44 protein-coding genes and 1 pseudogene are annotated in these 57,671 nt (G+C 62.3%); 26 read left to right on the forward strand and 19 right to left on the reverse strand.

Features of this window, described 5'->3' with window-relative positions; translation table 11 throughout:
* The first annotated feature begins 25 nt into the window (after positions 1 to 25).
* Entirely contained in the window at positions 26 to 229 is a 204-nt protein-coding gene (locus BLV67_RS14270) for a cold-shock protein (protein WP_065929741.1), read from the forward strand.
* Between the two features lie 126 nt (positions 230 to 355).
* On the opposite strand, the gene BLV67_RS14275 is transcribed toward BLV67_RS14270, so the two are convergent.
* Complete coding sequence (locus BLV67_RS14275; protein ID WP_069788089.1) at positions 356 to 613, reverse strand: DUF6124 family protein; 258 nt, start codon at positions 611 to 613, stop codon at positions 356 to 358.
* Between the two features lie 631 nt (positions 614 to 1,244).
* Here BLV67_RS14275 and flhA point away from each other — a divergent pair.
* The 14 genes from flhA (at position 1,245) to BLV67_RS14345 (ending at position 15,330) form a co-directional block, all read left to right on the forward strand.
* Positions 1,245 to 3,359, forward strand: a complete 2,115-nt coding sequence (gene flhA, locus BLV67_RS14280; RefSeq protein ID WP_069788090.1) for a flagellar biosynthesis protein FlhA — start codon at positions 1,245 to 1,247, stop codon at positions 3,357 to 3,359.
* Between the two features lie 11 nt (positions 3,360 to 3,370).
* Positions 3,371 to 4,687 carry a flagellar biosynthesis GTPase FlhF gene (flhF, locus tag BLV67_RS14285; protein ID WP_065929738.1) on the forward strand — a complete coding sequence of 439 codons (1,317 nt, stop codon included), beginning with the start codon at positions 3,371 to 3,373 and terminating at the stop codon, positions 4,685 to 4,687.
* 105 nt (positions 4,688 to 4,792) lie between these two features.
* Complete coding sequence (fleN, locus tag BLV67_RS14290) at positions 4,793 to 5,626, forward strand: flagellar synthesis regulator FleN (protein WP_003192912.1); 834 nt, start codon at positions 4,793 to 4,795, stop codon at positions 5,624 to 5,626.
* Complete coding sequence (gene fliA, locus BLV67_RS14295; RefSeq protein ID WP_016973417.1) at positions 5,623 to 6,363, forward strand: RNA polymerase sigma factor FliA; 741 nt, start codon at positions 5,623 to 5,625, stop codon at positions 6,361 to 6,363. The genes fleN and fliA overlap by 4 nt, the downstream gene beginning before the upstream one ends.
* Positions 6,364 to 6,531: 168 nt before the next feature.
* Positions 6,532 to 6,906 (forward strand): chemotaxis response regulator CheY, encoded by a 375-nt coding sequence (locus tag BLV67_RS14300; RefSeq protein WP_003192908.1) that lies wholly within the window; start codon positions 6,532 to 6,534, stop codon positions 6,904 to 6,906.
* A gap of 18 nt (positions 6,907 to 6,924) precedes the next feature.
* The gene (locus tag BLV67_RS14305) at positions 6,925 to 7,713 is read left to right on the forward strand and encodes a protein phosphatase CheZ (RefSeq protein ID WP_069788091.1); all 789 of its coding nucleotides are present in this window, start codon (positions 6,925 to 6,927) and stop codon (positions 7,711 to 7,713) included.
* A gap of 11 nt (positions 7,714 to 7,724) precedes the next feature.
* The gene (locus BLV67_RS14310; protein ID WP_069788092.1) at positions 7,725 to 9,953 is read left to right on the forward strand and encodes a chemotaxis protein CheA; all 2,229 of its coding nucleotides are present in this window, start codon (positions 7,725 to 7,727) and stop codon (positions 9,951 to 9,953) included.
* A gap of 48 nt (positions 9,954 to 10,001) precedes the next feature.
* Positions 10,002 to 11,123 (forward strand): protein-glutamate methylesterase/protein-glutamine glutaminase, encoded by a 1,122-nt coding sequence (locus BLV67_RS14315; RefSeq protein ID WP_069788093.1) that lies wholly within the window; start codon positions 10,002 to 10,004, stop codon positions 11,121 to 11,123.
* Positions 11,123 to 11,863 (forward strand): flagellar motor protein, encoded by a 741-nt coding sequence (locus tag BLV67_RS14320; protein WP_005790033.1) that lies wholly within the window; start codon positions 11,123 to 11,125, stop codon positions 11,861 to 11,863. The genes BLV67_RS14315 and BLV67_RS14320 overlap by 1 nt, the downstream gene beginning before the upstream one ends.
* 16 nt (positions 11,864 to 11,879) lie before the next feature.
* Positions 11,880 to 12,767 carry a flagellar motor protein MotD gene (motD, locus tag BLV67_RS14325; protein ID WP_065911552.1) on the forward strand — a complete coding sequence of 296 codons (888 nt, stop codon included), beginning with the start codon at positions 11,880 to 11,882 and terminating at the stop codon, positions 12,765 to 12,767.
* Positions 12,768 to 12,818: 51 nt separating this feature from the next.
* Positions 12,819 to 13,607, forward strand: a complete 789-nt coding sequence (locus BLV67_RS14330) for a ParA family protein (RefSeq protein ID WP_065911550.1) — start codon at positions 12,819 to 12,821, stop codon at positions 13,605 to 13,607.
* Positions 13,607 to 14,392, forward strand: coding sequence for a CheW domain-containing protein (locus tag BLV67_RS14335; protein WP_069788094.1), 786 nt, complete (start codon positions 13,607 to 13,609; stop codon positions 14,390 to 14,392). Before BLV67_RS14330 ends, BLV67_RS14335 begins: the two co-directional genes overlap by 1 nt.
* A gap of 62 nt (positions 14,393 to 14,454) precedes the next feature.
* On the forward strand, positions 14,455 to 14,937 hold the full coding sequence (locus BLV67_RS14340; protein ID WP_056861068.1) for a chemotaxis protein CheW: 483 nt from the start codon (positions 14,455 to 14,457) through the stop codon (positions 14,935 to 14,937).
* Positions 14,938 to 15,330 carry a DUF2802 domain-containing protein gene (locus BLV67_RS14345; protein ID WP_056861069.1) on the forward strand — a complete coding sequence of 131 codons (393 nt, stop codon included), beginning with the start codon at positions 14,938 to 14,940 and terminating at the stop codon, positions 15,328 to 15,330.
* A gap of 712 nt (positions 15,331 to 16,042) precedes the next feature.
* On the opposite strand, the gene BLV67_RS14355 is transcribed toward BLV67_RS14345, so the two are convergent.
* Together BLV67_RS14355 and soxC are read right to left on the reverse strand one after the other, a co-directional pair.
* Positions 16,043 to 16,627 carry a c-type cytochrome gene (locus tag BLV67_RS14355; protein ID WP_069788095.1) on the reverse strand — a complete coding sequence of 195 codons (585 nt, stop codon included), beginning with the start codon at positions 16,625 to 16,627 and terminating at the stop codon, positions 16,043 to 16,045.
* Positions 16,614 to 17,906, reverse strand: a complete 1,293-nt coding sequence (gene soxC / locus BLV67_RS14360) for a sulfite dehydrogenase (protein ID WP_069788096.1) — start codon at positions 17,904 to 17,906, stop codon at positions 16,614 to 16,616. Before soxC ends, BLV67_RS14355 begins: the two co-directional genes overlap by 14 nt.
* A gap of 199 nt (positions 17,907 to 18,105) precedes the next feature.
* On the opposite strand from soxC, the gene yegS reads away from it, so the two are divergent.
* Positions 18,106 to 19,026 carry a lipid kinase YegS gene (gene yegS / locus BLV67_RS14365; protein WP_069788097.1) on the forward strand — a complete coding sequence of 307 codons (921 nt, stop codon included), beginning with the start codon at positions 18,106 to 18,108 and terminating at the stop codon, positions 19,024 to 19,026.
* Here the strand turns inward: yegS and BLV67_RS14370 are convergent.
* The 3 genes from BLV67_RS14370 to BLV67_RS14380 form a co-directional block, all read right to left on the reverse strand.
* The gene (locus tag BLV67_RS14370) at positions 18,985 to 19,644 is read right to left on the reverse strand and encodes a response regulator transcription factor (RefSeq protein WP_069788098.1); all 660 of its coding nucleotides are present in this window, start codon (positions 19,642 to 19,644) and stop codon (positions 18,985 to 18,987) included. The genes yegS and BLV67_RS14370 overlap by 42 nt on opposite strands.
* On the reverse strand, positions 19,641 to 20,534 hold the full coding sequence (locus tag BLV67_RS14375) for a sensor histidine kinase (protein ID WP_069788099.1): 894 nt from the start codon (positions 20,532 to 20,534) through the stop codon (positions 19,641 to 19,643). The genes BLV67_RS14370 and BLV67_RS14375 overlap by 4 nt, the downstream gene beginning before the upstream one ends.
* A gap of 378 nt (positions 20,535 to 20,912) precedes the next feature.
* Positions 20,913 to 21,362 (reverse strand): hypothetical protein, encoded by a 450-nt coding sequence (locus BLV67_RS14380; protein WP_170875815.1) that lies wholly within the window; start codon positions 21,360 to 21,362, stop codon positions 20,913 to 20,915.
* 535 nt (positions 21,363 to 21,897) lie between these two features.
* On the opposite strand from BLV67_RS14380, the gene BLV67_RS14385 reads away from it, so the two are divergent.
* Together BLV67_RS14385 and BLV67_RS14390 are read left to right on the forward strand one after the other, a co-directional pair.
* Complete coding sequence (locus tag BLV67_RS14385) at positions 21,898 to 22,833, forward strand: chemotaxis protein CheV (RefSeq protein WP_017134971.1); 936 nt, start codon at positions 21,898 to 21,900, stop codon at positions 22,831 to 22,833.
* A 38-nt stretch (positions 22,834 to 22,871) separates the two neighbouring features.
* Positions 22,872 to 23,678 carry an MOSC domain-containing protein gene (locus BLV67_RS14390; protein ID WP_069788100.1) on the forward strand — a complete coding sequence of 269 codons (807 nt, stop codon included), beginning with the start codon at positions 22,872 to 22,874 and terminating at the stop codon, positions 23,676 to 23,678.
* 48 nt (positions 23,679 to 23,726) lie between these two features.
* Here BLV67_RS14390 and ppnP read toward each other — a convergent pair whose 3' ends face one another.
* The 8 genes from ppnP to BLV67_RS14430 all read right to left on the reverse strand — a co-directional run bounded on the left by ppnP (position 23,727) and on the right by BLV67_RS14430 (position 32,986).
* Positions 23,727 to 24,011, reverse strand: coding sequence for a pyrimidine/purine nucleoside phosphorylase (gene ppnP, locus BLV67_RS14395; RefSeq protein ID WP_027603886.1), 285 nt, complete (start codon positions 24,009 to 24,011; stop codon positions 23,727 to 23,729).
* A 63-nt stretch (positions 24,012 to 24,074) separates the two neighbouring features.
* Positions 24,075 to 24,617: a 3'-5' exonuclease gene (locus BLV67_RS14400; protein ID WP_017134973.1), complete on the reverse strand. Its 543-nt coding sequence runs from the start codon at positions 24,615 to 24,617 to the stop codon at positions 24,075 to 24,077.
* Between the two features lie 74 nt (positions 24,618 to 24,691).
* Positions 24,692 to 26,608 (reverse strand): acetyl/propionyl/methylcrotonyl-CoA carboxylase subunit alpha, encoded by a 1,917-nt coding sequence (locus tag BLV67_RS14405; protein WP_069788101.1) that lies wholly within the window; start codon positions 26,606 to 26,608, stop codon positions 24,692 to 24,694.
* A gap of 116 nt (positions 26,609 to 26,724) precedes the next feature.
* Positions 26,725 to 27,486, reverse strand: coding sequence for an enoyl-CoA hydratase/isomerase family protein (locus BLV67_RS14410; protein WP_065911527.1), 762 nt, complete (start codon positions 27,484 to 27,486; stop codon positions 26,725 to 26,727).
* Complete coding sequence (gene atuD / locus BLV67_RS14415; RefSeq protein WP_069788102.1) at positions 27,483 to 28,640, reverse strand: citronellyl-CoA dehydrogenase; 1,158 nt, start codon at positions 28,638 to 28,640, stop codon at positions 27,483 to 27,485. Before atuD ends, BLV67_RS14410 begins: the two co-directional genes overlap by 4 nt.
* Positions 28,641 to 28,705: 65 nt before the next feature.
* Complete coding sequence (gene atuC, locus BLV67_RS14420) at positions 28,706 to 30,319, reverse strand: geranyl-CoA carboxylase subunit beta (RefSeq protein WP_069788103.1); 1,614 nt, start codon at positions 30,317 to 30,319, stop codon at positions 28,706 to 28,708.
* A gap of 3 nt (positions 30,320 to 30,322) precedes the next feature.
* Positions 30,323 to 31,195 carry an SDR family oxidoreductase gene (locus BLV67_RS14425; protein ID WP_065911520.1) on the reverse strand — a complete coding sequence of 291 codons (873 nt, stop codon included), beginning with the start codon at positions 31,193 to 31,195 and terminating at the stop codon, positions 30,323 to 30,325.
* A 12-nt stretch (positions 31,196 to 31,207) separates the two neighbouring features.
* Positions 31,208 to 32,986: an acyclic terpene utilization AtuA family protein gene (locus BLV67_RS14430; protein WP_069788104.1), complete on the reverse strand. Its 1,779-nt coding sequence runs from the start codon at positions 32,984 to 32,986 to the stop codon at positions 31,208 to 31,210.
* 153 nt (positions 32,987 to 33,139) lie between these two features.
* Here BLV67_RS14430 and BLV67_RS14435 point away from each other — a divergent pair, with 153 nt between their 5' ends.
* Both BLV67_RS14435 and BLV67_RS14440 read left to right on the forward strand, forming a co-directional pair.
* Positions 33,140 to 33,763 (forward strand): TetR/AcrR family transcriptional regulator, encoded by a 624-nt coding sequence (locus tag BLV67_RS14435; protein WP_065911516.1) that lies wholly within the window; start codon positions 33,140 to 33,142, stop codon positions 33,761 to 33,763.
* A gap of 93 nt (positions 33,764 to 33,856) precedes the next feature.
* Positions 33,857 to 34,645: a substrate-binding periplasmic protein gene (locus BLV67_RS14440; RefSeq protein ID WP_065911514.1), complete on the forward strand. Its 789-nt coding sequence runs from the start codon at positions 33,857 to 33,859 to the stop codon at positions 34,643 to 34,645.
* A gap of 187 nt (positions 34,646 to 34,832) precedes the next feature.
* On the opposite strand, the gene BLV67_RS14445 is transcribed toward BLV67_RS14440, so the two are convergent.
* The gene (locus BLV67_RS14445) at positions 34,833 to 35,384 is read right to left on the reverse strand and encodes an RNA polymerase factor sigma-70 (protein WP_005789991.1); all 552 of its coding nucleotides are present in this window, start codon (positions 35,382 to 35,384) and stop codon (positions 34,833 to 34,835) included.
* 300 nt (positions 35,385 to 35,684) lie between these two features.
* Here BLV67_RS14445 and BLV67_RS14450 point away from each other — a divergent pair, with 300 nt between their 5' ends.
* Positions 35,685 to 36,437 (forward strand): thioesterase II family protein, encoded by a 753-nt coding sequence (locus BLV67_RS14450; RefSeq protein ID WP_065911512.1) that lies wholly within the window; start codon positions 35,685 to 35,687, stop codon positions 36,435 to 36,437.
* 51 nt (positions 36,438 to 36,488) lie between these two features.
* Entirely contained in the window at positions 36,489 to 49,379 is a 12,891-nt protein-coding gene (locus BLV67_RS14455) for a non-ribosomal peptide synthetase (RefSeq protein WP_069788105.1), read from the forward strand.
* Positions 49,380 to 49,420: 41 nt separating this feature from the next.
* Here BLV67_RS14455 and BLV67_RS32515 read toward each other — a convergent pair.
* The 4 genes and pseudogenes from BLV67_RS32515 to dsbD all read right to left on the reverse strand — a co-directional run.
* Positions 49,421 to 49,528: pseudogene (locus BLV67_RS32515) on the reverse strand (thiol:disulfide interchange protein DsbG); the annotation flags it as partial.
* 124 nt (positions 49,529 to 49,652) lie between these two features.
* Positions 49,653 to 50,414, reverse strand: coding sequence for a thiol:disulfide interchange protein DsbG (gene dsbG / locus BLV67_RS14460; RefSeq protein WP_065911508.1), 762 nt, complete (start codon positions 50,412 to 50,414; stop codon positions 49,653 to 49,655).
* A complete protein-coding gene (locus BLV67_RS14465) occupies positions 50,390 to 51,241 on the reverse strand; it encodes a TlpA disulfide reductase family protein (RefSeq protein ID WP_069788106.1) in 852 nt (283 codons plus the stop codon). The genes dsbG and BLV67_RS14465 overlap by 25 nt, the downstream gene beginning before the upstream one ends.
* Complete coding sequence (gene dsbD / locus BLV67_RS14470; protein WP_069788107.1) at positions 51,241 to 52,968, reverse strand: protein-disulfide reductase DsbD; 1,728 nt, start codon at positions 52,966 to 52,968, stop codon at positions 51,241 to 51,243. The genes BLV67_RS14465 and dsbD overlap by 1 nt, the downstream gene beginning before the upstream one ends.
* A gap of 163 nt (positions 52,969 to 53,131) precedes the next feature.
* Between dsbD and BLV67_RS14475 the strand changes: the two genes are divergently transcribed.
* The 4 genes from BLV67_RS14475 (at position 53,132) to BLV67_RS14490 (ending at position 57,613) form a co-directional block, all read left to right on the forward strand.
* Positions 53,132 to 53,812: a response regulator gene (locus BLV67_RS14475; protein WP_017134987.1), complete on the forward strand. Its 681-nt coding sequence runs from the start codon at positions 53,132 to 53,134 to the stop codon at positions 53,810 to 53,812.
* Positions 53,812 to 55,134 (forward strand): ATP-binding protein, encoded by a 1,323-nt coding sequence (locus tag BLV67_RS14480; RefSeq protein ID WP_069788108.1) that lies wholly within the window; start codon positions 53,812 to 53,814, stop codon positions 55,132 to 55,134. The genes BLV67_RS14475 and BLV67_RS14480 overlap by 1 nt, the downstream gene beginning before the upstream one ends.
* 123 nt (positions 55,135 to 55,257) lie before the next feature.
* On the forward strand, positions 55,258 to 56,025 hold the full coding sequence (locus tag BLV67_RS14485; RefSeq protein WP_065911557.1) for an N-acetylmuramoyl-L-alanine amidase: 768 nt from the start codon (positions 55,258 to 55,260) through the stop codon (positions 56,023 to 56,025).
* A gap of 175 nt (positions 56,026 to 56,200) precedes the next feature.
* Positions 56,201 to 57,613 carry an aspartate aminotransferase family protein gene (locus tag BLV67_RS14490; protein ID WP_065911498.1) on the forward strand — a complete coding sequence of 471 codons (1,413 nt, stop codon included), beginning with the start codon at positions 56,201 to 56,203 and terminating at the stop codon, positions 57,611 to 57,613.
* The last annotated feature ends 58 nt before the right edge of the window (positions 57,614 to 57,671 follow it).

Raw genomic sequence — 57,671 nt, forward strand, 5'->3', positions numbered from 1 at the left:
TGAGCGCAATGTCAGGAGAAGGGTTATGGCAACGGGTACTGTGAAGTGGTTTAACGACACAAAGGGGTTTGGTTTTATTACCCCGGATGATGGTAGCGAGGATCTTTTTGCGCATTTTTCAGCGATTCAGAGTGCTGGGTTCAAATCTCTGCAAGAGGGCCAAAAAGTCAGCTATGAAATAACGACAGGGCCCAAAGGCAAGCAAGCGTCCAACATCCAACCCGTATGAAGATCGTTCCCACGCTCCCGCGTGGGAATGCCTCCTGTGACGCTCTGCGTCACCGTTGCGCAAGGATCAAGTCGGGACGCGGAGCGTCCCAGGCTGCATTCCCACGCAGAGCGTGGGAACGATCATTCAAGCAGGTTTTGCCGCTGGTGACGGCGCTCTGTCATCCAGCAGGCGCTCAGCCAGCAATCGGCCGATCTCAATCAACTGCGCAATACCCAGCGCACCTTCTCGCTGTGTTCCCTCCAGGTCAAAGGCGAAGTCGCAGGTCAGGGCGTGGGCGGAGGCCAGGTTTTCGGTGAGGTTGACCAGCAGGTCTTCGGTGCTGATGCCGTCGATTAGGGTGAGGATTACGCTGGGTGGGGGATTTGGGGTGGGTTTGATCATTGTGAGGTTCCTCGGTAAAGGTGGAGCCGCCACTGATCGCCGCGACGCGATGGAGGGTGGCAGCTGTGCGCAGGTTCGCGGACCGGTTACCAAGGAACCCGGCATACCCGAAGGTATCCCGCGCACAGCCGCCATAGCGCCGCACAGTAGACGATAAAAAACCGCTCACTGAAAGGGATATGGTGCTTCTGTTCCGTAGTAAACCGGGCCGCGACGCCCGACCACTGCATTTGCAGCGGTGTACGCAGACTAGGGAGCCCGGTTCCTAGGGGCAACCCGAAAACCTTGTCGGAAATTTCCTCATTAACAACAGGTACACCCCCATCCAACTGTGAAGATGAAGATCGTTCCCACGCTCCCGCGTGGGAATGCCTCCCGTGACGCTCTGCGTCACCGTTGCGCAGGGCTCAAGTCGGGACGCGGAGCGTCCCTGGCTGCATTCCCACGCAGAGCGTGGGAACGATCATCACACCCCCATCCAGCTCCCACATTTGAACCGGTGACCGCTCGACGATCGTCGTCCTGAAACCAAAGTTGGAAGGCTTCTTGCAATACCGCCTCCAGGACGCCCTCCAGCGTCAAAACTTTGCTTCAAGGAACACGAGGAATACCGGTGGTAGATCGCTCTCAAATGCTCAACACGGCCCGTGGCACCCTGACTGATTTGTCGCGGGGCAACCTGGGTGTGCCGTTGTTGTTGCTGGTGATGCTGGCAATGATGATGTTGCCGATGCCGCCGTTCCTGCTCGACGTGTTTTTCACCTTCAACATTGCGCTGTCGGTGGTGGTGCTGCTGGTCTGCGTGTATGCCCTGCGGCCGCTGGACTTCGCCGTATTCCCGACCATTTTGCTGATCGCGACCCTGCTGCGCCTGGCGCTGAACGTGGCGTCTACGCGGGTGGTGATGCTCCACGGTCAGGACGGCCACGCCGCCGCCGGTAAGGTGATCCAGGCCTTCGGTGAGGTGGTGATCGGCGGTAACTACGTGGTTGGTATCGTGGTGTTCGCGATCCTGATGATCATCAACTTCGTGGTGGTCACCAAGGGCGCCGGGCGGATTTCCGAGGTGAGCGCGCGTTTTACCCTCGACGCCATGCCCGGCAAGCAAATGGCGATTGACGCCGACCTCAACGCCGGCCTGATCGACCAGAACCAAGCCAAATCCCGTCGTCTGGAAGTCGCCCAGGAAGCCGAATTTTATGGCTCCATGGACGGCGCGAGTAAATTCGTACGCGGTGACGCCATCGCCGGCCTGCTGATTCTGTTTATCAACCTGATCGGCGGCATGGCGGTCGGTATCTTCCAGCACGGCATGACCTTTGGCGATGCGGGTAAGGTGTACGCCTTGCTGACCATCGGTGACGGTTTAGTGGCGCAATTGCCATCACTGTTGTTATCCACAGCAGCAGCGATCATGGTCACCCGTGCTTCGGGCTCCGAAGACATGGGCAAGCAGATCAGCCGCCAGATGTTCGCCTCGCCCAAGGCGCTGGCCGTGGCCGCCGGCATCATGGCGATCATGGGCATCGTGCCGGGCATGCCCCACGTGTCGTTCCTGAGCATGGCGGCGATGGCCGGCGGTGGCGCCTACCTGTTCTGGCGCAAGCAAAATGCCGTCAAGGTCCAGGCCCAGCAGGAAATCGCCCGCCAGCAAGACTTGCTGCCATCGCCGGCCCGCGCCCAGGAAACCAAGGAGTTGGGCTGGGATGACGTGACCCCGATCGACATGATCGGCCTGGAAGTCGGCTACCGCCTGATTCCGCTGGTGGACCGCAACCAGGGCGGCCAATTGCTGGCGCGGATCAAGGGTGTGCGCAAGAAGCTGTCCCAGGACCTGGGCTTCTTGATGCCCACCGTACACATTCGCGACAACCTCGATTTGGCCCCCAGCGCCTACCGCCTGACCCTGATGGGCGTGATCCTGGCCGAAGCCGAGATCTACCCGGACCGCGAGTTGGCGATCAACCCCGGTCAGGTGTTCGGCACGCTCAACGGCATTACCGCCAAAGATCCGGCTTTTGGCCTGGAAGCGGTATGGATCGAAGTCAGCCAGCGCAGCCAGGCTCAATCGCTGGGTTACACCGTGGTGGACGCCAGCACCGTGGTCGCCACCCACCTCAACCAGATCCTGTACAAGCACTCCCACGAGCTGATCGGCCACGAGGAAGTCCAGCAATTGATGGGGTTGCTGGCCAAAGCCTCGCCAAAACTGGCAGAAGAACTGGTGCCTGGCGTGTTGTCGCTGTCGCAGTTGCTCAAGGTGCTGCAAGCCTTGCTCGCCGAACAGGTGCCGGTGCGCGACATTCGCAGCATTGCCGAGGCCATCGCCAACAATGCCGCCAAGAGTCAAGATACTGCCGCTTTGGTGGCTGCGGTGCGTGTCGGCTTGTCCCGCGCCATCGTGCAAAGCATTGTAGGCATTGAGTCTGAGCTGCCTGTGATCACCTTGGAACCAAGGTTGGAACAAATATTGCTCAATAGTATTCAGAAGGCCGGACTTGGCCAGGAAGAAGGCGTTCTGCTGGAGCCAAGCATGGCTGAGAAACTGCAGCGTTCGTTGATCGAAGCCGCACAGCGTCAGGAAATGGCGGGCCACCCGGTGATTCTGCTGGTGGCAGGCCCGGTTCGAGCGATGTTGTCGCGGTTTGGGCGCCTGGCAGTACCGAATTTGCACGTTTTGGCTTATCAGGAAATTCCTGACAATAAGCAAGTGACTATCGTCGCGACAGTAGGGCCCAACGGCTGAGGTAGTGGGTTATGCAAGTTAAGCGTTTTTTCGCCGCCGATATGCGTCAGGCCATGAAACTGGTACGTGATGAGCTGGGCGCCGATGCCGCGATTATTGGAAACCGTCGCATTGCCGGCGGTGTCGAGCTGACGGCTGCCCTGGATTACACCCCGTCGGCGCTGGCGCCGCGCGTGCCGAACATGGAACTCGAAGACGAGCTGCGCAAAACCGCTTCGCGCATTGTCTCGGCCCAGGCTGAATTGAGCATGCGTGGCGACAGCGATGCCAGCACCAATCGCCAATTGTTCGCCGGCCTGCCGCTGACCGCCGCCGAGCCGTTGGTAGAACCGACCTTCAAAGAACCGCCGCGCCCTGCAGCGCCAGCCCAGGCTCAAGCCGTCGACCAGCGCGCGCTCGACTCGATGCGTTTTGAACTCAATGGCCTGCGTGAGCTGCTCGAAGTGCAGTTGGGCTCGTTGGCGTGGACACAGCTGCAAGGCAGCAAACCGCAACAGGCCAACCTGTGGCGCCGCCTGCAACGCATCGGCTTGTCCGGCCCGTTGTCGCGCGATTTGCTCGCACTGACGGCTGAAGTCGAAGAACCACGCCAGGCCTGGCGCATGTTGCTGGCACACTTGGCGCGCATGATCGTCACCCCGGAAATCGAACCGCTGGAAGAGGGCGGTGTGATTGCCATGGTCGGCCCCGCCGGCATGGGCAAGACCACCACCCTGGCCAAGCTGGCCGCGCGTTATGTGCTCAAGTACGGCGCGCAGAACATCGCGCTGGTGAGCATGGACAGCTACCGCATCGGCGCCCAGGAGCAGCTCAAGACACTGGGCCGCATCCTCAATGTGACAGTGACCCACGTCGACCCGGGCCAGTCCCTGGCCAATGCGCTCGACCCGCTGCTGCGCAAGCGCGTGGTGTTGATCGACACGGCCGGCCTGCAAGCCAGCGACCCGGCACTGCGCATGCAGCTCGAAAGCCTGGCCGGGCGTGGCATCAAGTCGAAAAATTACCTGGTGCTTGCAACCACCAGCCAGAAACAGGTTCTTACCGCTGCGTACCACAGTTACAAACGCTGCGGCCTGGCCGGTTGCATCCTCACCAAGCTCGACGAAACGGCGAGCCTGGGCGAGGTGTTGAGCCTGGCGATCAGTCATGAGTTACCGGTTGCTTACCTGACCGACGGGCCGCGGATCCCGGATGATTTACATCTGCCGCGCCGTCATCAGTTGGTCAGCCGTGCTGTCAGCGTGCAAATGCAAGAAGAGCCTAGCGAGGAAGCGATGGCCGACATGTTCGCCGACCTTTACCACAACCCGGCTAAGCGGGTGGGGTGAGGCAGGATGAACACCGTGAAATGTATCTACATCGATGGTCTGCAAGCGATTCACGCGGCCAAGCCATGTAGCCTGCGTCTAAGCAAGACAAGGTAAAGAAATAAAATGGGCAGCATGCATCCCGTACAGGTGATCGCGGTGACCGGCGGCAAAGGTGGCGTCGGGAAAACTAACGTGTCAGTGAATTTGTCCCTGGCCCTGGCAGAGCTTGGCCGTCGCGTCATGCTGCTGGATGCTGACCTGGGCCTGGCGAACGTGGACGTTCTGCTGGGGCTGACACCCAAACACACCCTTGCCGATGTGATCGAAGGCCGTTGTGAGCTGCGCGATGTGCTGCTGCAAGGCCCCGGTGGCATTCGCATCGTGCCGGCCGCCTCAGGCACCCAGAGCATGGTGCATCTGAGCCCGGCGCAGCATGCCGGCCTGATCCAGGCGTTCAGCGACATCGGCGACAACCTCGACGTGCTGGTGATCGACACCGCCGCCGGCATCGGCGAGTCGGTGGTCAGCTTCGTGCGCGCCGCCCAGGAAGTGCTGCTGGTGGTGTGCGACGAACCCACCTCCATCACCGACGCCTATGCCCTGATCAAACTGCTGAACCGTGACTACGGCATGAACCGCTTCCGCGTGCTGGCCAACATGGCCCAAAGCCCGCAGGAAGGGCGCAATCTGTTCGCCAAGTTGACCAAGGTCACGGATCGCTTTCTCGATGTCGCCTTACAATACGTGGGCGCAGTTCCCTATGACGAGTGTGTGCGCAAGGCTGTGCAAAAGCAGCGTGCAGTCTATGAAGCGTTCCCTCGTTCGAAGTGCGCACTGGCGTTCAAGGCTATTGCCCAGAAGGTCGATACTTGGCCGTTGCCTGCCAACCCGCGCGGGCATCTGGAGTTTTTCGTCGAGCGATTGGTGCATCAGACGAGCGCAGGACCGGTGCTATGACATCCAGCGGCTACAACCTTTACAAAAAGTCGGCACGTGACAGCCAGGGCGAACTGATCGAGCGCTATGCGCCCTTGGTCAAGCGCATTGCCTATCACTTGCTGGCACGCCTGCCTGCCAGTGTGCAGGTTGAGGACTTGATCCAGGCAGGCATGATCGGCCTGCTCGAAGTGTCGACCAAATACGACGCGAGCAAGGGCGCAAGTTTCGAGACGTATGCGGGTATCCGCATTCGAGGGGCGATGCTCGATGAAGTGCGTAAAGGGGATTGGGCGCCGCGTTCGGTACACCGCAATACGCGCATGGTCAGTGACGCAATTCGCGCAATTGAAGCAAAAACCGGTCGTGACGCTAAAGATCACGAAGTTGCGGCCGAACTCCAATTGAGTCTCGACGATTACTACGGGATTTTGAACGATACCTTGGGCAGCCGCCTGTTCAGTTTCGACGACCTTTTGCAGGACGGCGAACACGAAGGGCTGCACGAGGACGGCGCGAGTGCACATCTTGAACCGTCGCGCGACCTGGAAGACGAACGTTTCCAGGGCGCGTTGGCGGAGGCGATTGCCAATTTGCCGGAGCGTGAGCGACTGGTGTTGGCGCTGTACTACGACGAAGAGCTGAACCTCAAGGAAATCGGTGAGGTCCTGGGGGTCAGCGAATCGCGTGTCAGCCAGTTGCATAGCCAGTGCGCAGCCCGCTTGCGGGGGCGATTGGGAGAGTGGCGCGCGCGCTGACAGGCAGTGTGGGGACACTGCAGACGCTACCGCGAAGGCTTCACGCTTTCGCGGGTTCGTGCCGTGGTGCCCTGGGCAGTCCTTTTTGTGTAACGCCTGTTGATTGAAATGGCGCGTCCAGGTGCTGGGCGCGTTTAAGACTGCTTGGAGGTCGAATTGGACAAGAACATGAAAATCCTCATCGTTGATGACTTCTCAACGATGCGGCGGATCATAAAAAACCTGTTGCGTGACCTTGGGTTCACCAACACGGTCGAGGCGGATGACGGCCTGACGGCAATCCCGATCCTCAACAGCGGGAGCATCGACTTTCTGGTAACCGACTGGAACATGCCGGGCATGACCGGCATCGACTTGCTGCGTCACGTGCGCGCCGATGAAAAACTGCGCAGCTTGCCTGTGTTGATGGTGACCGCCGAAGCCAAGCGCGAACAGATCATCGAAGCCGCCCAAGCCGGGGTTAACGGTTACGTGGTCAAGCCATTCACGGCGTTGGCCTTGAAAGAGAAGATCGAAAAAATCTTCGAACGCATCCACGGCTGATGTCACCACGGGGGAGCTATGGAGCATAAAGAAACGTCACAGGGCGACTTTGAGTCGACCCTGAAAAAGCATGCTCACCAGTTGGTCGAAAGCCTTGAAAAAGGCCAGTTCGGCGACGCGGTGCAGTTGATCCATGAGCTTAACCAGACCCGTGACCGCGGCCTGTATCAGGAAGTGGGCAAGCTCACACGCGAGCTGCACAGTGCAATCGTCAATTTCCAGATTGACCCGCACATGCCCCAGGCCGAAGAAATCTCGCAGATCACTGACGCCACCGAACGCCTGTCCTATGTGGTCAGGCTGACTGAGGCGGCGGCCAACCGCACCATGGACCTGGTGGAAAACGCCACGCCATTGGTCAATGGCATGGCCACCGAAGCACACGCCCTGAGCGTTGACTGGGGCCGCTTCATGCGCCGCGAAGTGGGGGCTGAGGAGTTTCGTGAATTGGCGCGTCGGGTCGACGCTTTTCTGTCGCGCAGCGAACAGGAAAACCGCACGGTGGCCAGCAACCTCAATGACATTCTGCTGGCCCAGGATTACCAGGACCTCACAGGTCAGGTGATCAAGCGCGTGACCCAACTGGTCACCGAAGTGGAAAGCAACTTGCTCAAATTGGTGCTCATGGCCGGCCAGGTCGACCGTTTTGCCGGCATCGAACATGACCGCGAAGCGATCCTCTCGGAAAAAGATCCACAAAAACATCTCGCCAAGGGTGAAGGTCCGCAGATTCATGCCGATAAACGTGAAGACGTTGTGTCAGGTCAGGATGACGTAGATGACCTGTTATCCAGTTTAGGCTTCTAAGGAGCACCCACATGAGCTTCGGCGCCGATGAAGAAATCCTTCAGGATTTCCTTGTAGAGGCCGGCGAAATTTTAGAGCAACTGTCCGAACAACTGGTCGAGCTGGAAAGCCGACCGGATGATGCGAACCTGCTCAATGCAATTTTTCGCGGTTTTCACACTGTAAAAGGGGGCGCCGGCTTCCTCCAGCTCCATGAGCTGGTGGAGTGCTGTCACATCGCCGAGAACGTGTTCGACATCCTGCGCAAGGGTGAGCGTCACGTCGACTCGGAACTGATGGACGTGATTCTCGAAGCATTGGATGCGGTCAACGGCATGTTCAGCGAGGTGCGCGAACGTGCGCCGATCACGGCCGCCACGCCGGAGCTGTTGGCTGCGCTGGCGCGTCTGGCCGAACCTGCCGATACGTCAGTTGCGCCGGTAGCCGCGCCTGAGCCTGTGGTTGAAGCCGAGCCGGATGTGACCGACAGCGAGTTCGAACAGCTGCTCAACTCCCTGAGCGCGGTGAAGGCCGAGGCTGAAGCACCGCAAGCGCCGACTGCGCCGACTGCGCCTGCCGTGCCGACCAGCGAAGACATTACCGACGCAGAGTTCGAATCGCTGCTCGATCAGTTGCACGGTAAAGGCCAGTTCGCCCCGGACGCCGTGGCACCTGCCGCCGAGCCGGCAGCGCCTGCCGCGGCTGCAAGCACCGACATTACCGACGACGAATTCGAAGCGCTGCTCGACCAACTGCATGGCAAGGGCACGTTTGCCGCCGACGCCTTGCCGGAAGTCGCCGCCATCGCGGCCGCACCTGCGGCCAGTGCTGCACCTGCCAGCGTTGAGCCTGGCGCTGATGGCCTGATCTCCGATCACGAATTCGAAGCGTTGCTGGACGAGCTGCACGGCAAGGGCAAGTTCTCCGAAGTGGCCCCGGCCGCCGCGGCGACTGCCACGCCGGTAGCCGCCAAGCCTGTGCCTGCCAAAGCTGCCGCGCCAGTGGCTGCCAAGCCTGCACCGGCACCTGCACCGGCTGCCGCACCTGCGCGTGCCGCAGCGGCGCCGGTGGCGGAAAAACCTGCCAGTGAAGCCGAAACCACCGTGCGGGTTGATACCGCGCGCCTGGACGACATCATGAACATGGTCGGCGAGCTGGTGCTGGTGCGTAACCGCCTGGTGCGCCTGGGCTTGAACAGCGGCGACGAAGCCATGCAAAAGGCCGTGTCGAACCTCGACGTGGTCACCGCAGACCTGCAGACCGCCGTAATGAAAACGCGCATGCAGCCGATCAAGAAAGTCTTCGGCCGCTTCCCGCGTCTGGTTCGCGACCTGGCGCGCCAGCTCAAGAAAGAAATCAACCTGGAACTGGTGGGTGAAGAAACCGACCTCGACAAAAACCTTGTCGAGGCCCTGGCCGACCCGCTGGTCCACTTGGTGCGCAACGCCGTCGACCACGGCGTGGAAACCCCGGAAGAGCGCGAAGCCTCGGGCAAGTCGCGCAACGGCAAGGTGATTCTGGCGGCCGAACAGGAAGGCGACCATATCCTGCTGTCGATCACCGATGACGGCAAAGGCATGGACCCGGCGATTCTGCGCAATATCGCGGTCAAGCGCGGGGTGATGGACAAGGACGCCGCCGACCGCCTGACCGACACCGAGTGCTATAACCTGATCTTCGCCCCGGGCTTCTCGACCAAGACCGAGATTTCCGACGTGTCCGGCCGTGGCGTGGGCATGGACGTGGTGAAGACCAAGATCAGCCAGCTCAACGGCTCGATCAACATCTACTCGACCAAGGGCCAGGGCTCCAAGATCGTGATCAAGGTGCCGTTGACCTTGGCGATCATGCCCACCCTGATGGTAATGCTGGGCAACCAGGCGTTCGCTTTCCCGCTGGTCAACGTCAACGAGATCTTCCACCTCGACCTGTCGCGCACCAACGTGGTGGACGGCCAGGAAGTGGTGATCGTGCGCGACAAAGCGTTGCCGCTGTTCTACCTCAAGCGCTGGCTGGTGGCTTCGGCCAAGCATGAAGAGCAGCGCGAGGGCCATGTGGTGATTCTGTCCGTGGGCACCCAGCGCATCGGCTTTGTGGTCGATCAACTGGTGGGTCAGGAAGAAGTGGTCATCAAGCCTTTGGGCAAAATGCTGCAGGGAACCCCAGGCATGTCGGGTGCGACCATCACCGGTGACGGTCGGATCGCGCTGATTCTTGATGTTCCGAGCATGCTCAAGCGTTACGCCGCTCGGCGTATTTGATTCTGGTGGGGCAGGGCGGTAGTGCCCGCCCCGCCTAACGGAGTGTTTATGGCAGTCAAGGTCCTGGTGGTGGACGATTCGGGTTTCTTCCGCCGCCGCGTCTCGGAAATTCTTTCCGCCGATCCAACCATCCAGGTGGTCGGCACGGCCACCAACGGTAAAGAGGCGATTGATCAAGCCATTGCGTTGAAACCGGACGTGATCACCATGGACTACGAGATGCCGATGATGGATGGCATCACCGCAGTCCGACACATCATGCAGCGCTGCCCGACCCCGGTGTTGATGTTCTCCTCGCTGACCCACGAAGGCGCCCGGGTGACCCTCGACGCGCTGGACGCGGGTGCGGTGGACTTCCTGCCGAAGAATTTCGAAGACATCTCGCGCAACCCCGACAAGGTCAAGCAGATGCTGTGCGAGAAGGTGCACAGCATTTCGCGCAGCAACCGTCGCAGTCTGTTCAGCGCACCGGCGCCCGCGCCGGTAGCCGCGCCGACGCCGACCACCTCGACGTTTGCTCGCCCGGCACCGGCACCGATCGCCCGGCCTGCGGTGGCGCCAGTGCGTGCCCCGGCAGCGAGCGCGCATTCGCCTGCGCCCAAGCGCAAAGCCTACAAGCTGGTGGCCATCGGTACGTCTACCGGCGGCCCGGTTGCCTTGCAGCGCGTGCTGACCCAGCTGCCGGCCAACTTCCCGGCGCCGATCGTGTTGATCCAGCACATGCCCGCCGCCTTTACCAAGGCCTTCGCCGAGCGCCTGGACAAGCTGTGCCGCATCAGCGTCAAGGAAGCCGAGGATGGCGACATCCTGCGTCCTGGCCTGGCGCTGTTGGCACCGGGCGGCAAGCAGATGATGGTCGATGGTCGTGGCGCGATCAAAATCCTGCCGGGCGATGAGCGCCTGAACTACAAGCCGTGTGTGGATATCACCTTCGGTTCGGCGGCCAAGTCCTACGGCGACAAAGTTCTGGCGGTGGTCCTCACCGGCATGGGCGCCGACGGCCGTGAAGGCGCACGCCTGCTCAAGCAGGGCGGCAGCGCGATCTGGGCCCAGGACGAAGCCAGCTGCGTGATCTATGGCATGCCCATGGCCATCGTCAAGGCGGATCTGGCTGACGCGGTTTATAGCCTGGACGACATCGGCAAACATCTGGTGGAGGCCTGCCTCTGATGGATGTCTTGAGCCTGATTGGCATCACCATGGCGTTTGTCGCGATTATCGGCGGCAACTACCTGGAAGGCGGCCACCTCGGCGCCTTGGCCAATGGCCCGGCGGCGCTGATCGTGATTGGCGGCACCGTGGGCGCGGCGCTGTTGCAGTCGCCGCTGAGTTCCTTCAAGCGTGCCATGCAGATTCTGGTGTGGATCATCTTCCCGCCACGCGTGGACTTGCCGGGCGGCATTGACCGTGTCGTCAACTGGAGCCTCACCGCGCGCAAGGAAGGCCTGCTGGGCCTGGAAGGCGTGGCCGATGCCGAGCCCGACAGCTACGCGCGCAAAGGCCTGCAACTGCTGGTCGATGGCGCCGAACCCGAGGCGATTCGCAGCATTCTGGAAGTGGATTTCTACACCCAGGAAAGCCGCGATATCAACGCCGCCAAAGTCTTTGAAAGCATGGGCGGCTATGCGCCGACCATCGGCATCATCGGTGCGGTGATGGGCCTGATCCACGTGATGGGCAACCTGGCCGACCCGTCGCAGCTGGGCAGCGGCATTGCCGTGGCCTTTGTCGCGACCATCTACGGCGTGGCGAGTGCCAACCTGGTGTTGTTGCCGGTGGCCAGCAAGCTCAAGTCGATCGCCATGCGCCAGTCGCGTTACCGCGAAATGCTGCTGGAAGGCATTTTGTCGATTGCCGAGGGTGAGAACCCGCGCTCCATCGAATTGAAGCTTCAGGGCTTCATGGATTGATGGGAGGGAGTCGATTGTGAGCCGTCGCCGCCGCGAGCCTGAAGAGCACGTCAACCATGAACGCTGGCTGGTGTCTTACGCCGATTTCATCACCTTGCTGTTCGCGTTTTTTGTGGTGATGTACTCCATCTCGTCGATCAACGAAGGCAAGTACAAGATTATTTCCCAGGCGCTGGTGGGCGTATTCAACGACACCGACCGCTCGCTCAAGCCGATCCCGATTGGCGACGAGCGGCCCAAGACCGTGACGCCGGCCAAGCCGTTGGTCAATGACAGTGACGAAACCGCCGCCGGCATCGGTGGCACCAGCGACCCGCTCAAAAGCATCGCCGATGACATCAGTGCGGCGTTTGGCGACCTGATCAAATCCAACCAGATGACCGTGCGCGGCAATGAGTTGTGGGTGGAGATCGAGCTTAATTCCAGCCTGCTGTTCGCCAGCGCCGATGCGTTGCCGAGCGATCAGGCGTTTACCATCATCGACAAGGTGGCGGCGATTCTCAAACCGTTTGAGAACCCGATCCACGTCGAAGGCTTTACCGACAACTTCCCGATCAGCACTGCGCAGTACCCGACCAATTGGGAGCTGTCCTCGGCACGGGCCTCAAGCATCGTGCGCATGCTCGCGATGCAGGGCATCAACCCTGGGCGCCTGGCATCGGTGGGCTACGGTGAGTTCCAGCCGGTGGCCAATAACGCCACCGCCGAAGGCCGCGCGCGCAACCGCCGGGTGGTGCTGGTGGTGTCACGTAATCTGGATGTACGCCGCAGCCTGACCGGCACCGGTACTGCCAATGCAACACCGGATGCGGCCTTGAAGCGGGCTGGCACACAAACTGCACCGCCAACCGTTAAGCCGCCGGTTCGTCAGAGCGCCGTCAATTCTCCGTCGCCGGCTCAATAATGTTATGTAATGTCTCGGTCGCGCCTTAGCCTACCGGGAGGAACCAACTGAATGAGAGTCTGGGCAGTTGCCAATCAAAAGGGTGGAGTCGGCAAGACCACCACGTCCATCGCCCTGGCCGGCTTGCTGGCCGAGGCGGGCAAGCGTGTGGTCGTGGTCGACCTGGACCCGCACGGCTCGATGACCAGTTATTTCGGCTATGACCCGGATGCGCTGGAGCACAGCTGCTATGACTTGTTCCTGCATAAGGGCAGCGTACCGGCAGATTTGCCGGGGCAATTGCTGCTGCCCACCAGCAACGAGAGCATCTCGCTGTTGCCGTCGAGCACCGCGCTGGCGACCCTTGAGCGCCAGTCGCCAGGGCAGAGCGGCCTGGGCCTGGTGATCGCCAAGACCCTGGCGCAACTGTGGCAGGACTTCGACTACGCAATTATCGACAGCCCGCCGTTGCTGGGCGTGCTGATGGTCAACGCCTTGGCGGCCAGCCAGCAGTTGGTGATCCCGGTGCAGACCGAACACCTGGCGGTCAAAGGCCTGGAGCGCATGGTCAGCACCTTGGCGATGATCAACCGTTCGCGCAAACAGGCGCTGCCGTACAGCATTGTCCCGACTCTGTTCGACCGCCGTACCCAAGCGTCGCTGGGCACCTTGCGGGTGTTGCGCGATGCGTACCCGGAAACGATCTGGAACGGCTACATTCCGGTGGACACGCGCCTGCGTGACGCCAGCCGTGCCGGGCTCACGCCGTCGCAGTTCGACGGCAAGAGCCGTGGCGTACTGGCTTACCGTGCGTTGCTCAAACATTTGCTGTCCCAGCAACTTGTGGCGCAGGTGGCGTGATGAACCGTCCCGTTGAGCTTAAGACCCGGCCGCAACTGGCACTGGAATCCTACCTGGACGCCTTGTTGCAGGAAGCGACGGCCGAGGAGTTGCTGGAACCGATTCTGGTACTTGAACCTGCTGTAATCGAACCTGAAAGCGCTCTGGATGAATTCCAACTGGCGGTGCTGGAAGAGCAGGCGCGTGATGCCCATGTGGTGGTGCCGATTGTGCCAGTGGCCGTGGTGGTTGCGCCCGTGGTGGTTGAACCGGTGGTGGAAGTGCATCTGCCGCCGAGCATCACGCCGCCACCGGCCACGGGCGATGGTCGCCCGGCGTGGGCGGCCGAGCCGTTCGAGTGCCTGCTGTTCGACGTCGCCGGGTTGACCCTGGCGGTGCCGCTGGTTTGCCTGGGGTCGATTTACTCGCTGGAAGGCCAGGAGTTGACGCCGCTGTTCGGGCAACCGGAGTGGTTCCTCGGCATCCTGCCCAGCCAGGCCGGCAACCTCAAGGTGCTGGACACGGCGCGCTGGGTGATGCCCGACCGCTACCGCGATGACTTTCGCCAGGGCTTGCAATACGTGATCTCGGTGCAGGGCTACGAATGGGGGCTGGCGGTGCATCAAGTCAGCCGCTCGTTGCGCCTGGACCCGAATGAAATCAAGTGGCGCAGCCAACGGGGCCAACGGCCCTGGCTGGCGGGCACCGTGATTGAACATATGTGCGCGTTGCTCGACGTCGCCGAACTGGCCGAGTTGATCGCCAGCGGTGCGGTCAAGACGATGCCACAGAACAAACGCAGTTGATTGAACAATAAGGGCCGTGCGGTTGCGCGGTCGAAGAAGCACACACTGAAGGGGTCAGGGGTATGAACAAGTCAGCGTCCGCACAAGGTTTGGATGATCCGATCCTGCAATGGGTTACCTTCAAACTGGACAATGAAACCTACGGCATTAACGTGATGCGCGTGCAGGAAGTGCTGCGCTACACCGAGATCGCTCCGGTGCCGGGTGCGCCGAGCTACGTGCTGGGCATCATCAACCTGCGCGGCAACGTGGTAACGGTGATCGACACCCGCCAGCGTTTTGGTCTGGTGCCGACCGAGGTCAACGACAACACGCGTATCGTGATCATCGAAGCCGACAAGCAAGTGGTCGGGATCATGGTCGACAGCGTGGCTGAAGTGGTTTACCTGCGTCAGTCGGAAGTTGAGACCGCGCCGAACGTGGGCAATGAAGAATCGGCCAAGTTTATCCAGGGCGTGTGCAACAAGAACGGCGAACTGCTGATTCTGGTTGAGCTGGACAAGATGATGAGCGAAGAAGAATGGTCGGATCTGGAGAACATCTGATTGTTTCTTGATGCGGTGGTGATTGTCCTGGCCCTGCTGTGGGCCGGGACGTTGGCATTCCTGCTGCGCTATATGCGCCAGCAACGGGAGTTGGCCGTGCAACAGGCCGAGCGCGATGCGGTGCGTGACCGGCGGATTCTGGATCTGGTCAAGCGTGTGGATCACTTCCAGCAAACTGCGGTGAAGGTTGGGGATGAGGTGCATGAACTGCGCGCGATTCTTGGGCCATTGCCGGATAAGTTGGCGCAGATTGAGCAGCGTGATCCTTCAAGCTTGTCGTTTGCCCAGGCGGCTAAATTGGTCGGCATGGGCGCGACGGTGGATGAGTTGACGCAGTCGTGCGGGTTGACCCAGGCTGAGGCGCAGTTGATGAGCAAGTTGCACAAGGGCTGATTGGCCCGATCCATTGGGACATCTCTGTCCAACTGTGGGAGCTGGCTTGCCTGCGATGGCGGTTCGTCGGTGTACATATCCGTTGCTGCGGTAACGGCGGCTTAGGGTTCCGCCCTGACGGCGGGTCACGTTTGTAAAGACCGGAATGCCGGCCCAGACAAAAGTAACCAAAAAGTCTTCGCCCCACCACTCGGTGCCTCGCCTAGGCTCGGCATGCCAGAACGAAGGCTTGAATCCGCGGCTAACCCGGCGTCCTGCCGGGTTACCCACGGATTCAAGCCTGCGTTCGGCCATCGTGGTTGACGGGGCGACTCAGATCAAAATCAAGATCAAGATCTACAGCACGGCGGCCTGAAAGCCGACCTGAGTGGTTGAAGCAAAAGCCAGATCAAGTGCAAAGCAAAAGCCTATCTACCTGATGCAACGCGGTCTAAATGTGGGAGCGGGCTTGCTCGCGAATGCGGTGTGTCAGTCAATTCATCTGTCACTGATAAACCGCATTCGCGAGCAAGCCCGCTCCCACCTTTGACCGAGTATGGCTCTGCTGTTGCTGTTGCTGTCGGATTGCCGGCATGCCGAGGCATAGCGAGGCACCGAGTGTTGGGGCGAGGACCTTTTGCTTACTTTGCGTCCTTGCAAAAGTGAGCCGCCGTTACCGCAGCAACGGATATGCACACCACTCAACCTGCACAGTACCAAGCCCAAAAGCACATCAACGTGTTTTCGGGTTACCGAGACAATCCTTATAGCAAGGCTCCACACGCACATCCGGCCTGTCGTCGACGTAGAATCCATCGCGATTGGGCATCTTCAGATGGGTGAGGGTGGCAGCATCCAGCGTGGCGTTCGCTTCCACTATCTGGTTTTTGTTGAGGATATAACCCACCACGGCGTACACCTGATCATTGCTCAACGACTGTGGTTGCTGGAAGGGCATGGTGCGCCTGACATAGTCGAACAGGGTGGTTGCGTAGGGCCAGTAACTGCCGACGGTTTTGATCGGTTTGGGCGTGGGCAGCGAGCCGGCACCGCCGACTAATGCCGGGCCTGTGCCGCCTTCGAGGTGGGCGCCGTGGCAGCCAAGGCAGGCGGTTTGATAGACCTTTTCGCCTTCCATGACCGTGCCTTGCCCGGCGGGCAGGTTTTTGCCATCGGGCGCGACGTCGATGGTCCAACTGGCAATGTAGTGCTCTGTCACCGGCTGCCCTAAGTCGGATTTCGGAGCCGTCGATGCGCACGCAACCACGCCGATGCCCAGCAACCCCAATGCGATGGCGGTAAGCTTATGCACGGCCATTGGTCACCTCCCCATTGGCGTTGATGCGCCAGGGCTGGATGGCGTTGTTGTGGTAAAACGAAAAGTCCCCGCGCACGGCTTTCAGTTGTTCCAGGCTGGGTTGCACGTAGCCGGTCTCGTCAATGGCGCGGCTCATGATGAGCATTGCTTTGCCCTGCCATTCGAAGGGCGCACGAAACACCGTCAGGCATTTGTTCAGCACCGGCGCCTGCAGCGTGGCCGCATACCAGTTGTTCCCACCGTCGACGGACACGTCCACGCGGGTGATTGTGCCGTTGCCGCTCCAGGCGATTCCGCGTAGTTCATGCAGGCCTTTGCGGGTGAGTGTCTGGGTGCCGGACGGGGCAGTGATGATTGACTTGCACTCCATCACGAAGGAGAACTTCCTGGCCCGCCCATCCGGCATCAAGTCGGTGTATTTGGCCGTTTCCTCACGGCTGTACGCCGGGGCGTCGGTGACATGCAGGCGGCGCAGCCACTTGATGTGGGTATTGCCTTCGTAACCCGGCACGATAAGACGCAGGGGGTAGCCTTGTTCGGGGCGCAGCCTTTCGCCGTTTTGGCTATAGGCCACCAGCACATCATCCAGGCATTTTTCGAGCGGCAGGCTGCGGTTCATGGCGGCGCCATCGGCGCCCTCTGCCACAATCCATTTCGCCTCAGGCTTGAGGCCAGCCGCCTGCAACAGGGCTTTCAACGGCACACCGGTCCATTCGGCGCAGCTGACCAGGCCCGCAACTTCAGCGGCGGTTTTGCCCCAGGGCGGCAGGAATGAAGGGTTGCCCGAGCATTCGATGAAGTGGATGCGTGAGACGGCAGGGAACTGGCGTAGCTCATCCAGGGTGAACAGCAGGGCAGTGTCGGTCAGCCCATGAATCACCAGGAAGTGCCTGGCCGGGTCAATCGCTGGCACACCGGCGTGGTGGCGTTCAAAAAACAGCCCGTTGGGCGTGATGATGCCGTCCAGTTCCTGCAAAGGCGAAGTACTGTAGGCCGACATGCGCTCGGTAAGCCCAGGGTAGAGAGTGCGCACCGTCTGCGTCTCAAAGCTGGACGGTTTACCGTAGGGCACACCGGTGGGGCCGCCCAAGTTTTTGGTCCAGGCCGGCACTTCCAGTTGTTCATCTGCAAAAGCGGTGGGTTGTGCCGCGCGTGCCAGCGGGCCAAACGCCGCACCGATTGCCGCGCTGCCAACCAGCAGGCCGGTTTTGCCGAGAAAGTCCCGGCGGGCCAAAGGGGCGGTGATTGCAGGTTTATCGTCTGTTGAGTCGTCCTTCATTCCGGCTCTCCTGAGCAAAAATTGTGGCGACTCACCAGCGGTAAACGCTGCACCAATGGTTTTAATGTAGTCGGTTTTTAATCGCAGGCTTGGAAATGGGCGTAACCCAGCGGCAAATTAATTTTCAAGCGAATGACTTTTTTCTCCTCCGCAAAGGTCCACATCCTTCAGGAACCCTTGAACCCAGGAGAATGACCCCATGACCACCCCCAAAGCACTGTTGATCCTGCACGGCAAGCAAGCCCTCAATGAGGACGTGCGCGCTGCCGTGCAGGCCCGGCGCGAGCAGGGTTGGGAGCTGGCGGTGCGGGTGACGTGGGAGGGCGGCGATGCCCAGCGCCTGGTCAATGAAGCCTTGGCCGACGGCTATACCCACTTGATCGCCGGTGGTGGTGACGGCACCTTGCGCGACGTGGCCGAGGCCATGGCCCTGGCCAAGACCGACGCCAGCCTGGTGTTGATGCCGCTGGGCACCGCCAATGACTTCGCCCGCGCCGCCGGTGTGCCGCTGGAGCCTCAAGGCGCGCTGGCGCTGCTGGATGTGCCGCCCAGGGCCATCGACCTCGGCCAGGCCGGTGGGCAGATGTTCCTCAATATGGCCACCGGCGGCTTTGGCAGCCAGGTCACCGCCAATACGTCGGAAGACCTGAAAAAAGTGTTGGGCGGCGCCGCGTATCTGTTCACCGGACTGTCGCGTTTCAGCGAGTTGAAGGCGGCGTATGGCGAGCTGGAAGGGCCGGGCTTTCACTGGAAGGGCGATTTGCTTGCGCTGGGTATCGGCAACGGCCGCCAGGCGGGCGGTGGGCATGTGCTGTGCCCCGGCGCGCTGGCCGATGATGGCTTGCTTGATATCAGTATTTTGCCGGCGCCCCAGGAAGTGGTCGGCACGCTGATGACCCTGATGAGTGACGGCTGGGGCCTGGACAATATGTTTGTGCGTGCGCGTCTGCCCTGGGTCGAGATCAAGGTGGCCGAAGGGCTGTATATCAACCTTGATGGCGAGCCATTGAAAGGCGATGACCTGCGTTTTTCCGCGCTGCCCAAGGCCCTGCGCGTGCATTTGCCGCTGGGTTCGCCGTTAGTCGTCCAGGCTGATGATCTGCTCGCGAACGGCGAATAACACCAGGCCCGCCACGTCGAAGATCTGCAGGCGTTTCATGATCTGCGAGCGGTGCGCTTCCACCGTTTTGATGCTCAAGCCCAGGCCCTGGGCGATTTCCCGCGTGGACTTGCCGCGCACGATCAAACGCAGGATCTCCAGCTGGCGCGCCGTGAGGTTGTGGCTGTCGGCGGCGGGGGAGATCGGCCCCTGGCTGCGGATCAGCGCCTGGTTGATCACCGTGTGGGCAATCGCCGGGCTCAGGTAGCGCTCGTTGTTACGCAAGGCCAGCAGGGCGTGTTCCAGCTCGCTGGCGGTGGTGTCCTTGAGCAGGTAGCCATGGGCGCCGGCCTCCAGCGCGCGCATGATCAGCTCCGGGTCGGTGTGCATCGACAGGATCAGCACCTTGCTTTTGGGGTACGCCGCCTTGAGTTGCTGTAGCGCGTCGAGGCCGCCGGTGTATTTCATCGACAGGTCGAGCAGCACGATATCCGGCTGCAGGGCGCTGAATGTCTCCAGCAATTGCGCGCCATCGCTGGCCTCGCCGATCACGCTGTAGCCTGGGATGTCCTGGATCAGCGCGCGTACGCCGGCCCGGATCAGTGCGTGGTCATCCACCAGGAGTAAGTTGCAAGTCACTCGAGAACCTTAGGGGAATTGGCCCGTTCGAGGGCGCGGGGCGCCCAGGGGAAAAGCGCTTCGATGCGCGTGCCTTTGCCTGGCTGGCTGCTGACAGACAACGCACCGCCCAGTTGGCCGATGCGCTCGCTCATACCGGCCATGCCCCGTTGGCCTTCCAGGCTGGGGTTGAGCGCCGGTGAAAAGCCCAGGCCATCATCGCAGATCATCAGCGACAGGCCTTCGGGCAGGCGTTGCAGGCGTACCAGCAGATTCTGCGCCTGGGCATGGCGCAACATATTGGTCACCGCTTCCTGGGTGATGCGAAAGGCTGCCACGGCCATTTCTTCCGGGATGCCGGTCAGGCGCTGCTGGCATTCCAGGCTCCAGTGCACCGAGGTGTTTTCCAGGGTCTTGAGCAAGTGCGCGCGCAGGCTTGCCTCAAGGCCCAGGCTGGCCAACTGGCGGGGGTTGAGGATGGCGGACACGTCGCGCACTTTGGCCAGGGTTTCGTTCAAGGTATTGCATAACACCGTGCATTGGCTTTGCAGGTCGTCGGGCAGGCGGCGCTTGAGCCATTCGCTTTGCAGTTTGGCGGCGGTCAGCAGTTGGCCGATATCGTCATGCAATTCGCGGCTGAGGCGGTGGCGCTCGTTTTCCTGGACCTGCAGCAGACGGTCGGCCAGTTCCTGCGGCTGGAACTTGATCGACTTGCGCGAGCGCCACTGCTGCAGCCCCACCACCACCAGGGTGGCCAGGTTGAGCAGCAGTATCAGCAAGGGCAGCGGCGCGGCGCGGGTGTAGGCCCACAGGCTGACCAACAGCGAGCAAAGGCACAGGGCGAGGACCAGGCGGCGGGCATTGCTGCGGGACAGGGACCATGCGACGAGTGACTTTAGGCTGGCGTACATAGCGGATGGAGCCACTGAAGGTTCGCTGCGGGAAGACCGGTCATGGCGGCTGACAGGGCTCTGTGTGGAATGCGGTGCTGGAACGTTTTTTTATACATGATGAAGTTGAGTCACTTCGAGCGGGGCATAGTACCACCACTATTACCGTTGGTCGCCTGGCGCCTTACCCGGTGCGGTTTAATCTGCGCCAAACGCCGAGGAACCTGACTCTGTAGTTAAAAGAGTCAGCCGTTTACCCAGGGTAATTATATTAATTGGGTTTGTTTGTATCGATAGTGCGGTGATGGCTAATTGATATATAGCCCGCGCATCATTGTCGACCGCTTAATGTACGGTCGTTTTTACATAACTCGACGATCAAATACGACCTGCCGGCACTCAGGACGCGTGATGTACGCGCTGTTGTGGTTTATGCGTGAAGTCTTTCTGTGGGATCTGCAAGGTGACGGTCGCGATCAGTGTGGTTTGTTCGCTGTCGTCCAGCGTCAGTTCGCCCGTACGGATGTCGATCAGTTCCAGTTGCCAGGCCAGTAACGTCAGGCAGTCATGCAGGGCATTCAGCGCCTGGTCATGCAGCTCCATGGGGCTGGCGGCGTTGGCGATCAGGCATTGGATATGTCGGGAAAACTCGCTGATTGCCTGCAGGGCCAGGCCTTCGGCCTTTTCCGCCAGCTTGGCCAGGCTGGTTTTTATGCAGTCGACGGCATCGCTGTCATTGCGAATCAGATGTAAATGGTGCAAGCACTCTTCTGACTTGGCCAACAGCTTTTCGGCTTCGAGCAGAAACTCGGGAAGTGCAGTTTGCCATTCGTTTGCGCTATTCATCATACAAGTCTCCGCAACATAAGGTCGGGTGATGAGATGCCGCACTGGGTGAATGGCGTAAAACTACCGCTGAAATGTGACTGAGATCTGTAGCCTGCTTCTGAAATTCCAGTAGGACCGTTACTTGAATGATCAGAGTATCCGTGGAAGGCCCTGGTCATTCGGGTCATTTGCACAACTTTGGTTGCCGCCACGTATAAGTCTGGAAGACCCGTGGGCCGAGGGCTTGGTATGGCAAACAAAAGCCTGACTCCATTCATGCAATGAGAATGGCGTCACATTAATGGCTATTAGATATCGCGAATATCAGGTCGGGCCTGATTGTGCATAGGGGAATCCCTTACGCAGCGGAACCCTGCGCCGATTTGAAGGTCGCGCAAGGTCGCTGTACTGCCGGCTGGAGAGCAGATTGCAGTAAACCATGATGTCAGTGTGACATCAATGAATTTACATGGCATTTTACCAGGGTCAAGGTCTGGCGCTTGCCGCCGATAACAAGCCTTAAGTGAGCTGCACAATCCCACATCAGGAGCTTTTAATGGCCGGCATTCTCGACACGGTAGATCAACGCACGCAATTGGTGGGTGAGAATCGCCTGGAGATCCTCATGTTTCGCCTGGCCGGGCGGCAACTGTTTGCGATTAACGTGTTCAAGGTTCAGGAAGTCCTGCAACTGCCCAAGTTGACCCTGATGCCCCAGCGTCACCCGTTTGTATGCGGCGTGGTCAACCTGCGTGGCCAGACCCTGCCGGTGATCGACCTGTCCCAGGCCATCGGCATGCGCCCGCTGGTGCCGGGGCCGAACAGCACAATTATCGTCACCGAGTACAACCGCTCGGTGCAGGCCTTCCTGGTGGGCGGTGTGGATCGCATCGTCAACATGAACTGGGAAGCCATCCTGCCGCCACCGGCCAGCGCCGGGCGCCAGCATTACCTCACGGCCATCAGCAAGGTCGATGACCAGTTGGTGGAAATCATCGACGTGGAAAAAGTCCTCGCCGAAATCGTGCCGTATAACGCCAAAGTCTCGCGTGAAAAACTTGAAGACCCGGTGCTGGAACGTGCCCGTGGCCGCGAAGTGCTGCTGGTGGACGACTCCAATGTGGCCCTCTCGCAACTGCGCGACACCCTGGGGCAACTCGGCGTGAAGATGCACATTGCCAGCGACGGCCTCAAGGCCCTGAACATGCTCAAGGCCTGGGCCGACAGCGGCCAGGTCATGACCGACAAGTTGCTGATGATCTTCACCGACGCCGAAATGCCCGAGATGGATGGCTACCGCCTGACCACCGAAATCCGCAACGACCCGCGCCTGCGTGGCCTTTACGTGGTGCTGCACACCTCGCTGTCGGGCAGCTTCAACGACTCGATGGTCAAGAAGGTCGGCTGCGACAACTTCCTGTCCAAATTCCAGCCCGACAAGCTGGTGGATGTGGTGCGCCAGCGCTTGATGTTGGACGAAGTGCCCGCCTGACTTTAGGATGACACTTTGTTTCCCAGGAATGCAGGCCCATGCTTCGTCTCAGCGCGCTGTACCGTTACCCCTTGAAGTCCGGCAAGGCCGAACCCTTGCAGCACGTCGGCCTGGATAAACTCGGGCTGGACGGGGATCGACGCTGGATGCTGGTGGACGAAGCCAGCGGCCGATTCCTCACCCAGCGGGCAGTGGCGAAGATGAGCCAGTTGTCGGCGTTGTGGAACAGCGCCGGTGGCCTGACCTTGAATTCACCCGGCTTTGCCGCGCTGGACGTGGCGCTGCCGGGCAGCGATGCCGAGTTGCGCGGCGTCACTATCTGGCGCGACACCCTGCGCGTGCCGGATGCCGGCGATGCGGCGGCGGCCTGGGTCAGTGACTTTATCGGCAAGCCCACACGGTTGGTGCAGGTGCCGCTGGCACGCGCACGTACCACTGAAGCGGGTTATGGCAAGGACGACGATCAGGTCGGTTTTGCCGATGGTTTCCCGCTGCTGCTGATCGGCCAGGCCTCGTTGGACGACTTGTCCCAGCGCATCGGCCGCCCGATGGAGATGTTGCGTTTCCGTCCCAATCTAGTGATTGAAGGCAGCGAGGCCTTCGCCGAAGACGGTTGGAAACGCCTGCGTATCGGCGATGTGGAGTTTCGCGTGGTCAAGTCGTGCTCGCGCTGCATCCTCACCACCATCGACCCGGCCAGCGGCGAGCGCAACGACGACCGCGAACCGCTGGCGACTCTCAAGACCTACCGTGAGCGGGACGGTAACGTCCTGTTCGGCCAGAACCTGGTTAACGATGGCAGCGGTGAACTAGCCGTCGGCATGCCCGTGACGATCCTGGAATAAAAAATGCCCGTCTCCTGCGAGACGGGCATTTTTTTTGCGCTGTAACCCTTAGCCGCGGTATTCGCACAGGTAAGCGGTGTCTACGGCGACCTTCAGCTGGAACTTGCTGTTGGCCGGCACATTGAACTGGCTGCCGGCGGCGAAGGTTTCCCAGTCATTGGCGTCTGGCAGCTTCACGGACAGGGCGCCGGACACCACGTGCATGATTTCACGCTGGGCGGTGCCGAATTCGTATTCACCCGGGGCCATCACGCCGATGGTCGCAGGGCCCTCTGCGGTGCCGAAAGCGATCGACTTGACGGTGCCGTCGAAGTACTCGTTGACTTTGAACATGGGTGAATCCTCGGAAAAGGGTCTGTAAAGGTCGGCCAGTATGCCCAAGGCCAGGGGAGCTGCCTAGACCGGCAAAATCAACGGCAGCAGGCGTGCGGTATTGCGCGCGTCTTCCAGTGCCCGATGTTGCTGGCCATGGAACTGCATCCCCGCCAATTGCAGCGCGCCGTTGAGCCCCAGGGGCTTGTCCAGCCGGCGGGCCTTGGCAAAACGCTGCTTGAGGTTCACATGCGCGGTCTGCGCGAGCGCGCTGGTCAGGCCATGGCGTTGCCATTCAAGTTCAAGCTGCGCGCGGTCGTAGTCGCCCCAGCTGGCCCAGCCTTCCAGGCGCGCTTGATGCTGGCCCAGCCAACGCTCGAACAACGGCCACACCTCGGTGATCGGCGCCGCCGCGTCGATGTTGGCCTGGGTGATATGCGTGAGTTGGCGACAGAACGGCGTCAGCAGGGGCCGGCGCAGCGGCCGCACGAAGCGCTGGAAGTGATCCAGCTCGCGGCCCTGGCGGTTCACCAGGCTGGCGCCGATCTCGATGACTTCCATCTCCGTCACGGGCCAGCCGCCTTCATCCGTTGTGGCTTCAAGGTCAATAATCAGCCAATGGGGCATGGTGCAGGTTCCCGTACTCGTCCTTTCCTGATGGGGATAGAGCGTAGCTGGGCCGTGTAGTTCCGCCTAGGGGGTTATTCGATCTCCAGCAAAACCTGGCGATTGCGCACTTGATCACCTGCGACGACCTGCACACCCTTGATCACACCGTCGATGCCGGCCGTCAGCGGATGCTCCATTTTCATGGCTTCGAGCACCAGCAGCAGTTGGCCTTTGCTGACGCGTTCACCGGCGCTCACGCGGATATCGACAATCGCGCCGTCCATAGGCGCCTTGACGACGCCGGTGCTGGCGTCGGCCTGGCGGCTGGCGACCTGTTGGGTGTGGTTGATGATCTTCACGCCCGGCAGCCAGAGTTGAGTGTCGTCCAGGTGATAGGGCAGGCGCCGGCGAACGCCGTTGATCACCAGCGTGGCCCAGCGGCCGTCGGTGGTCAGGTCGTGGATCTCGATGCCGTTGGCTTGCAGGTGGTTGCCCTCCAGTACACTGACGTCAAGGTCCCGCACCTCTTCGTTCACCGTCAGGCGATAGCGCCAGGGCGCATTGTTGCGCCATCCCGACAAGCCTTGGCGGTGGGCGCTGGCACTGTGTTGGTAAAACAGCGCGGCGGCCAGGGCAAGCTGCTCATCTGTCGCGGCGTGACGCGGAATGTGATTGAAGTGCTCGGCGATAAACCCGGTGCTGAACTCGCCCGCGATAAAGTCCGCGTGCCTGAGCAGGTCCACCAGCAAAGCCTGGTTGGTGGTGATGCCCAGCAACACCGTGTCTTGCACTGCGCGCAGCAATTTGCGCCGGGCCTCTTCGCGGGTGGCGCCATGGGCGATGATTTTGCCCAGCATGGCGTCATAGAACGGGCTGATGCGCTGGCCTTCCAGCACGCCGTGGTCGATGCGTACGCCGCCAGCCGGTTCCCAGCGCAGCACATCGCCGGTTTGCGGCAAAAAGCCCTGGGCCGGATCTTCGGCGTACAGGCGCACCTCCATGGCGTGGCCGGTCAGGGTCACGTCGGCCTGTTGCAACGGCAGCGCGTCGCCGGCGGCGATGTTCAGTTGCAACTCAACCAGGTCCAACCCCGTGATCAGTTCGGTGACCGGGTGCTCCACTTGCAGGCGGGTGTTCATTTCCAGGAAGTAGAAGTGGCCGTTGCGGTCGAGCAGGAACTCCACCGTGCCTGCACCGACGTAATTGACCGCACGCCCGGCCTTCAGCGCCGCTTCGCCCATGGCTTGGCGCAGCGCGGGCGTCATCACCGGGCAGGGCGCTTCTTCGATGACTTTCTGGTGGCGGCGCTGGATCGAACAGTCGCGTTCGCCCAGGTAGATGAGGTGGCCGTGGCTGTCGCCGAACAGTTGGATTTCAACGTGGCGCGGGTCGATCAGGGCTTGTTCGAGGATCAGTTCGTCGCTGCCAAACGCGTTGAGGGCTTCGGAGCGTGCGGTGCGCAGTTGGTCGAGCAGTTGGCTGCTGCCGTGGACCAGGCGCATGCCACGCCCGCCACCGCCGGCACTGGCTTTGATCATCAACGGGTAGCCGATGCGCTCAGCCTCTTGCTGCAAGGTCGCGTCATCCTGGGCAGTGCCTTGGTAACCGGCGATGCACGGCACACCCGCGTCGAGCATGGCGAGTTTGGACTGGCGTTTGCTGCCCATCAGCTCGATGGCGGCCACGCTGGGGCCGATGAAGGTGAGGCCGGCGTCCAGGCAGGCTTGGGCGAAGGCGGCGTTTTCGGAGAGGAAACCGTAGCCGGGGTGGATGGCGTCGGCGCCTGTGCGTCTGGCGGCGTCGAGAATGGCCGCAATGTTGAGGTACGACTGGTTGACGGGTGCGGGGCCGACAGGGACGGCTTCGTCGGCCATTTGCACGTGCAGGGCCTGGGCGTCGGCGTCGCTGTAGATGGCGACGGTTCTGTAACCCAGGGCCTGGGCGGTGCGCTGGATGCGGCAGGCGATTTCGCCGCGGTTGGCGATCAGGATTTTGGTGAATGCAGGCATGGGGTTATCCCTTGGATGATGGGGTGTTCGTGCTGGCCTCTTCGGGAGCAAGCCCCCTCCCACATTTGAAGGGGTTCACACATCAAAATGTGGGAGCGGGCTTGCTCGCGAAAGCGTCATTTGCACCACCCAGGCTTACGCTTCTGTACAAAAGCCTGCGTCCCCTCAATCCCTTCCTCACTGCTCACCGCCTCGGCAAACCACTGCGCGGCCTGATCCAACAGCGGGCCGACCGGCTGTTCCACACTGGCGAGCAACAGCGCTTTAGTCCGCGCATTCGCCCCCGGCGCACAGCGCAACACCTGCCCCAGCACTTCATCCAGCCGCTCTGCCAAGGCTTGTGCATCGCGCTCGACGTAATGCACCACGCCCAATCGCTGCGCCTCAACCCCATCAAACCGCGCCGCCGTCAGCGCCAGCCGCCGCGACTGGGTCAAGCCAATGCGCTTGACCACAAACGGCGCAATCTGCGCCGGCAACAAGCCCAGGCTGGTCTCCGGCAGGCCGAACTGCGCCTGGTGGTCGGCAATCGCGATATCACTCACGCACGCCAGCCCAAACCCGCCGCCCAGCACGGCGCCTTGCAGCACCACGATCACCACTTGCGGCACGGCTTCGACGGCTTGCAGCAGGGTGCCGAAGGCGCGGTTCAGCGCCTGCAACTGCCCGCCCGCCATGACCATGTCTTTCACATCCGCCCCGGCACAGAAGTGCCCGCCGGCGCCGCTGATCACCACGGCGCGCACCTGGCTGTCCAATTGTGCCAAGACCGCCTGCAGTTCGTTGACCATCTCCAGGCTCATCGCATTACGGCTGGCGGGGCGGTTAAGGGTGATGTGCAGCACGCCGTTGTGTGGTTCGAGCAGCAGGGTGTTCATGATTTTTTCCCGGGCAGGGTGCCCATCAATTTGCAGATGATGCCCAGCATGATTTCGTCGGCGCCGCCGCCAATCGACACCAGCCGCACATCACGGTAGGCGCGGGCCACCGGGTTGTCCCACATAAAGCCCATGCCGCCCCAGTATTGCAGGCAGCTGTCGCTGACTTCACGGCCCAGGCGCCCGGCCTTGAGTTTGGCCATGGAGGCCAGGCGGGTCACATCCTGGCCTTTGATGTATTGCTCGGTGGCCTGGTAGACCAGCGCGCGCAGGCATTCAATTTCGGTGGATAACTCGGCCAGGCGAAAGTGGATGACCTGGTTGTCGATCAGCGCCTTGCCGAAGGTCTGGCGCTCTTTGCAGTATTCGATGGTGCTGTCGATGCAGTGCTCCAGGCCCTTGATCATATTGGCCGCGCCGAACAGGCGTTCTTCCTGGAACTGCAGCATTTGCATCATGAACCCCGCACCTTCGTGGCCGATGCGGTTGCGTTGCGGCACGCGCACACCGTCGAAAAACACCTGGGCGGTCTCGGAGCTGTGCATGCCGAGCTTTTCCAGCGGCGTGCTGACGCTGATGCCTGGGGTGGTCATCGGCACCATGATCAGTGATTTGTTGATATGCGGCTTGTCGTCGGAGGTGTTGGCCAGCAGGCAAATAAAGTCGGCGCTGGGCGAGTTGGTGATCCACATTTTGCTGCCGTTGATCACGTAGTCGTCGCCGTCCTTGCGCGCGTGGGTTTTAAGCCCCGCCACGTCGGAGCCGGCGCCGGTTTCCGAGACGCCGATGCAGCCCACCTGCTCGCCGCTGATGGCCGGGCGCAGGAACTCATCGCGCAGCTCATCGGAGCCGAAGCGGGCGAGGGCGGGCGTGCACATGTCGGTCTGCACGCCGATGGACATGGGGATGCCGCCGCAGTGAATGGTGCCGAACTCTTCAGCGGCCACGATTGAGTAGCTGTAGTCCAGGCCCATGCCGCCAAATCGTTCCGGCTTGGAAATGCCCAGCAGGCCGAGGTCGCCGGCCTTGCGGAAGATCTCGTGAATGGGGAAGCGCCCGGCTTTTTCCCACTCGTTCACATGCGGGTTGATCTCGCGGTCGACGAAGGCACGCACGGTGCGGCGCAGTTCCTGGTGTTCCTGGGTGAAGATCATGGTTGTTCTCCTTGTTGGGACGCGGAGCGTCCTTGGCTGCATTACCACGCGGAGCGTGGGAACGATCAGCGCGCTACACCAAAACTGTTGGGCTGCAGTTGGCGCACCTCGGCCTCGTGGCAGATGTCCAGCAAGAACCCCACTAGCGTGCGGGTATCGCGCGGATCAATCAGCCCGTCGTCCCACAGGTTGGCGCTGCCATACAGCGCGGTGGACTGGCTGTCGAGCTTCTGCGCGGTGACCTGTTCGAGCATGTCCAGCATCTTGGGGTCGGGCACCAAACCGTCTTTCAATTGCTTGGCCTCAGTCACGATGCGCAGCACCTTGCCCGCCTGCGCGCCGCCCATCACCGCCGTGCGGCTGTTGGGCCAGGCGAAGATAAACCGTGGGTCCAGGCCACGGCCGCACATCGCATAGTTGCCTGCACCATAAGAGCCGCCGACCACTACCGTGAGTTTAGGCACCCGCGCATTGGCCACCGCCTGGATCATCTTCGCGCCGTGCTTGATCACGCCTTGTTGCTCCGACTCGGTGCCGACCATAAAGCCGGTGGTGTTGTGCAGGAACAACAGCGGCGTGCGGCTCTGGTCGCACAGTTGGATAAATTGCGCCGCCTTGCTCGCGCCCTTGGGCGTAATGGGGCCGTTGTTGCCGATCACACCGACGGCGCGGCCCTGGATATGCAAGTGGCCGCAGACGGTATGGGCATCGAATTCGCCTTTGAATTCGAGGAAGTGTGAGCCGTCGGCCAGGCGTGCGAGGATTTCGCGCACGTCGTAGGGTTTTTTCGGGTCGTCGGGGATCAGTCCCAGCAACTCGTCAATCGGATACAGCGGCTCCTTGTAAGCCCGTTGTGGAACAGGCGGCAGACGATCATCCCAAGGCAGCAGGCTGACGATTTCGCGCACGATGCGCACGCCGTCGGCATCGTTTTCCGCCAGGTATTCGGCCGTACCGGCGGTTTGCGCGTGCATCTCGGCGCCGCCCAATTCTTCGTCGGTCGCGACTTCGCCGGTGGCGGCCTTGAGCAGCGGCGGCCCGGCCAGAAACAGCTTGGCCTTGCCGCGCACCACCACCACGTAATCCGACAGCCCCGGCTGATACGCCCCGCCAGCGGTAGCCGAGCCGTGCACCACGGTGATCTGCGGCAAGCCCATGGCCGACATGCGCGCCTGGTTGGCGAAGCTGCGCGCGCCTTCGACGAAAATCTCCGCCGCGTAGTTGAGGTTGGCACCGCCGCTTTCGGCCAGGGTCACCACCGGCAGTTTGTTTTCCATGGCGATCTGTTGCAGGCGCAGGGATTTTTTCAGGCCGGACGGCGAAATGGTGCCGCCCTTGATCGCGCTGTTGTTGGCTACCACCAGCATGCGCACGCCGCTGACGTAGCCGATACCGGCAATCAGGCCGCCACCGGCGGCGCTGCCGTCTTTGTCGTCGTGGAGTTTGTAGCCGGCCAGGCTGGCCAATTCCAGAAACGGCGCGCCGGGGTCCAGCAGCAGGTTGAGGCGCTCGCGGGGCAACAGTTGGCCGCGTTTGTCGAACTTGGGCTTGGCTTCCTGGGCTTTGGCGAGCAGGTTGTGCTCCAGCTGGCGTAACTGCTGGATGCTTGCGAGCATGGCTTCGCGGTTTTGCGCGAACTGTGGGCTGTGGGCGTCGATCAGGCTTTCAATCACCGGCATGGTTTAGGGCTCCGTCTTCAGCACATCGGGCAAATACGCACGGTGGAAACCATTGAACGCCTCGCTCGGCGGCTGCGCTTTGTGCAGCGGCCAGGCGCGGCTGCCCAGGCTGGCGGCGCCGTCGATGCGCAAGGTGCTGCCGCTGATAAAGGCGGCGGCGGGGCTGAGCAAAAACACGATGGCCGCGCTGACTTCCGATTCGGTGCCGATGCGTTTGAGCGGCACGTGTTCGCGCAAGGTGGGGATCACCGCCTTGAACGCGCCTTCGTAGGTGTCCATGCCGCTGGATGCTATCCAGCCCGGCGCAACGGCGTTGACGCGCACCCCGGCGTAACCCCATTCGAAGGCGGCGGTCTTGGTGAAGTTGTCCATGCCTGAACGTGCTGCGCCCGAGTGGCCCATGCCGGGCATGCCGCCCCACATGTCGGCGAGCATGTTGACGATGGCGCCGCCGTGCTTGCTCATCGACTGGTTGAACACTTCCCGCGCCATCAGGAAACCGCCGACCAGGTTGGTGCGCAGCACGGTTTCAAAGCCTTTTTGATTGATCGACGCCAGTGGCGACGGGTATTGGCCGCCGGCGTTGTTGACCAACCCATGGATCGGCCCGTGCTCGCGGAGGATCTGCGTGACCAGCGCTTTCACCGCTTCTTCATCGCGAATGTCGCAGGCTTGCCAGTGCGCGGTGCCGCCGTCTTCGGCGATTTCGGCCGCGACGTTTTGCAGCTTTTGCGGCTTGCGCCCCACCAGTATCACGCTGGCGCCAAGGGCCGCCAGTTCATGGGCGGTGCAGCGGCCAATGCCGCTGCCGCCGCCGGTGACTATCACGGTTTGCCCCTGGAACAGGTCGGCTTTGAAGATCGAGTCGAAGGCCACGGCGACGGTCCTTTAGGAGAGTTGATCGGCTAGGTGTTGCGGCACGGCGATGGGAATTTCCAGCAACTGCTGGGCGAAGGCCTTGCCTTGCGGGTCGATGCGCAGGCTGGCGATGCCGCCGCCGCCCAACGCGTTTTCCAGCAGAAAATTCAAGCTGTGGCTGCCGGGCAAGTACCAGCGCTCGACACGGCCGTGAAGTGGGTCGAGCACATGGCTCATCCAGTCGACGATCACCTCCGGCGTGAGTGCTTCGGCGATCCATGGCAGGTAGTCGGGGTGGCGGGCGATCACGCCGATGTTGCTGTGGTTGCCCTTGTCGCCGGAGCGCGCCACGGCCAGTTTCACCAGGGGCACACTGGCGTCGGCGCGGCCTTCGGGCTTGGGCGGATCGATCGGTGCGGCGGGTGTGCGCATGGGCGCTGATGAAGGCAACGCAACGGCGTGACGCTCGCCTTGGAAGTCGACCAGCGGCGTACAGGATGACTTGTCGATCAGGAATGAAAACAGCCGGATCAGCGGGTACACCGTCGGCCGCCCGCCGACGATGCCGGTCAAGCCGGGCGCCATGGCGGTCGCCGCCTGAGCGATCTCGCGCGCGAACAGCACCAAGGCCTGCTTGCTCGGGTGGCGTACCGCCAATTTCACCACCACCTCGCGGCAATCCTGGCGCTGGGTGTGGGCGCCGTAGGTGGCTTCGCTGCCAAGCAGTTCGATATTGACCTCAGTGTAAGGCGCCCAACCGCGTTGGCTGAACAGCTCCGAGGTTTTGTTGATGATCGCCTGGCCGACCCGTTCCGCCTTGGCCACCGCGTCGATCCCGGCGATCAGGCAACTGGCGGTGCAGCGGAAACCGTCGGGGTAAGTGGCGCTGACCTTGTACTGGTCGGTGGGCGGCAAACCCTTGGCGCCGTGCAGGCGCACGCAATTTTTGCCTTGCTGCTGCAGGTTGACCTGGCTGAAATCGCAGATTACATCGGGCAGTAAATACGCGCGCGGGTCGCCGATTTCATACAGCAACTGTTCGGCCACGCTGAGTTCGCTGATCAGCCCGCCGGTGCCGGCGACTTTATTCACGCTGAATTGGCCGTCGGCGCTGACCTCGACGATGGGAAAACCGATGTGCTCGTAGTCCGGTACATCACGCCAATCGGTGAAGTTACCGCCGCAGCACTGCGCGCCACATTCGATGATATGCCCGGCGAGCGCGGCTTGAGCGAGGCGGTCGTAGTCCTGCCACGACCAGTTGAATTCATGCACCAACGCGGCGCTGACCACGGCGCTGTCGACCACGCGCCCGGTAATCACAATATCGGCGCCCAGCGCCAGTGCCTGGGCAATGCCGGGTGCGCCGAGGTAGGCATTGGCCGAGACGCACACTGGCGGCAGGGGCGCGCCGTTGAACATATCGGTGATGTTGTGCAGTTGCTTGAGTTGAGGTTGCAGGTCATCGCCCAGCAGCACCGCGATTTTCAGCGGCACATCGGCCTTGTCGCAGGCCGCTTGCAGGGCGGCGGCGCAGGCGTGGGGGTGGATGCCGCCGGCGTTGCTGATCACGCGGATGCCCTGGCGCTGGATATCGCCGAGCAACGGCGTGAGCACCTCGACAAAGTCCGTGGCGTAACCGGCCTGGGGATCTTTCATCCGCGCACCGGCAAGAATCGACATCGTGACTTCCGCCAGGTAGTCGAACACCAGGTAATCCAGGGCGCCGCCGTGCACCAGTTGGGCGGCAGCCGTGCAGGTGTCGCCCCAGAAGGCGCTGGCGCAGCCGATACGAACCGTTTTGCTCATGAGAAATCCCTCCTCCGATGGCTGGCATCGAGACTACCAAGCAAGCGCTTGGTTTGTAAACCGTTGACATAAGTTTTGCCCAAGCGCTTGCTTGGCTGACGGCCACGGCCTAAATTGCCGCCCAAGACGTCAGTAGAGATGAAGGAGAGCAGCATGGATGAGCACAAAGCCCTGCGGGTGATGCGCACCATGGTCGACGGCGGCCAGTTGACCGACCCCGACAGTGCCCGGGGCAAGTTGCTGCAAACCGCGGCTCACCTGTTTCGCAACAAGGGTTTCGAGCGCACCACCGTGCGTGACCTGGCCAGTGCCGTGGGCATTCAGTCCGGCAGTATCTTTCATCACTTCAAGAGCAAGGACGAGATCCTGCGTGCCGTGATGGAGGAAACCATCCACTACAACACCGCGATGATGCGTGCTTCACTTGAAGAGGCCAGCAACGTGCGCGAACGTGTGCTGGCGCTGATCCGCTGCGAGTTGCAGTCGATCATGGGCGGCAGTGGCGAGGCCATGGCGGTGTTGGTTTATGAATGGCGTTCGCTGTCGGCCGAGGGCCAGGCCCAGGTGCTGGCGCTGCGCGATGTGTATGAGGACATCTGGCTGCAAGTGCTGGGCGAGGCCAAGGCGGCGGGTTACATCCGCGGGGATGTGTTTATCACTCGGCGCTTCCTGACCGGCGCCTTGTCCTGGACCACCACCTGGTTTCGCGCCGAAGGCAGCCTGACCCTCGAGCAGTTGGCCGAGCAGGCGCTGTTGATGGTGCTTAAAGCCGATTGAGGTGCAAGCTATTAATTTGCCGACGGAAAGTTGTCTCACCTGACAAAAACGCCTAGCTTATTGCCATCAGAGTGTTAAACGGTGTGTGCCTCAATGTTTTCGCCATGGCGGCTGGCTGCAGGACTGACTATATGGGCACTGGGCACCGCGTGGTGGCTGCCGGTGTCGGCCGCGCAATGGGTCAGGATCGGCGCCGCACACTTCCCGCCCTACACCGTTCGGCCCGAGCAGGGCGCCGACACCGGTTTATTGCCGCAATTGATAGAAGCCCTGAACGCTGCGCAAACCGACTACCGGTTTGTGCTGGTGCCTACCTCGATTCCACGGCGCTTTCGTGATTTCGAGCAAGGCCGGGTCGACATGGCCATCTTCGAAAACCCCGACTGGGGTTGGCAGGGTATTCCCCACACCAGTGTCGACATGGGCCTGGAAGATGCAGAAATTTTCGTCGCCCAACGTAAACCCGGCCGCGACCAAGGCTATTTCACCGACCTTGCCGGTAAGCGCCTGGCGGTGTTCAGCGGTTATCACTACGCCTTTGCCGGTTTCAACCCCGACCCCAGGAACATGGCCGAACACTTCAACGCCACGTTGACCTACTCCCATGACAGCAACCTGCTGATGGTGGCGCGCGGGCGTGCCGATATTGCGCTGGTCACGCGTTCGTACCTGAGCGATTTCATGGTGCGTAACGCGGACATGGCCGGGCAGTTCCTGGTCTCGGAGCGGATTGACCAGGTGTATCACCACTACGCGCTGGTACGCCCCAAAGCGCCGATCACAGGGCCTGCGTTCGCTGAGCTGCTCAAACACCTGCGTGACAGCGGGGAGCTGTTGAAGATCTTCGAGCCGTATCGCATTGATGTGATGCCGGTGCCCTGATTATCTGGGTTGAGCACGCTTGGTGTGGCGAGCAGGCTTTTTGTGGCGAGCAGGCTTGCCCTGCGTTGGGCTGCGAAGCGGCCCTAAAACCAGACACTCGGTACTAATTGGAAGAACGCGGTGGCCTTATTGAGGCCGCTTCGCGCCCAACGCAGGGCAAGCCTGCTCGCCACATATCCCTACAGCTTCACACCCTGCGCGCAAACGTATCGCTATGGCTGCCCGACACCTTGCGGCAATGCACCAGCGCATCACGAATCATGAAGTTGACCAGGGTTGGGGACACGCCCAACTCCTTGGCGATGTCCTTTTGCGGCACGCCATGCAAACGGTACATCTCGAACGCATAGCGGGTGCGCTGGGGTAGCTCCGTCAGGGCGTCGGCGATGTTTTCCAGGGTATTGAAGTTGATATGCGAGGTTTCCGGTGAAGCGCCGTGAATAACCACATTCAAGCCTTCCTCTTCCGTCCCCGAATACTTGAGCTCCAGGGCCTGCTTGCGGTAGTGATCGATGGCCAGGTTGCGCACGATCTGGAACAGATAACTCAATTGCGCCTTGAACGACGAGGTGATGGTCGGCGCTGATTGCAGCCGAAAGTAGGCGTCCTGCACGACGTCTTCGGCACGTGAGCGGCAGCCGGTAATCCGGGCGGCGATCTTCACCAAAATAAGTCGATTGTCGACGAATGCCTGCAAAAGGGGTGAGTCGCACCTGCCTGTGGATACTTGTTCCGTCATGGAAATCACCTTGTTGCGAAAGAGTTGGGGGAGGGCGTCCTGGCTGAGGCCTCCTACACATCGGGCAACAAATTATGTTGAATGATAATGATTGTCAAATGAGAAGACGAACTAATCTTATGCTTTCCTGTTGAGTGTGAACCACGTCTCGCTCGCCCCCGGCGACTAATTATTTGCCGGGGCCGTCCGTTCTTCTGGGTGACAGGTCCGTTAGCAAACGGCCAGGGATCAGCACCCGCAGGAGGGCGAAATGGGTTTTTATCGTGCAGGCAGCGTGTTTCAGTCTGGAGACCTCAACCCATGAGCGTTTCCACGCGATTGCGCCTGTTCTGCCTGCCCTACTCGGGTGCCAGCGCGATGGTCTATGTGCGCTGGCGCCGGGCGCTGCCTGACTGGTTGCAGGTGTGCCCGCTGGAGCTGCCGGGTCGCGGCATGCGCATGGATGAGCCGTTGCAGCGCGATATCAAAACCTTGGCGGCGCAGCTTGCCGACGAGATCGGTCGTGACCTGGGTAGCCCTTATGCACTGTTCGGCCATAGCCTGGGCGGTCTGCTGGCATTTGAACTGGCGCATGCCCTGAAGGCACGCAATCTGCCCGCGCCGCTGGCGTTATTTGCCTCCGGTACCGCCGGCCCGGCGCGCCGCGATGTCAGCGAATACGCGATTGAAAAGACCGATGAACAACTGATCGCCCGCCTGCGCGAGCTGCAGGGCACCGCCGAAGAGGCCCTGGCAAATCCGGAATTGATGCAGTTGATGCTGCCGATTCTGCGCGCCGACTTCCTGTTGTGCGGCAGCTTCACCTATGGCGAGCGCGCGCCGCTGGGCATGCCGATCCACGTATTTGGCGGCAAGCAGGACAGCGTACGCGCCGACCAGTTGCTCGACTGGCAGCTCGATGCCGCCAGCGGCTTTTCCCTCGACATGTTCGACGGTCACCACTTCTTCCTCGTGCAGCACGAAAGCGCGGTGCTGCGCTGCCTGCGCCGCTATGCCGACGAGCACCTGGCCCGCTGGCGCAATGATGCGGCGCGCCAACTGGCTGCCGTTTAGCACGGCCCCAATTCCCGATTTTCCCGTAAGCCGATTTCAGGCAGGAACCCCATGATGGACGCCTTCGAACTTCCCCGCACCCTGGTCCAGTCCCTTCAACACCGCGCCGCGCAGACCCCGGACCAGGTGGCCCTGCGCTTCCTGGCCGAATCCGCCGCAGACAGCGTTGTGCTCAGTTACCGCGACCTCGACCAGCGCGCCCGCACCATCGCCGCCGCCTTGCAGGCCAATGCGGCATTGGGCGACCGTGCGGTGCTGTTGTTTCCCAGCGGCCCGGATTACGTCGCGGCGTTCTTTGGTTGCCTGTACGCCGGGGTTATCGCGGTGCCGGCCTATCCGCCGGAGTCCACCAAGCGCCATCATCAGGAGCGCCTGCTGTCGATCATCAGCGATGCCGAGCCGCGCTTGCTGCTGACCATCGCCAGCCTCGCCGACGGCCTGGCGCAGATCGAAAACGCGCCGCCGGTGTTGAGCGTCGATACGCTCGAAAACGCCGGCAGTTGGGTCGAACCCGAACTGCAAGCGCACGACATCGCCTTTCTGCAATACACCTCCGGCTCCACCGCACTGCCTAAAGGCGTGCAAGTCAGCCACGGCAACCTGGTGGCCAATGAAGTGCTGATCCGTCGCGGCTTCGGCATTGATCTGCACCCGGATGATGTGATCGTCAGCTGGCTGCCGCTGTACCACGACATGGGCCTGATCGGCGGCTTGCTGCAACCGATCTTCAGTGGCGTGCCCTGTGTGTTGATGTCGCCGGCGTACTTCCTCGGCCGGCCATTGCGCTGGCTGGAAGCGATCAGCGAATACGGCGGCACCATCAGCGGCGGGCCGGATTTCGCCTATCGGCTGTGCAGTGAGCGGGTCAGTGAAACCGCGCTGGAACGTCTGGATTTGAGCAAGTGGCGCGTGGCCTATTCGGGTTCTGAGCCGATCCGCCTCGACACCCTGGAACGCTTCGCCGAAAAGTTCGCGGTCTGTGGTTTCACCCCGAACAGTTTCTTCGCCTCCTACGGGCTGGCCGAGGCGACCTTGTTCGTTGCCGGTGGCTCCCGTGGTCAAGGCATCCCCGCGTTGCGTGTGGATGAGCAGGCGCTGGCCGCCAACCGTGCCGAACCGGGGCAGGGCAGCGCGATCATGAGTTGCGGCACCAGCCAGCCGGAGCATGCGGTGCTGATCGTCGATCCGCACACCCTCACCGAACTGCCCGACAACCGTGTCGGCGAACTCTGGGCCGCCGGCCCCAGCATCGCCCACGGCTACTGGCGCAACCCCGAGGCCAGCGCCAAGACCTTTGTACAACACGCCGGCCGCACCTGGCTGCGCACCGGCGACCTGGGCTTTATCCGCGACGGCGAGGTGTACATCACCGGCCGCCTCAAAGACCTGCTGATCGTGCGCGGTCACAACCTGTATCCCCAAGACATCGAGCAGACCGTCGAGCGCGAAGTCGAAGTGGTGCGCAAGGGCCGTGTCGCCGCCTTTGCCGTGCAGGACCAGGGCCTGGAAGGCATCGGCATCGCCGCAGAAATCAGCCGCAGCGTGCAGAAAATTCTGCCGCCCGACGCCTTGATCAAGGCGATTCGCCAAGCGGTGGCCGAGGCGTATCAAGAAGCCCCGAGCGTGGTGGTACTGCTCAACCCCGGCGCCTTGCCCAAAACCTCCAGCGGCAAGGTGCAGCGTTCGGCCTGCGCGCTGCGTCATGCCGATGGCAGCCTCGACAGCTACGCGCAGTTCCCGAATCTGCAAGCCCAGGCCAGTCAATCGCTGCTTGAATCCGAGCTGCAAAAGCAGATTGCAGCGATCTGGTGCGAGCAGTTGCAGGTCGCAACGGCCGCGGCCAATGACCATTTCTTCCTGCTTGGCGGTAATTCCATCACTGCCACCCAAGTGGTCGCGCGCCTGCGTGAAACCCTGGGCCTGGAGCTGAACCTGCGCCTGCTGTTCGAAGCGCCGACGCTCTCGGCGTTCGCCGCCAAGGTGGCGCAGCTGCAGCAGGACGGCGGCATTGCTCAAGGCGCGATCCAGGCCTTGTCACGCCAGGATGACCTGCCGCAATCCCTGGCACAGAACCGCCTGTGGATCACCTGGCAACTGGACCCCCACAGCAGCGCCTACACCATCCCCGGCGCCCTGCGGTTGCGCGGCGAGCTGGACGAGGATGCGGTGCGTGCGAGCTTCCAGCAATTGATCCAGCGCCACGAAGCCCTGCGCACGCGCTTCTATGAGCGCGATGGCCAAGCCTTCCAGCGCGTCGAGGCCAGCACGGGTTTCGAGCTGCAAGTGATCGACCTCAGCGACCTGCCAACCACCGAACGCGAAGCCCGCGCGCAGCAGATCCGCGAGGACGAGGCGCGCACCCTGTTCGACCTGGAAAAAGGCCCGTTGCTGTGGGTAACGCTGGTGCGCCTGGACGATGAAGATCACCAACTGTTGGTGACCCTGCATCACATCATCGCCGACGGTTGGTCGCTCAACATTCTGATCGACGAATTCTCGCGCCTCTACGCCGCCGCGATCCAGGGCCAAAGCCTGAAGCTGCCGCCTCTGGCCCTGCAATACGCCGACTACGGCAGCTGGCAACGCCAATGGCTGGCCGAAGGCGAAGGCCAGCGGCAATTGGCGTATTGGCAGGCGCAGTTGGGTGAGGAGCACCCGGCCCTGAGCCTGGCCACCGACCATCCACGCTCTGCGCTGCACACCCACAGTGCCTCGCGCCATAGCGTGCGCTTGAACGCAGCGCTCAGCGAAGCGATTCGCCAGGTGGCTCAAGCCCATGAGTCCACCCCGTTCATGGTGTTGCTGGCGGCGTTCCAGAGCCTGCTCTACCGCTACAGCGGCCAGCGCGATATCCGTATCGGCGTGCCCAACGCCAACCGCCCGCGCCAGGAAACCCAAGGCCTGATCGGCTTCTTCATCAACACCTTGGTGCTGCGCGCCGAACTGGACGGGCGCCTGCCATTCAATCAGCTGTTGGCTGCCACGCGCCAGGCTGCACTGGGCGCCCAGGCCCACCAGGACCTGCCCTTCGAACAGCTGCTGGAAGCCTTCCCCCAGGCCCGCGAACAAGGCCTGTTCCAGGTCATGTTCAACCACCAGCAGCGCGACTTGAGCGCCTTGCGCCGCTTGCCGGGGATGCTTGCCGAAGAGCTGCCATGGCATAGCCGCGAAGCCAAGTTCGACCTGCAACTGCACTCTGAAGAAGACCGCAACGGGCGCCTGAGCCTGGCGTTCGACTACGCCGATGAGCTGTTCGACAGCGCGACCGTCCAGCGCCTGGCCGAGCACTTCATCAGCCTGCTGCAAGCAGTGTGCGAGCAGCCCGAGCAAGCCATCGGCGACCTCAAACTGATGCACACAGACGAGCAGCAACCATGGAGCGAAGCTCCGTGTGCCCCGGCTCAGCAGTGGTTACCCGAACTGCTCGGCCAACAGACTTCGGACAGCACCGCGCTGGTCTGGCAAGACGGCAGCCTGACCTTCGCCCAATTGCACACTCAGGCCAACCGCCTGGCCCACTACCTGCGTGACAAAGGCGTCGGCCCGGATGTGTGCGTGGCCATCGCCGCCGAGCGTTCGCCGCAACTGCTGATTGGCCTGTTGGCAATCATCAAGGCCGGTGGCGCCTATGTGCCCCTCGACCCGGATTACCCCGCCGAGCGTCTGGCCTACATGCTCAAGGACAGCGGCGTGCACCTGCTGCTGACTCAAACCGCACTGCTTGAACTGCTGCCGGCCACCGAAGGCGTGTGCGTGATCGCCATGGACAGCCTGCATCTGGACAGCTGGCCGACCCACGCGCCTGGCCTGCATTTGAATGGCGACAACCTCGCTTACGTTATCTACACCTCCGGCTCCACCGGCCAGCCCAAAGGCGTGGGCAATACCCATGCGGCGCTGGCCGAACGCTTGCAGTGGATGCAGGCCACCTATCAACTGAACGACACCGATGTGCTGATGCAAAAGGCGCCGATCAGCTTTGACGTGTCGGTGTGGGAGTGCTTCTGGCCGCTGATCACCGGCTGCCGCCTGGTGCTGGCCGGCCCTGGCGAACATCGCGACCCGCACCGCATTGCGCAGCTGGTACAGGAACATGGCGTGACCACGCTGCACTTTGTGCCGCCGCTGTTGCAGCTGTTTATCGACGAGCCACTGGTGGCTGAGTGCACCAGCCTGCGGCGTCTGTTCTCCGGCGGTGAAGCCTTGCCTGCCGAGCTGCGTAACCGCGTGCTGGCGCAGTTGCCGGCGGTGCAACTGCACAACCGTTATGGCCCGACCGAAACCGCGATTAACGTGACCCATTGGCATTGCCAGTTTACGGATGGCGAGCGCTCGCCTATCGGCCGGCCGCTGGGCAATGTGATCTGCCGCGTGTTGGATGAGCAACTCAACCCGTTGCCGGCCGGTGTGCCGGGCGAACTGTGCATCGGCGGCATCGGCCTGGCGCGCGGTTACCTGGGCCGCGCTGGGCTGACCGCCGAGCGTTTTGTCGCCGACCCGTTGGGCGAACCCGGCACACGCCTGTATCGCACCGGCGACCGCGTGCGTTGGAGCGCCGATGGCGTGCTCGAGTACCTGGGCCGCCTCGATCAACAAGTCAAATTGCGTGGCTTTCGTGTAGAACCCGAAGAAATCGAAGCCCGGATGCTGGCGCTGGACGGCATCGCACAAGCCGTAGTGCTGGTGCGTGATGCACAACTGATCGGCTACTACACCGCGCTTGCGCAGCTTACCGAGCAAGCGGTGAAAACCGCCCTGGCCGCCGAGTTGCCGGAGTACATGGTGCCCGCATTACTGATGCGCCTGGACGCCATGCCCCTGAGCCCCAGCGGCAAACTCGACCGCCGGGCCTTGCCCGAACCGGTGTGGCAAACCCGTGAACACATCGAGCCTGCAACGCCGCTGCAACAACAAATCGCCGCGATCTGGCGCGAAGTGCTGGGCTTGCCACGTATCGGCCTGGGCGACGACTTTTTCGCCCTCGGTGGCCATTCGTTGCTGGCCACGCAAATCATCTCGCGCACCCGTCAGGCCTGTGACGTCGAATTGCCGTTGCGCACCTTGTTCGAAGCCAGCGAGCTGGGCACATTTGCCGAGCAGGTCGGCTTGATCCAGGCCTCTGACCAACGCAATCAGCAAACCGCTATTGCCAGGGTCGACCGCAGCGCGCCGGTGCCGTTGTCCTATTCCCAACAACGCATGTGGTTCCTCTGGCAGATGGAACCCGACAGCCCGGCCTACAACGTCGGCGGCATGGCGCGCCTGCGTGGCGTGCTGGATGTGGGGCGTTTTGAGGCCGCGTTGCAAGCCTTGATCATGCGCCACGAAACCCTGCGCACCACCTTTCCGAGCGTCGATGGCGTGGCGTACCAAAAGGTCGCGGCGCAAACCGGCCTGCGCATGGACTGGCAGGATTTCTCCGCGCTCACCGACGCTGAGCGTCAGCAGCGCCTGCAGGATTTCGCCGATCAACAAGCCCACACGCCGTTCAACCTGGAAACCGGGCCGCTGTTGCGCGCCTGCGTGGTCAAGGCCGGCGAGCAGGAGCACTACTTCGTGCTGACCCTGCACCATATCGTCACCGAAGGCTGGGCCATGGACATCTTTGCCCGAGAACTGGGCGCGCTGTACGAGGCGTTTATCGACGAACGCGATTCGCCGCTGGCGCCGCTGGCGGTGCAATACCTCGACTACAGCGTGTGGCAGCGCCAGTGGCTGGAGGCTGGCGAGCGCCAACGCCAACTGGACTACTGGACCGCACAGCTGGGTCACGAGCATCCTTTGCTGGAACTGCCCGCCGACCGCCCACGCCCGCCGGTGCAAAGCCACCGGGGCGAGCTGTACCGCTTCGATCTCAGCGACGACTTGGCCGCTCGCGTGCGCGCCTTTAACGCCGAACGTGGCCTGACGCTGTTCATGACCATGACCGCCACCCTGGCGGTGTTGCTCTACCGCTACAGCGGCCAGACCGACCTGCGCATCGGCGCGCCGGTGGCCAACCGCATTCGCCCGGAAAGCGAAGGTCTGATCGGCGCGTTCCTCAACACCCAGGTGCTGCGTTGCCAGCTCGATGGGCAGATGAATGTGGCCGAGTTGTTCGAGCAAGTGCGCCATACCGTGATCGAAGGCCAGTCGCACCAGGACCTGCCATTCGATCATCTGGTGGAAGCCCTGCAGCCACCGCGCAGCGCGGCGTATAACCCGCTGTTCCAGGTGATGTGCAACGTGCAGCGCTGGGAATTCCAGCAGAGCCGCCAACTGGCGGGCATGACGGTTGAGTACCTGGTCAACGATGCGCGGGCGACCAAGTTCGACCTCAACCTGGAAGTCACCGACCTCGACCATCGCCTGGGTTGCTGCCTGACCTACAGCACCGACCTGTTCGACGAGCCGCGCATTGCGCGGATGGCCGCACATTGGCAAAACCTGTTGGAAGCGTTGATCGCTAACCCGCAACAGCGACTGAGCGAGTTGCCCTTGCTGACCGCCACTGAGCAGCGCGCCTTGCAGAGCAGTCTGGGTATCGAGGCGGGTGAACACCGTCTGGATCAGTGCCTTCACCCGCTGTTCAGCCAACAAGCTTTGGCCCGGCCCGATGCACCGGCGTTGACCTTTGCCGGGGTGACGCTCAGCTATCGCGAACTGGACGAGCACGCCAACCGCCTGGCGTGGATGCTGCGCGAGCGCGGCGTTGGCCCGCAGGTGCGGGTCGGCCTGGCGCTGCCGCGCTCGCTGGAAATGGTCATCGGCCTGCTGGCGATCCTCAAGGCCGGCGGCGCTTATGTGCCGCTGGACCCGGAATACCCGCTCGACCGCCTGCACTACATGATCGAAGACAGCGGCCTCGGCCTGCTGCTCAGCGATGCGGCGATGTTCGAAGCCCTTGGCGAATTGCCGGCGACGGTCGCCTGCTGGTGCCTGGAAGATGACTTGCCGGTGTTGGCCAATTACCCTGCCGACGCGCTGCCGTTTATCAACTTGCCGCAACATCAGGCGTACCTGATCTACACCTCCGGCTCCACCGGCAAGCCGAAAGGCGTGGTGGTGTCCCACGGTGAAATCGCCATGCATTGCCAGGCCGTGATCGAGCGCTTTGGCATGCGCGCGGATGATTGCGAGCTGCACTTCTACTCCATCAACTTCGACGCCGCCACCGAGCGTTTGCTGGTGCCGCTGCTCAGCGGTGCGCAGGTGGTGTTGCGCGCCCAAGGCCAGTGGGATGCCGAAGAAATCTGCGCGCTGATCCGCGCCCATGGCATCACTATCCTCGGCTTTACCCCCAGCTACGGCAGCCAGTTGGCGCAATGGCTGGCGACCCAGCAACAGACTCTGCCGGTGCGCATGTGCATCACCGGCGGCGAGGCACTGACCGGCGAGCACTTGCAGCGGATTCGTGCGGCGTTCCAGCCCGAGCTATTTTTTAATGCCTATGGCCCGACCGAAACCGTGGTGATGCCGCTGGCCAGCCTGGCGCCGCAGGTGCTGGAAGAGGGCGCCGCCAGCGTGCCGATCGGCAGCATCATCGGTGCTCGCGTGGCTTACATTCTCGACGCCGACCTGGCGCTGGTGCCCCAAGGCGCGACCGGCGAGCTGTATGTCGGCGGCGCCGGTCTGGCCCAGGGTTATCACGAACGTGCGGGCATGACGGCCGAGCGGTTTGTCGCCGATCCGTTTGCTGCCGATGGCGGCCGTTTGTACCGCACCGGCGACCTGGTGCGCCAACGCGCCGACGGCCTGGTGGAGTACCTGGGCCGTGTCGACCATCAAGTGAAGATTCGCGGTTTCCGTATTGAACTGGGCGAAATTGAAACCCGGCTGCTGGAGCACGCAGCCGTGCGCGAAGCCGTGGTGCTGGCGCTGGATTCAGCCAGTGGTAAACAGCTGGCGGCCTACCTGGTCAGCGACGCCGACCCTGCTGCCTTGCGTGATGCACTCAAGGCGCACCTCAAGGCGCAGCTGCCGGACTACATGGTGCCCGCCCACCTGATCGTGCTCGACAGCATGCCGCTGACCGCCAATGGCAAACTCGACCGCCGCGCCTTGCCGCAGCCCGACCCTGAGGCCAATCGCCAAACCTACGTGGCGCCGCGCAATGAGCTGGAGCAAAGCCTGGCGGCCATTTGGTGCGCGGTGTTGAACGTGCAGCAAGTCGGCCTGGACGATAACTTCTTTGAGCTGGGCGGTGACTCGATCCTGTCGATCCAGGTGGTCAGCCGTGCGCGGCAGGCCGGGATTCATTTCAGCCCACGGGATTTGTTCCAGCACCAGACCGTGCAAACCCTGGCCGCTGTGGCCACGCGTACCGAACGGGTGACCGCCGAGCAAGGCCTGCTCACCGGCAGCTCGGGCCTGACGCCGATCCAGCACTGGTTCTTTGATACCGAGATCCCCAACCGTCAGCACTGGAACCAGGCATTGTTGCTCAAGCCCCTGCAATTGCTGGAGCCCCATCGCCTGGAGCAAGCGCTGCTGGCGGTGCTGGAACATCACGACGCCTTGCGCCTGAGCTTCTCCACGCGCGACGCACACTGGCATGCCGAGCACTTGGCCGTGCCCCAAGGCGGCGTGCTGATGCAGGCGCAAGTGCGCGACATGCAGGGTTGCACCGCGCTGTTCACTGACACTCAACGCAGCCTGAACCTTGAGCATGGCCCCCTGTTACGGGCTTTGCTGGTGGACGGCCCGCAAGGCCAGCAACGCCTGTTGATCGCGATTCATCACCTGGTGGTGGACGGCGTGTCGTGGCGCGTTCTGCTGGAGGACCTGCAAACGGTTTACCGTCAGTTGAGCGACGGCCAGTCCGTCAGCCTGCCGGCCAAAACCAGCGCATTGCGCGATTGGGCTGCGCGCTTGCGCGCTTATGCCGGCAGCGAATCCCTGCGTGAAGAGTTGAGCCTGTGGCAAGACCAACTGGCCGGTCCTGCGGTGGAACTGCCAGTGGCGCGGGCACAGGGTTCGCTGCGCAACCGCGAGGCTGAGACCGTCAGCGTGCGCCTGGGCGCCGAACACACCCGCCAGTTATTGCAACAGGCGCCGAGCGCGTATCGCACCCAAGTCAACGACCTGCTGCTGACCGCCTTGGCCCGCGTGCTGTGCCGCTGGACGGGGCACGCCTCGACCTTGATTCAACTGGAAGGCCATGGCCGTGAACCCCTGTTCGATGAGATCGACCTGACCCGCAGCGTCGGCTGGTTCACCAGCGCTTACCCGCTGCGCCTGACACCGCACGCCGGGCAGGGCGACTCGATCAAGGCCATCAAGGAACAACTGCGCGGCGTGCCGCATAAAGGCCTGGGGTATGGCGTGCTGCGCTACCTGGCGGACGACCAGTGCAAGCAGGCCATGGCCGCGCTGCCGACGGCGCAGGTCACCTTCAACTACCTCGGCCAGTTCGACCAGAGCTTCGGCGCCGATGCACTGTTCCACCCGCTGGATGAATCGGCGGGCCTGGCCCACGATCCGGATGCGCCGCTGCCCAATGAGCTGAGTGTCGACAGCCAGGTGTATGGCGGTGAGTTGCTGCTGCGCTGGACCTTCAGCCGTGAGCGCCATGACCCACAGACCATCCGTGAACTGGCGCAGGCGTACGTGAGCGAGCTGCAAAGCCTGATCGCGCATTGCCTCAACGACGAGGCGGGCGGCCTGACGCCGTCCGACTTCCCGCTGGCGCACCTGACTCAAGCACAGCTCGACAGCCTGCCGGTGCCGGCCAATGTCATCGAAGACGTTTACCCGCTGACGCCGATGCAGGAAGGCCTGCTGCTGCACACCTTGCTGGAACCGGGCACCGGCCTCTATTACATGCAGGACCGCTACCGCATCAACAGCGCTCTGGACCCCGAGCGTTTCGCCCAAGCCTGGCAGGCGGTGATCGCCCGGCATGAAGCCTTGCGTGCGTCGTTCTGCTGGAACGTCGGCGAGGACATGCTGCAAGTGATCCACAAGCCGGGCAGCACGCCGATTGACTACCTGGACTGGAGCAATGACCCCGAAGCCGAACAGGAGCCGCGTCTGCAAGCCTTGCTCAAGGCCGAGCGCGAGGCCGGGTTTGATCTGCTCAACCAGGCGCCGTTCCACCTGCGCCTGATCCGCGTCGGTGAAGCGCGCTACTGGTTCATGATGAGCAACCACCACATCCTCATCGATGCCTGGTGCCGCTCGTTGCTGATGAATGACTTCTTCGATATTTACATGGCCCTCGGCGAGGGTCGCGAGGCGCAGTTGGCCACGCCGCCGCGCTACCGCGATTACATCGCCTGGCTGCAACGCCAGAACCTGAATGAAGCACGCCAGTGGTGGCAGCAGAACCTGCAAGGCTTTGAGCGCACCACGCCGATCCCGAGCGACCGGCCGTTCCTGCGTGAACACGCCGGCCACAGCGGCGGCATGGTGGTGGGCGATTGCTACACCCGCCTGGATGCCCGCGACGGTGCGCAATTGCGCGAACTGGCCCAGGCCCATCAACTCACGGTCAACACCTTCGCCCAGGCGGCGTGGGCCTTGGTGCTGCGGCGATTGAGCGGTGAGCGAGACGTGTTGTTCGGCGTCACGGTGGCCGGGCGCCCAGTGGAAATGCCCGAGATGCAACGCACCGTCGGCCTGTTCATCAACAGCATCGCGCTGCGGGTGAAACTGCCGCAAGACGACCAGCCTTGCAGCGTGCGCCAGTGGCTGAGCGGCCTGCTCGACAGCAATATGCAACTGCGCGAATACGAGTACCTGCCGCTGGTGACCATTCAGGAACACAGCGAACTGCCCAAGGGCCAGCCGCTGTTCGACAGCCTGTTCGTGTTTGAAAACGCGCCGGTGGAAGTGTCGGTGCTGGACCGTGCGCAAAGCCTGAACGCCACCTCGGATTCCGGCCGCACCCACACCAACTTCCCGTTGACGGCCGTGTGTTATCCGGGCGATGACCTCGGCTTGCACCTGTCCTACGACCAGCGTTATTTCGATGCAACCACCGTGCAAGGCATGCTCGGCGAGTTCAAGCGTCTGTTGCTGGCGTTGGTGCAGGGCTTCCATGGTGATATGGCCGACCTGCCGCTGATCGGTGAGCAGGAGCGGGCGTTCCTGGTCGACGGTTGCAACCAGAGCGAGCATGACTACCCGCTGGCGCGCAGTTACATCGAGCTGTTCGAAGCGCAGGTGGCGCAGCATCCGCAGCGCATCGCCGCCAGTTGCCTCGACCAGCAATGGACCTACGATGAATTGAACCGCCGCAGCAACGGCCTGGGCTACGCGCTGATTGAGGCCGGTGTCGGGCTGGATCAGCCGGTGGCGCTGCTGGCCGAGCGTAACCTGGATTTGCTCGGCATGATCATCGGCAGCTTCAAGGCCGGTGCCGGTTACCTGCCGCTGGACCCTGGCCTGCCAAGCCAGCGTTTGAGCCGCATCATCGACCTGAGCCGCACGCCGTTGCTGGTGTGCACTGAAGCGTGCCGCGAGCAGGCGATTGAATTGCTGGACGGCACCGACTGCCAGCTGCTGGTCTGGGAAGAAGTGCCCGGCCGTGGGCAAAACCCGGGCATCTACAGCGCGCCGGATAACCTCGCCTATGTGATCTACACCTCCGGCTCCACGGGGTTGCCCAAAGGCGTGATGGTGGAACAGCGCGGCATGCTCAATAACCAGTTGAGCAAGGTGCCGTATCTGCAACTGACTGAGAAGGATGTGATCGCGCAGACCGCTTCGCAGAGCTTCGATATTTCCGTGTGGCAGTTCCTCGCCGCGCCGCTGTTTGGCGCGCGGGTGGATATTGTGCCGAACAGCATCGCCCATGATCCGCAGGGTTTGCTGGCGCATGTGCAGGCGCAGGGCATCACCGTGCTGGAGAGTGTGCCGTCGCTGATCCAGGGCATGCTCGCTCAAGAACGCATGAGCCTGGATGGCTTGCGCTGGATGCTGCCGACGGGTGAAGCCATGCCGCCGGAGCTGGCGCACCAGTGGTTGCTGCGTTACCCCGAGATCGGCTTGGTCAACGCTTATGGCCCGGCGGAGTGCTCGGATGACGTGGCGTTCTTCCGCGTTGACCTGGCGTCGACCCGTGGCACGTACCTGCCGATTGGCACGCCAACCGACAACAACCGTTTGTACCTGCTCGACGGTGCGCTGGAGTTGGTGCCGCAAGGGGCTGTGGGCGAGTTGTGTGTGGCAGGCACGGGCGTAGGGCGTGGTTATGTCAGCGACCCGTTGCGCACCGCCCAGGTGTTTGTGCCGAACCCGTTTGGCGCGCCGGGCGAGCGCTTGTACCGCACCGGCGACCTGGCGCGTCGGCGCAATGATGGTGTGCTGGAGTATGTCGGGCGTATCGACCATCAGGTGAAGATTCGTGGTTACCGCATCGAACTGGGTGAAATCGAAGCGCGCCTGCATGAACAGCCAGAAGTGCGGGATGCGGCAGTCGGCGTGCAGGAAGGCGTCAACGGCAAGCATTTGGTGGGTTACCTGGTGGCGGCCGATGAAGCCTTGAACCCAGGTGAGCGCATGGACCGTATCAAGCAGCGCCTGCGCGCGCAATTGCCGGAATACATGGTGCCGCTGCACTGGCTATGGCTCGACCGCTTGCCGCTGAACGCCAATGGCAAGCTGGACCGCAAGGCTCTGCCGGCCCTGGAGATTGGCCAACTGCACAGCCAGCACTACCTGGCGCCGCGCAACGAACTGGAAGCGACCTTGGCGGCGATCTGGGCCGAGGTGCTGAAGGTTGAACGGGTAGGCGTGCAGGACAACTTCTTCGAGTTGGGCGGGCATTCATTGCTGGCCACGCAGATTGCTTCGCGGGTGCAGAAAACCCTGCAACGGGATGTGCCGCTGCGGGCAATGTTCGAGTGCAGCACGGTGGCGGAGTTGGCCGAGTACATCAACGGCCTCGCGGCCAATGAGATCAGTGCGGAGAAGGTCGATCGGTTGAGTGATTTGATGGCGGAGTTGGAAGGTTTGTAACTGATCGTTCCCACGCAGAGCGTGGGGAACGATCTGATGGGCTATTTCGGGCCGAGAATCTTCACCAGCTTGTCCGGCGACGGCGCGCCTTGCTGTTGCTGCAAACCGCCCTTGTCATCCCGATAGAAAATCGCTGGCGTCGCCGACAGAGCTTCACTGATCGTTCCCACGCTCCGCGTGGGAATGCAGCCCAGGACGCTCTGCGTCCCAAAGCGTGACGCAGAGCGTCACCTGAGGCATTCCCACGCAGAGCGTGGGGAACGATCTGATGGGCTATTTTGGTCCGAGAATCTTCACCAGCTTGTCTGGCGACGGCGCGCCTTGCTGTTGCTGCAAGCCGCCCTTGTCATCACGATAGAAAATTGCCGGCGTCGCCGACAGTTCCAGCTCTTCCATCAACTTCATATTGGCATCGAGCTTGGCTTCGATATCTGCCGGGATCTTGTCCAGCGCCTGCAATTTGCTGCCCTTGCCGGCGGCTTCGTGTGCTTCCAGGGCTTTTTGCGGGTCTTTGGCGGCCAGCAGCGCGGCGGATTTGCCTGGGCTGTCTTCGCGAATGATGCCGACCATGATGTGGCGCAATTGCACCTTGCCGGCCTTGACCCACGGGCGTGCCTGTTCCCAGAACATGTTGCAGTACGGGCAGTTGGGGTCACTGAACAGGTAGACGATACGCGGCGCGTTTTTGTCGCCGTCCTGGATCCAGTTGCTGTGTTCCATCTTGGCCCAGACTTCCTTGGCCATCGGCGCGTACACCAGTTTTTCCAGGGGCGCGCTGCTCAGGTCATTGCCTTGGGCGTCGTACAGGTTACCGGCCAGCACACTTTTACCGTCGGCGGTCAGGTACAGGGCCATGCCACGGTTCTGGTATTGCGCGGCGTAGCCGGTGAGGCCGCTGGGCGCGTCGAACTTGCCGAGGATCTTGGCACCCTTGGCTTCGATCTGTTTGATCGGCGCCGGCCAGTCTTCGGCCTGGGCCAGTGTGGCCGCAAGCGTCAGCGGCAGCAGGGTCAGCAGGTGGCGGAGTCTTGGCATGTCGGTTTCCTTGTGGCAGCAGGGGCAGTGTCGAAGGGTTCCATGGCACGGGCCAGGCTGGCCTGGGACAACTCGCCCAGGTGGCTGTTGATCAGACGCCCATCAGCTTGGTAGAACAGGGTGGTCGGCAGGGCCATGGAGCCCACGGCCTGGCCGAGGCGGCCGCTGGCATCAAACAGCACGTTGTCGAGGGTCAGGCCCTGGGTGGCGAGAAAGGTGCTGACGCTTTGCATGCTTTCGGCCTGGTTGACGAACAGGAAGGTCACGTCCGGGCGCTGGTGTTGCGCACGCTCCAGCACCGGCATCTCGCGGCGGCACGGCGGGCACCAGGTGGCCCAGAGGTTGATCACCAGCGGGCCGCCTTTGTAGTCGGCCAGTTGCACCACATCGCCATTGGCATTGCGCAAGGTGATGTCCGGCAGTTGCGAGCCCTTGTCGTAAAGGCTTAGGGACACGCTGGTCAGGCCCCAGAACACCAGCCCGGTGACCACCCCGGCACTCAGCGGGGTGCGCATGGCCGGGCGGCGCCAGCCGTAGAACACGGCGCCCAGCACCAGTGCGATCACGCCGGGCCAGGGCAGGAAGCCGCCGTCGCGCAGGTCGACCATTTGCAGTGGGTCGTGGCTGTAGTCGCTCCAGTACATCAGTACAAAGCTTAAGCGTGCCACCAGCATGCCCAGCAAAAACAGGCTGAACAGCACCGATTCGGGGTTTTCACCGCCACGCTTGGCCACGCGCCAGCCCACCAGCGTGGCGAGGATCAGCGCGCTGATCAGCAGGATGTGATTCAGGGCGATGGCGAACGTACCGATGGTCAGGGTCAGCATCAGCGCGCGTCTCGGGTTTGCGTCCAGCGTTGCAGGAAGGCGGCGGCATCCACTTCGCCGGTGATGCGTTGGGCGCGACGTTCTTCACCGTCCGGGCCGATCCACACGAAGCTAGGTGGCCCCGGCACCTTGTAGCGCCCGAGCAGTTCGCGGCTGGCGGCGTTGTCGGCGGTGACGTCCAGGCGCAACAGGCGCACGTCTTTGAGGGCGTCCATCACCTGGGGTTGGCCGAAGACTTGTTTTTCCATGATCTTGCATGACACGCACCAGTCGGCGTAGTAGTCCACCAGCACCCATTGGCCCTGGGCCTTGGCGCTGTCGAGCTGGCTTTGCAGCACGGCCGGGTCGTTGATGGTCATGAAGGCGTCGTGGGCGCTGGACGCAGCAGCCATCTTCGAGCCGCTGTAGACCTTCAACGGTTGCCACAGGTCGTCGCTGCCACCGGCCGCGCCCACTACCAGCACTGCGCCCCACAGGCCCAGCACCAGGGAGCCGGCGCCGAATACCTTGGCCGCCAGCCCGTATTCGCGGGCCAGGGTCCAGCCGCAGTAGGCCATCACCAGCGCCAAGACGCCCCACAGGCCGAGCCACAGGCTTTCGCCGACCACCGGGCGAATCATCAGCACGGCGGTGCCGAGGAACAGGAAACCGAAGACACCCTTGAGCACGTTCATCCAGGTGCCCGGCTTGGGCAGGAAACGGTTGCCCACGGTCACCAGCAGCAACAGCGGAATACCGATGCCGATGCCCATGGCGAACAGGATCAAACCGCCGTGCAGCGCGTTGCCGCTCTGGGCGATATACAGCAGGGCGCCGGCCAGTGGTGCGGTCATGCACGGGCCGACCAACAGGCCGGACAGCGCACCGAGAATCCCGGCGCCGACCAGGCTGCCGCCGCTTTGCTGACGGCTGACGTTGTCCAGGCGATCACGCAGGAAAGCCGGCAGTTGCAGTTCAAAGAAGCCGAACATCGGCAAGGCCAGGATCACAAACAGCGCGGCGAAGCTGCCAAGGATCCACGGCGTTTGCAGCAGGGCGGCAAGGTTGCCGCCGAGCAGCGCGGCCAGTACGCCGAGCGCCGCATACACCAGCGCCATGCACACCACGTAGCTGCTGGCCAAGGCAAAACCACGACGCGGGCTGGCACCGCTGCCGACCACCAGGCCCGCGAGAATCGGCAGCATCGGCAGCGAACACGGGGCAAATGCCAGCAGCAGGCCCAGGCCAAAGAACACCAGCAGGCTCCAGCCCAGGCTGCGCTGTTGCAGGCCGCTGGCCAGGCTTTGGTCCTGGGCTTGTGCGGTGGCCGCTACGGCCGGGTTGCCGCCCAGGTCCACGGTGATCGACTGCGGCGGGTAGCACAGGCCCGCATCGGCGCAGCCCTGCCAGCCGAGCTTGACCTGGCCGGTGGCACCGGCCGGGATCTTCACTTCGAGGCCCTGGCGGTACACTTGCTGCTCGCCGAAAAACTCATCGCTATGGGCTTCGCCTTGCGGCAGCACGGGTTTTTCGGCCAGGCCGTCGAACTTCATGCGTTGCTGGTAAAGGTAATATCCGTCGGCAATCTGCCAATACAGCTGGGTTTCGCCGCTTTCAAGACGCTCGGAGGTAAAGGTGAACGCTTTGCCCACCGGCAGGAAATCGGGTTTGGTCTCGAATGGATTGCCCGGCGCGGCCTGGGCGAACCCTGCGAATAACACCAGCAGAAAGGTAAACAGATACCGCATGGTCAAGCCTTAGTTCGATGCAAGTTAGGCACACAATGTGTGGTGTTGATTAACCGATGATTAACCGGGCGCTATTCTAAACTGAGCCTGTCGGTTTTCACGGCATAATCGGCGCTTAATCCGCCCGACCTTTAATTCCCCCATCTTTCTTGAAGGGTTAACCATGCACGTACTGGTCTGTGAAGACGACGAACTGATCGCCAGCGGCATTGTGGCCGGGCTTGGCGCCCAGGGTTTTACCGTCGAGCGCGTGGCCTCGGCCGCCGCCGCACGCGCGATGCTCAAGGCCGCCACGTTCGACATCATGGTGCTCGACCTGGGCTTGCCCGATGAAGACGGCCTCAAGTTGCTGCAACAACAGCGCAGCCAGGGCCTGGAAATTCCGGTGCTGATCCTCACCGCCCGCGACTCGGTCACCAACCGTGTCGACGGCCTGCAAGCCGGTGCCGACGACTACCTGCTCAAGCCCTTCGACCTGCGTGAACTTGCCGCACGCCTGCAAACGTTGCTGCGTCGGGTGGCGGGGCGTCGGGTCAACCTGATCGAACATGGCCAACTGGCCTACGACCCCAGCAGCCGCGAAACCTTCCTGGCCGGCCAGCCGGTCGACCTGTCACGTCGCGAGCAAGCCTTGTTGCAGGCGCTGTTGCATAACAAGGGCCGCGTGCTGTCCAGCGAGCAACTCAAAGACAGCGTCTACGGCTTCAACGACGAACTGGAAAGCAACGCCCTCAACGTGCACATCCATCACCTGCGGCGCAAATTGGGTAACGGCATCGTCGAAACCGTGCGCGGCCTGGGTTATCGCCTGGGCACGGCGGATGGGGGAGAGGACGCGTCGTGATGAGTTTGCGCCTGCGCCTGACGTTCAAGTTGGGCGCTGCTTTTGTGTTGATCTGGGTCCTGGCAGCTGCCTGGATGCTCAACGATCTGCGCAACCAGATGATGTTTTCCCTCGACCAGCGCCTGGTGGCATCGGCGCGCATGGTGGCCGGGCTGACCGAGCAGATGCCCGGCCTGGCCAGTGTGAGCGGCGCGCCTACGCATTTGCGCACTGAACAACTCAACGTGCCAGGCGGCATGGCCTGCCAGGTCAGCTCCCTGCGCGGGGAAATCCTGGCGCGCAGCCACATGACCCCGGATGAAGGTTTGGAGTCGCGCAAAAGCGGCTTTCGCGACCAGATGATTGACGGTGTGGGCTGGCGCAGCTTCACCTTGTCCCGTGGCGACCTGCTGATCACCACCGCCGACCGCCATGTGGAGCGTGAGGCGCTGAACCTGTCGATCCTGCTGGCGGCCTCGGTGCCGGTGGGCGTGGCCCTGCTGGGTTGCCTGTGCCTGTTGTGGCTGGGCATCGGCCAAAGTCTGCTGCCCCTTAACCGCATGCGTGATGCCCTGATGCGCCGCAGTGCCGATTCCCTCGAACCGCTGCAGATTCACCCGCTGCCCAGCGAATTGAAACCGCTGCTCGACACCCAGAACCAACTGTTGCAGCGCATCGCCAAGACCATTGAGCGCGAGCGCCGCCTGACCGGCGATGCCGCCCACGAACTGCGCAGCCCGCTGACGGCGATCAAGACCCACCTGCAAGTGGCCCGCATGACCGACGGCGCGGCCCGGGACCAGTCCCTGGCCCACGCCGAAGAGGGCGCCGACCGCTTGCATCGCACCCTGGAGCAGTTACTGCTGCTGGCGCGGGTCGAGGGCAGCCTGTCGTTTGACGATGGCTTGCAGTCAAGCGCCGAACAAGTGGCGCGGCTGGCGATTCAGGATGCCAATGCGGGTGATAACCGCCGTATCGACCTGATCCTGGCGGAAAACCTCACACAATCCCCGGTGGAGATGCCGGTGGCGCTGGCGGTAGCGGCCCTGCGTAACCTGTTGGATAACGCGTTGCGCCATACGCCGGGCGACACTCGCGTTGAGCTGAGCGTGTTCACCAGCGCCGACACCGTGGTGTTTCGCGTGCGCGACCATGGCAAGCAGATTTCTGCTGAAGACCTGCAATACCTCACCCAACGTTTCTGGCGCAATGGCAGCAGCGAGGGCTGTGGCTTGGGCCTGGCGATCGTGCAAGCCATTGTGCAGCGCTGCTCCTGCTCGCTGAAATTCGACAGTCAACCGGACGGCCTGCGGGTCGACTTGGGCATGCCGCTGCGGCGCTGAACACTTTTCTTCAAACCTTAAATAGTTACCGCCAGCCTGAAATCCATCCCTTCAGGATGGCGGTAATTTTTTTGCGTTTGAACGGGCTGAATGACTCGGCCTGTATTGAAAAGGATGGTTCTTGTGTTAGTGATCGACAGCAGTTTCCCCGCCCAGGATTTTAATCAACGCAACGGCGAACCCGTGCGGCAGATCATCCTGCATTACACCGCAGCGCCCTTTGCAACGTCTTTACGCACGCTGACCCGAGGGGGCGTCAGTGCGCACTATTTGCTCCCTGATCCTGATGAACCCAGCTACCACGCTGCCGGTTATGACGAGCTGCGGGTGTTTCGCCTGGTGGACGAAGATAAGCGTGCCTGGCATGCCGGCGTTAGCCATTGGGGTGGGCGTGATCACCTCAACAGCCGTGCTATTGGCATCGAGATTGTCAATCTGGCGCGCGACGATGGTGGAGTGTTTACCTTTCCCGAGTATGGCCGTGAGCAGGTTGCTACGTTGATCGCGTTGGTTCGCGACATTCTTGAGCGTTACCCGCAAGTGGGGCCTATGGATGTGCTCGGGCATTCGGATGTGGCGTATTGGCGCAAGAGTGATCCGGGGCCTCGGTTGCCCTGGCGGTGCTTGTTCGAGGCCGGGATCGGCGCCTGGTTTGATGAGGCAACACGGGCGATGTACCAGCGGCGGTTTTGCCTGGGGTTGCCGCCGGAGGTGGAGGTTGAGCGGGCGTTTCAGCGGTTTGGGTATAAGCCGGCCTGGAATCGCCAAGCGTTTGAATGGCGGACGCGGGCGTTTCAGATGCACTTTCGGCCGCGCGATTATGGCGGAGTGCTGGATGGGGAGACGTGTGCGATTTTGTATGCGTTGAATGAGCGCTACCGGGGGATTTGATCGTTCCCACGCTCAGCGTGGGAATGCCGCCCCGGACGCTCTGCGTCCCGCTTTTGATCAAAAACCACAACAAGCCTAAATCCCCCCAGCGCTGGTGCGTCTCCAGAACATGAAATCCGCACCTAAGCGGATCGCCCGTTTGGTCACCCCTACCCGCGTATTGAGGGATCGAGAGATGTCAGTCGCTACCAGCCGTATCGAAGACGCACCGGTGCATGCAGGCGCAGCACCGGTGGAAACGCTCTACCACTTCGAAGAAACCCCGCTGCTGGCCCGCCAGCGCCTGCAGGAATCCAACGCCCGCAGCTATCCTCGGCGTATCCCGCTGGCGCTCAAGCGGGCCAAGGGCATCTACGTGGAAGACGTTGAAGGCCGTAGCTTCATCGACTGCCTGGCCGGTGCTGGCACCCTGGCATTGGGCCACAACCACCCGGTGGTGATCGAAGCCATCCGGCAGGTGCTGAGCGACGAGCTGCCACTGCACACGCTCGACCTCACTACGCCAGTCAAAGACCAATTCGTCCAGGATCTGTTTGGCCTGTTGCCGGCAACGCTTGCACAGGAAGCGAAAATCCAGTTTTGCGGCCCCACCGGCACTGATGCGGTGGAAGCCGCGTTGAAGCTGGTGCGCACCGCCACCGGTCGCAGCACGGTGTTGTCGTTCCAGGGCGGTTATCACGGCATGAGTCAGGGCGCGCTGAGCCTGATGGGCAGCCTGGGGCCGAAAAAGCCCTTGGGCGCTCTGCTGGGTAATGGCGTGCAATTTTTGCCGTACCCCTATGACTACCGCTGCCCATTCGGCCTGGGCGGCGCGGAAGGCGTGCGGGTCAACCTGCATTACCTGGAAAACCTGCTCAACGACCCGGAAGCCGGCGTGCTCTTGCCGGCGGCGGTGATTGTCGAGGTGGTGCAGGGCGAGGGCGGTGTGATCCCGGCCGATCTCGATTGGTTGCGCGGCCTGCGCCGCATCACCGAGCAGGCCGGAGTGGCCTTGATCGTCGATGAAATCCAGAGTGGTTTCGGTCGTACCGGCAAGATGTTTGCCTTTGAACATGCGGGCATCATCCCGGACGTGGTGGTGATGTCCAAGGCCATCGGCGGTAGCTTGCCGCTGGCGGTGGTGGTGTATCGCGACTGGCTCGACACCTGGCTGCCGGGCGCCCATGCCGGGACTTTTCGGGGTAACCAGATGGCGATGGCGGCAGGCTCGGCGGTGATGCGCTACCTCAAGGAACACGACCTGGCCGGCCACGCGGCAGCCATGGGCGAGCGCCTGGCTGAGCACCTGCGCATCCTGCAACGCGACTTCCCGCACTTGGGCGATATTCGTGGGCGCGGGCTGATGCTGGGCGTTGAACTGGTTGACCCCGACGGCACGCCCGATACCCAGGGCCACCCGCCGGTGCATCGCCAACTGGCGCCGCGGGTGCAGCGCGAATGCCTCAAGCGTGGCTTGATCCTGGAGCTGGGCGGCCGGCACGGCAGCGTGGTGCGCTTCCTGCCGCCACTGGTGATTACTGCCGCTGAAGTCGACCGCGTGGCCGAGATCTTCGGGCGCGCGCTGACGGCAGCGGTCGCCAGCGTCTAATTTTTAGCGGGCCTGGTACGTTTCTACAGATATCAGTGCTGCGCGTGGTGCGCAGCCG

The organism is Pseudomonas salomonii (assembly GCF_900107155.1).
In the GTDB taxonomy this organism is placed as follows: Bacteria; Pseudomonadota; Gammaproteobacteria; order Pseudomonadales; family Pseudomonadaceae; genus Aquipseudomonas; species Aquipseudomonas salomonii.

Coding starts and splice junctions, on each gene's coding strand:
- BLV67_RS14390 (WP_069788100.1), top strand. CDS start 22,872: ATGCTTCGTCTCAGCGCGCTGTACCGTTACCCCTTGAAGTCCGGCAAG.
- soxC (WP_069788096.1), bottom strand. CDS start 17,906: ATGAAGGACGACTCAACAGACGATAAACCTGCAATCACCGCCCCTTTG.
- BLV67_RS14330 (WP_065911550.1), top strand. CDS start 12,819: ATGAGAGTCTGGGCAGTTGCCAATCAAAAGGGTGGAGTCGGCAAGACC.
- BLV67_RS14355 (WP_069788095.1), bottom strand. CDS start 16,627: ATGGCCGTGCATAAGCTTACCGCCATCGCATTGGGGTTGCTGGGCATC.
- BLV67_RS14455 (WP_069788105.1), top strand. CDS start 36,489: ATGATGGACGCCTTCGAACTTCCCCGCACCCTGGTCCAGTCCCTTCAA.
- BLV67_RS14435 (WP_065911516.1), top strand. CDS start 33,140: ATGGATGAGCACAAAGCCCTGCGGGTGATGCGCACCATGGTCGACGGC.
- ppnP (WP_027603886.1), bottom strand. CDS start 24,011: ATGTTCAAAGTCAACGAGTACTTCGACGGCACCGTCAAGTCGATCGCT.
- BLV67_RS14300 (WP_003192908.1), top strand. CDS start 6,532: ATGAAAATCCTCATCGTTGATGACTTCTCAACGATGCGGCGGATCATA.
- BLV67_RS14335 (WP_069788094.1), top strand. CDS start 13,607: ATGAACCGTCCCGTTGAGCTTAAGACCCGGCCGCAACTGGCACTGGAA.
- BLV67_RS14405 (WP_069788101.1), bottom strand. CDS start 26,608: ATGCCTGCATTCACCAAAATCCTGATCGCCAACCGCGGCGAAATCGCC.
- BLV67_RS14465 (WP_069788106.1), bottom strand. CDS start 51,241: ATGCTGACCCTGACCATCGGTACGTTCGCCATCGCCCTGAATCACATC.
- BLV67_RS14445 (WP_005789991.1), bottom strand. CDS start 35,384: ATGACGGAACAAGTATCCACAGGCAGGTGCGACTCACCCCTTTTGCAG.
- BLV67_RS14315 (WP_069788093.1), top strand. CDS start 10,002: ATGGCAGTCAAGGTCCTGGTGGTGGACGATTCGGGTTTCTTCCGCCGC.
- BLV67_RS14410 (WP_065911527.1), bottom strand. CDS start 27,486: ATGAACACCCTGCTGCTCGAACCACACAACGGCGTGCTGCACATCACC.
- BLV67_RS14270 (WP_065929741.1), top strand. CDS start 26: ATGGCAACGGGTACTGTGAAGTGGTTTAACGACACAAAGGGGTTTGGT.
- atuD (WP_069788102.1), bottom strand. CDS start 28,640: ATGATCTTCACCCAGGAACACCAGGAACTGCGCCGCACCGTGCGTGCC.
- atuC (WP_069788103.1), bottom strand. CDS start 30,319: ATGCCGGTGATTGAAAGCCTGATCGACGCCCACAGCCCACAGTTCGCG.
- BLV67_RS14480 (WP_069788108.1), top strand. CDS start 53,812: ATGAGTTTGCGCCTGCGCCTGACGTTCAAGTTGGGCGCTGCTTTTGTG.
- BLV67_RS14430 (WP_069788104.1), bottom strand. CDS start 32,986: ATGAGCAAAACGGTTCGTATCGGCTGCGCCAGCGCCTTCTGGGGCGAC.
- dsbD (WP_069788107.1), bottom strand. CDS start 52,968: ATGCGGTATCTGTTTACCTTTCTGCTGGTGTTATTCGCAGGGTTCGCC.
- BLV67_RS14305 (WP_069788091.1), top strand. CDS start 6,925: ATGGAGCATAAAGAAACGTCACAGGGCGACTTTGAGTCGACCCTGAAA.
- flhF (WP_065929738.1), top strand. CDS start 3,371: ATGCAAGTTAAGCGTTTTTTCGCCGCCGATATGCGTCAGGCCATGAAA.
- BLV67_RS14340 (WP_056861068.1), top strand. CDS start 14,455: ATGAACAAGTCAGCGTCCGCACAAGGTTTGGATGATCCGATCCTGCAA.
- BLV67_RS14380 (WP_170875815.1), bottom strand. CDS start 21,362: ATGATGAATAGCGCAAACGAATGGCAAACTGCACTTCCCGAGTTTCTG.
- BLV67_RS14440 (WP_065911514.1), top strand. CDS start 33,857: ATGTTTTCGCCATGGCGGCTGGCTGCAGGACTGACTATATGGGCACTG.
- BLV67_RS14275 (WP_069788089.1), bottom strand. CDS start 613: ATGATCAAACCCACCCCAAATCCCCCACCCAGCGTAATCCTCACCCTA.
- BLV67_RS14490 (WP_065911498.1), top strand. CDS start 56,201: ATGTCAGTCGCTACCAGCCGTATCGAAGACGCACCGGTGCATGCAGGC.
- BLV67_RS14310 (WP_069788092.1), top strand. CDS start 7,725: ATGAGCTTCGGCGCCGATGAAGAAATCCTTCAGGATTTCCTTGTAGAG.
- flhA (WP_069788090.1), top strand. CDS start 1,245: ATGCTCAACACGGCCCGTGGCACCCTGACTGATTTGTCGCGGGGCAAC.
- yegS (WP_069788097.1), top strand. CDS start 18,106: ATGACCACCCCCAAAGCACTGTTGATCCTGCACGGCAAGCAAGCCCTC.
- BLV67_RS14400 (WP_017134973.1), bottom strand. CDS start 24,617: ATGCCCCATTGGCTGATTATTGACCTTGAAGCCACAACGGATGAAGGC.
- BLV67_RS14385 (WP_017134971.1), top strand. CDS start 21,898: ATGGCCGGCATTCTCGACACGGTAGATCAACGCACGCAATTGGTGGGT.
- BLV67_RS14320 (WP_005790033.1), top strand. CDS start 11,123: ATGGATGTCTTGAGCCTGATTGGCATCACCATGGCGTTTGTCGCGATT.
- fliA (WP_016973417.1), top strand. CDS start 5,623: ATGACATCCAGCGGCTACAACCTTTACAAAAAGTCGGCACGTGACAGC.
- BLV67_RS14450 (WP_065911512.1), top strand. CDS start 35,685: ATGAGCGTTTCCACGCGATTGCGCCTGTTCTGCCTGCCCTACTCGGGT.
- BLV67_RS14375 (WP_069788099.1), bottom strand. CDS start 20,534: ATGTACGCCAGCCTAAAGTCACTCGTCGCATGGTCCCTGTCCCGCAGC.
- fleN (WP_003192912.1), top strand. CDS start 4,793: ATGGGCAGCATGCATCCCGTACAGGTGATCGCGGTGACCGGCGGCAAA.
- BLV67_RS14475 (WP_017134987.1), top strand. CDS start 53,132: ATGCACGTACTGGTCTGTGAAGACGACGAACTGATCGCCAGCGGCATT.
- dsbG (WP_065911508.1), bottom strand. CDS start 50,414: ATGCCAAGACTCCGCCACCTGCTGACCCTGCTGCCGCTGACGCTTGCG.